Here is a 56,937-nt window from a genome sequence, read left to right as displayed (position 1 = left end):
GCCCACCTTACTGACCCCGCCCCAAACACAGCCACAGCCACTCCAAGTCGGCAAGTTTCTGTCTTCAGAAACAAAAAGTGTCGCCAACTTCCCGCAAATGCTGGCTAATTGACGCCAATCGTGAAAATATATGAAGCGGTTCACACAATCGAATCTACCTCACTAATTTAGACAACCATACGATAGGGAAGCTCTATGAAATTTTCACCAGTTAATGCAGGCGGAGTGCTCAGCCTTCTTGCTCTTACCACCGTCACCCCTCTAGCGAGCGCACAGGGCGTGGGAACAAGCGGCATTAGCGCGCTGCCCGCTGTCAGTTCGATAAGCATTATGGCGACTTTGATAGCGCTAGCAGGCATCGCCTTTTTTGCCCTGCGCAATCGCAGCTTTGCCGCGGCCCTGATCGGACCTTCGCTGATTGTCGCGGGAGCCACCTCGATGGTAGCAAGCCCCGACCTGCGAGCAGCCTTTACTGCTGTGCTTGAATTTACAGACCCTAAGGGCGAGTATATCGACCTGCAGCCATCGTTCGCTTTTGGCGCTACCTACTTCGAAATCACCAACACCTCAGGCTCGCCGCTTAGAATCGTTAAAGTAGATAATCCTGACATCAGTGACTGCCCCAGTGGTAAATCAAATCTCCCGTCTGCTAAAGGAGAGGTTCGCTTAGAAGCCCCGGGCTACCCCACTTGCACAGTAGGCAACACGCTCGAAAAAGGTTCCACCTGCTCTCTTGATTTCTTTAACTTTTGTTCTGGCCCCCAATTGGATTAAAAGATTGGCTACCCGCGCGGAGAGCTTCGGCGAAGCTCTCCGCGCATTTAGTCCACTTTACTGACCCCGCCCCAAACACAGCCACAGCCACAGCCACCCCAAGTCGGCAGGTTTTTGTCTTCAGAAACAAAAAGTGTCGCCAACTTCCTGTAAATGCTGGCTAATTGACGCCAATCGTGAAAATATATGAAGTGGTTCACACAATCGAATCTACCTCACTAATTTAGACAACCATACGATAGGGAAGCTCTATGAAATTTTCAGCAGTTAATGCAGGCGGAGTGCTCAGCCTTATTGCTCTTACCATCGTCACCCCTCTAGCGAGCGCACAGGGCGTGGGCTCAAGCGGCATTAGCGCTCTGCCCGCTGTCAGTTCGATTAGTATTGTGGCGACTTTGATAGCACTAGCAGGCATCGCCTTTTTTGCCCTGCGTAACCGCAGCTTTGCTGCGGCCCTGATCGGCCCTTCGCTGATTGTCGCGGGAGCCACCGCAATGGTAGCAAGCCCTGATTTGCGAGCAGCCGCTGGTTATATGGTTCAATTTTCTGACTCTGAGGGCGAGTATATCGACCTGCAGCCAGAGTTTTCCTCTGGCACTAGACTCTTCGAAATTACCAACACCTCAGGCTCACCGCTAAGAATCGTTAAAGTAGACGACCCTGACTTCAGTGACTGCGGCATTGAGAAATCCAATACCCCGGCCGCTAAAGGAGCGGTTAGCTTGCAATCACCCAGTTTTCCTACTTGCACAAAAGGCGAGATGCTCGAAAACGGCGCCACTTGCCAGCTAGACTTTGTGGGCTTTTGTCTCTAATAATCGGCTCAATTCACTGCAAGCGGAGGGCTTCATCGAGGCTCTCCAGCGCCTTTTTCAACGGACTTCCTCCGCCTAGAAGCACTGCAAACCTCCCTCGAGTTGGCCTGTAGGAAAGCTTGGGTTTATACTTGACCGTTTTTACTGCAACGGATAACTCATGCCCAATAAAGCTGTTATACACACTGAAAATGCCCCCGAGGCTATCGGCACCTACTCGCAGGCGGTAAAGGTTAACGCCACCGTTTACTTATCGGGGCAAATCCCCCTCGACCCCAATACCATGGAGTTGATCAGCGACGATTTTGCCGAGCAGGCCGAGCAAGTGTTTAAAAACATTGCGGCTGTATGCGCCGAGGCTGGCGGCAGCCTGCAGGATATTGTGAAGCTCAATCTCTATTTGACCGATCTCGGCAACTTCCCCATCGTCAATGAGGTTATGGCCCGCTACTTCGAACAGCCTTACCCCGCGCGCGCCGCCATTGGTATCAGCCAGCTACCCAAGGGCGCTCAAGTCGAAGCCGACGGCATTATGGTTACCGCTGGATAACAGTGGTAAAACCCGCTTGAAAACTGCGGTAAATAAACTCAAACCCGGTGGCCAACAGCCGCCGGTTATCGACGCGTTTATTGAGGCTATCTGGCTCTTCTGTGGTTGGCTCTGGTGCTCCCAGCTGCCCGGCCAACCAATGCACAACCTCGCCTTGAGTGGGCGCCTGCCCATCGCTGAGCAAATAGATGGCGGCCGGCTCTGCCACTTCGTACAGTAAATGATCCAGCGCACGGGCCGCATCATCGATATGCATTCGGTTGGTAAAGGCACCACTGGCCCGCACAGCGCCGTCTAACACTCTAGTGATCAGCCGCTCCCGCCCCGGGCCATAGAGCCCGGCCGGCCGCGCCACAACCACCGGCAACCCCGAGTGGCGCAGCACCTCTTCAGCCTCCAGCAGACGCTGACCGGAGAACCGCTGCGGTTGCGTTAAAGAAGTTTCATTCACCCAGCTTCCGTCCGTCTGGCCATAGACCGAGGTACTGCTCACCAATATCACCCGCTTGGGCGCGGGCAGATCATCGTAGGCCCGAACTAAGTTTTGGCACAATTGCACATAGCCTTGCCGATAGCCATGATCACTTCGCTCACTGGGAGTCGGGCACAGCAACACTCGCTCATACCCCTCACTTATTACCGCTTTGAGATCGGTCAACCGGGTGTAATCGCCTCTTACGTAGCGGATAGTGGCGCAGGCTGGTGCGTTTTGAATCCGGCGCCTCATGCCTGTAATAGCAACGCTGCGCTCAGCCGAAAATTGCGCCAGTCGACGTCCTAAATCGCCACATCCAATAATTAATAGTTTTTCGCTATCCATTTTGCTAGATTAGTAATAGTTGATGAATTTTAAACCCAGTGGGCCACCATGACTCTGACCGAACTGCGCTATATCGTAACTCTAGCTCAAGAACAACATTTTGGCCGTGCCGCCGAGCGCTGCTTTGTCAGCCAACCGACACTTAGCATTGCGGTAAAAAAACTCGAAGAAGAGCTGGGTGTGGCTTTGTTTGAGCGCTCTAAGTCACGAGTGTCCGCCACGCCTTTGGGTGAAAAGATAGTCGCCCAAGCCAACTTGGTGCTGGAGCAAACCTCCGCCATTAAAGACATTGCCAGCGAGGGTAAAGATCAGCTGTCCAGCCCGCTCAGTATCGGCGCAATTTTTACTATCGGCCCCTATCTGCTGCCCTATTTCATACCCGAGCTGCAGCGCAACGCCAGTGCGATGCCACTTTACGTAGAAGAGGGCTACACCGCCACTCTACGCACTAAATTACGCAAGGGCGAGCTGGATGTAATAATCGTTGCTCTACCCTTTACCGAGGCAGATGTAGTGACCCAGCCACTGTACGAAGAACCCTTTGTGGTGCTGATGCGCAAAGACCACCCACTGGCCAGTCAGGCGTCGGTTGCCCCGCAGGGGCTCGACCAAGAAGAGGTTCTGCTACTGGGTGAAGGCCATTGCTTTCGCGATCAGGTCTTAGAAACCTGCCCTAATCTGAAAGTGTCCATGGAGCAGAGCAGGCCATCGGGCGGCGGCAAGGTACGCACCGCCGCCGAAGGCAGCTCACTGGAGACTCTGCGCCATATGGTCGCCTCGGGGCTGGGCATTACCATCCTCCCAATCTCTGCCGCCCAAACCACAGGCTACAGTGAAGATGTACTGGTCACTCGCCCCTTCTCGGGTGAGCCCCCCAAGCGCACGGTGGCCTTGGCTTGGCGAGCTAGCTTCCCACGCTTTAAGGCGGTGGACGCGTTGCGCAGCGCCATCCGCAGCTGCCAACACAATAACCCACTGATTAAAATCATTAACTAAACGCTATGAATGGCGGGGCTCATACTCTGGCCGAAGTGCCGGTTTCGACCTTAAAGGGGGTGGGGCCGGCGCTGAGCGAGAAACTTGCCAAGCTCGGTATCCAGACCCTCGGCCAGCTCTTATTTCATTTGCCCAGCCGCTATTTGGATCGCACCCGGGTGCAACCCATCGGTGGCCTACAGCCGGGCATCAGCGCAGTTATTGAAGCCGAGATAAGAGCCTGCGATGTACTCTATGGCCGGCGCCGTTCATTGGTGTGTAAAGTACAAGACAACACCGGCACCCTAACGCTGCGCTTTTTTCATTTTACCGCCGCGCAAAAACAGCGCCTGATTGCGGGGGCCCGCCTACGCTGCTTTGGCGAGCTGCGCCGCGGCGGATCGGGGCTCGAAATAGTACACCCGGAATACGAGGTGTTGGATCGGGGCCAACCCAAACCCTTAGAACAGAGCTTTACGCCCCATTACCCCACCACCGAGGGGCTGACGCAACCGAGAATTCGCGCCCTGATGGAGCAGGCGCTGGTCCGGCTCGAACAGCAGCCTATCGCTGAGCTTTTACCCGAGGCCCTTACCCGTTCACTGGGGCAGGTGCCGCTGAGCCAAGCGCTCAAGCTCTTGCACAAGCCGCCTTTGAATACTGACTTACAAGCTATTAGCGAAGGTACGCACCCCTATCAACAGCGTTTGGTATTTGAGGAGTTGCTGGCCCATCAACTGAGCATGCTCATGTTTCGCCACAGCGCAAAACGCGCCACTGCTATCCCCCTGCAAGACGCAACGGGGTTGACCGAGCAGTTTAAAGAGCAACTGCCGTTTGCCCTGACCGCCGCCCAACAGCGAGTAACCGCTGAGATTATGACTGATTTAGCCCAACCCGAGCCCATGCTCCGGCTGGTGCAAGGGGATGTGGGCTCGGGCAAAACCGTAGTGGCCGCGCTGGCAGCACTGGCCGCAGTTGCCAGTGGGCAGCAGGCGGTGATTATGGCCCCCACCGAAATCTTAGCCGAGCAGCACTACGCCAATTTTAGCCAGTGGTTGAGCCCACTGGGCCTGCAGGTCAATTATCTGAGCGGGCGTCAAAAAGCGGCGGCACGACGCGAATCGCTCAGTGCGGTCGCTCAAGGCGAGGCGCATATTGTGGTGGGCACACACGCGGTGTTTCAAGAAGACGTACAATTTGCCCGGCTCGCGCTGGCTATTATCGACGAACAGCATCGGTTTGGTGTACACCAGCGCTTGGCCCTCAGTGACAAAGCGCCGCCAGGCACCACACCGCACCAGTTAATCATGACCGCCACGCCTATTCCACGCACCCTGGCCATGAGCGCCTACGCCGATCTGGATTGCTCAGTCATCGACGAACTGCCTCCGGGGCGCACGCCCGTCAGCACCGTGGTCATTTCCGACCAGCGCCGCGCCGAGGTGATAGAGCGCGTTAATACCGCCTGCCAGGATGGGCGACAGGCCTACTGGGTGTGCACCCTTATTGAAGAGTCTGAGGCGCTGGAGGCCCAGGCCGCCGAGGCTACCTGCGAGCTGCTGCAATCGTGCCTGCCCAACGCCCGGGTGGCGCTGGTACACGGGCGTATGAAAAGCCGCGAAAAAGAGGCGGTGATGACCGCCTTTAAGGCCGGCGAGATCGACCTGCTAGTGGCCACCACCGTGATTGAGGTCGGAGTCGACGTTCCCAATGCCAGCTTGATGATCATCGAAAACCCCGAGCGCCTGGGCCTGTCGCAGCTGCACCAATTGCGCGGCCGGGTAGGGCGCGGAGCCACTGCCAGCCACTGCGTCTTACTCTACGGCTCGCCCCTGTCTAACCACAGTAAAGAGCGCCTGCGGGTGATGCGCGAAAGCAGCGATGGGTTCTATATCGCCGAGCAAGATCTGGAGCTGCGAGGGCCGGGGGAGGTACTCGGCACCCGACAAACCGGGGCCATGCAATTTCGCATTGCCGATTTGGGTCGCGACGCCTATTTGCTACCTCAGGTGAATGCGGCGGCCGAGTCGATGCTCCGGCACCATCCCGGCCACGCTCAGGCGCTGCTGCAGCGCTGGCTCAGCGGTCGGGAAAAATATCTCGGCGCCTAAGCTAAAAAGTGTTTTGTGCGAACTATAATCACTCAGTAGGGCATAATCGGCGTTTATCGGAAAAATATGCACTCGGTCACAAATGGCATGAAAAGACACACGATAAACGTCACTATTTACTGCTAATCTAGTAGATAGACTAGATACATTACGCATTGATTCAGAGCACTGCATAAGCTGTGGCTAAATCGAACTACTTGTTCACAGGAGAGACACCGTGCCAGTACCTACCAGCGTAGAATCGCTACTCAGCAGTCAAAACATTCGTTATGACTTAGCTGCTACGCCCAATGATAACGACAATCGATCACTCTGGCACGATCAACACCTGCGCAATGTTGGCGCGGCAAAATCGATTTTATTGCAAGATGAAGTCGGCCGGGTGCAAGTGGTGATTGCCGCCAACACACTGCTCGATTTAAACGCAGTGAGCCGCCAACTCAACCGTGAACTACAAGCGGCCAGTGCACAGGAACTCAAACAATTTTGCGACGCCAATCATTTCCAGTCCGTTCCCGCTTTGCCGCAAGTGGCCGGACTGTTAACTTTGGTGGATCAAGCGCTACTCGATCGCGATGAGTTGCTACTAGATTCTGGTGATAACGAACAACTGATCCATGTGCAAAGCGCCGATTTTCAACAGACTCTTAATGACGCTATCGTATGTGACATCTCTGTCCCTCTCGCTCCACTGGAGGCGGATAACAGCCAGGCGGATGATCTGGCCAATATCAACAGCGCCATTCAAAACTTTACCCAGATGCGCATTAAGCAGCGGCTGGAAGAAACCTTAGAATTACCGCCTTTATCCGATACCGCCCAGCGTATTATCAAATTGCGGGTCGACCCCAATGCCGATATCTCGGATTTAGCGCAAATTGTCGAAACCGACCCCAGCCTGGCTGCACAGGTAGTTAGCTGGGCCGCCTCGCCTTACTACTCGGCGCCGGGCAAAATTAAATCCATTCACGATGCCATAGTTCGGGTGCTCGGCTTTGATATGGTACTCAATCTCGCCTTGGGATTAGCGCTGGGCAAAACCATATCTATGCCCAAAGACAGCCCCAATGGCGAACTTGCCTACTGGCATCAGTCGGTCTATATGGCCGCCACCATCGAAGGCCTGGTCACCGCCATTCCTCGCGACCAACGGCCCAGCTTTGGCATGGCCTACCTAACCGGCTTACTGCACAATTTTGGCATGTTGGTGATGGCTGAGGTATTTCCACCCCATTACACTAAATTTTGCCGCCTGAGCGAAGCCAACCCGCACACCACACCGCAAGCCATCGAACGGCATATACTGGGCATGACTCGCGATCAAGTTGCCGGCTGCTTAATGGAGCTCTGGTCGATGCCCGAAGAGGTGGTGGTTGGTATCCGTCACCAACAAAACCCGGAGATCACGGGCGAGCACGCAATTTATGCCAAACTGATCTATATCGCCAAGTGCCTGCTGCGCCAGCATGGTATTGGCAATGGTCCCAAGGTAGACATCCCCCAATCCTTACTGGATGAGCTGCACTTAAATAAAGATAAGGCCGAGGCCACAGTGGCCAATATCATCGAGTCCACAGACGAGTTAGAGCATATCGCCAGCGCTCTATCCCCCAGTTAACCGGCACCGACAACCCCAGAACGACCCCAATAAAAAAACCGGCTTATCGCCGGTTTTTTTATCTTTCCGCCCTGCGCTCTAGGGTGAGGGTGGGGCAGCGAATTTTTCCCGATCCAGCAGCGATTCACTGTTGGCGACCACACTACTGACGGTAGCATCACCGGTGATATTGACCGAGGTACGCAGCATATCCAGCAGGCGATCAACGCCGATAATCATGGCAATCCCCTCAACAGGTAATCCGGCTTGTTGCAATACCATGGTCAGCGTAATCATGCCCACACCCGGCACCCCAGCGGTACCGATAGAGGCTAGGGTCGCGGTAAGCACCACCATCAAATAACCGCCAATGCCCACATCAATACCGTAGGCCTGGGCAATAAACACGGTTGCCACCCCCTGCATAATAGAGGTGCCATCCATATTAACGGTGGCCCCCAAAGGCAGAGTGAAAGACGCAACTTTATTATCCACCCCCAACTTGTCGCGCACAGTGGTCAAGGTAAATGGCAAAGTGGCGTTGCTGGACGCGGAGCTAAAACCAAACAACAGCACCGGAAACAGCTTGCGAAAGAAGTGCAGGGGGTTTAGCCCAGCCAAGAGTTTTAACAAGCCGGGGTAAACAATAAAACACTGAATCATCAGCACCGCCACCACGGTGCCAAAGTACCAGGCCAGGTTGCGAATCACCCCAATGCCCTCACCGGCAAACAATTTAGCCAGTAAACAAAAGACCCCATAGGGCGCAAAGTGCACCAGTATCAGCACCATCTTCATGACCACCTGATTGAGGTTGTTAAAAAACTCAACCATGGGCCTGGCACTGTCACCACTGCGAGAAATGGCAATTCCGAGTAGAACCGAGAACACAATCACTTGCAGCATATTGCCCTCGGCCATGGCCTGCACCGGGTTGTCGGGAAAGATATTGACCAACGTCTCTTTGATTGACGGTGCTTGAGGGGTAATCGCTACCGACGTAACGTCCGGTTCAATGCCCTCCCCCGGGGCTATTAAAGTGGCTACCGTAATGGCTAGACTGATCGCAATAGCGGTAGTGATCAAATACAGACCAATGGTTTTGATCGCCAATGAGCCCATGCGGGCATGATTTCCGAGCGCCGAGGTGCCACACACCAGCGACACAAATACCAATGGCACAACCAATAATTTCAGCGAGGCAATAAAAATACTACCCACCGCGTCAAACACACCATCCACTAAAAAGACTTGAACCCAGCTGTTGTCCGCCCCGCCCGACAGTGCATTTAAACCGAGCCCGGACAAGATGCCGAGCACCATGGCGATAAGTATTCGTTTTGTTAAACTCACAGAAATAACTCCTGAACTGCGCTGCGCAAAGTATGCACAGGCCGATATGTAATAGTGTGCCAATCTGGCACCTGAATAATATCACCGGTACGCGGATGGCGATCGATTCGGTGACTGACCTTAAAAGTCACAATGCCCGGCACAGCGGGAACCCAATAGAGGCCCAGCTTTGCCAACTAGCTCGTTCGCCGCGATAGGCGTTAACCCGATAACTGCACCATTGACCACGACCCACTCTGCTCTTTTCATAAGTATTGGACTCTTCTTCTATAGCCAGCCGGCATTTTTTATAATTCTCCATTATTATTCACACCTAAACCCCATTGATGTAAACGATGCGCCATTAAACCAAGGCCTAAGCCCGCGGTAAAGCATACAACGCTATCACGCCAGTAACAGGGGCTGTTAGAATAGCCGCCGTTGTCACTGAGCTTTGCTGGGGTTTGTGTTGTCTCTGTATGCCACCGATTGTCGCCACTTAATATCGCGCTTATACCCTTTGCGACGGGGCGGATTTGGGCTGTGGCAAAACACAGGTCGCTGTTTTCAACTACCCAGTCATCTTCGCTCTTGGCTGACCGACCCGAGCTCCCTGACCGCCCGCTTAAACCAACTGGGCGGCAAGCCAATCAGTGTGCACATAGTGCAACAGGGGTGGGGCAGGCCAAGCTTGAGCGAGGCCAACACTTTGGGTATTGCCCCGCATAGTGCATGCTTGGTGCGCGAGGTGATACTGCGCGGGCCACAACAGCAGCCCTGGGTGTTTGCCCGCAGCTTATTTCCCGCCACCAGCCTTAAGGGACCACTCAAACATCTTCGCCATTTGGGCCGCCGCCCCCTAGGTGGCTATTTATTTAGCCATGCTCAGCTGGGCCGCTCAGCGTTACAATTGGCACTGCTGCCCCCAACTGGGTTGGTGCCCGAGGCGTTACAGGGCTCAAGCGCACTTTGGGGCCGCCGCTCGGTGTTTACTTTGCACAACAAGAAACTACTGGTGAGCGAGATTTTTCTGCCCGCCTTTGAACACACTCTGACCAGGACAGACTAAATGCGTAACCGACTGATGCTGTTCGTGCAATTAACAAGGCTCAATCGTCCGATTGGCTGGTTGTTGGTGTTATGGCCCACTCTATGGGCGCTCTGGTTGGCCAGTGATGGGACGCCGAGAATTGACCTGCTGATCATATTTAGCTTGGGGGCAATCGTAATGCGCTCGGCTGGCTGTATCATTAACGATATTGCCGACCGCAAATTGGATGGTCATGTAAAGCGCACTCAAGACCGACCTCTGGCTCTCGGCCAGCTGCAACTAAGTGAAGCCTGGGCAGGCTTCGCTGCGCTGGTGTTTATTGCCATCATTTTAGTATTACTGACCAATACATTAACGATGTTGCTGGCCGTCGGCGCACTCGTTCTCGCCAGTGTTTACCCCTTTATGAAGCGCTATACCCATTTGCCACAACTGATATTGGGAGCAGCGTTTGCCTGGAGTATTCCCATGGCCTTTGCCAGCGTGCAAGAAACGGTGCCGGTAGAGGCCTGGCTGGTGTACTTCACTGTGGTTATCTGGACCATGGTCTACGATACTTTTTACGCTATGGTGGATCGGGATGATGATATTCAAATAGGCATCAAATCCACAGCCGTCTTATTTGGCGAGCAAGATCGACTGATTACCGCCACCTTGCAAATTCTAGTCGTGGGTGGCCTGTTAATGATGGCCCCTCGATTTGAGCTCAATGCACTTTATTATCTTGGCGTTGCCACGGCGAGCGCCCTGTTTATTTACCAGCAGCGACTGATTCGGTATCGTCAACGCAGCCAGTGCTTTAAAGCGTTCTTAAACAACCACTGGGCACAGCTGGCCATACTGCTAGGCATCATTGCCGGTCAGCTACCTTTATAGAAAACACCACATTGTGGCAAATCGATCCCGTTACTGTCATAAATATGCAACAATTAATACATTAAATACGCTTGCGCCGTCGGTTAACGCACCTTGGTCATTAATGACCGTTCCGACATTGAGATTTTATCTTTCCGTATTTTAATGGATCACAGGCAGGCACTATGACAAGTCGTACCATTCTCATCGTTGATGACGAATCCGCCATTCGCGATATGCTGCGTATCGCTCTGGAAATGGCGGAATACCGCTGCCTAGAGGCCAGTAACGCACAGGATGCTCACGGCCTGATTGTGGATGAAAAACCCGATCTCATATTATTGGACTGGATGATGCCCGGCACCAGTGGTATTGAGTTGGCGCGCCGGTTAAAGCGCGATGAGGTCACCGCTAACATTCCCATTATTATGCTGACCGCTAAAGGCGAGGAAGATAATAAAATTCAGGGGTTGGAAGTGGGTGCCGATGATTACATCACCAAGCCTTTCTCTCCACGCGAACTGGTAGCACGCCTCAAAGCAGTTTTGCGCCGCACCGACCCCCAATCCAGCGGCAAACCCATTAAGGTTCAGGGGTTGTGCCTGGATCCCGCCAGCCATCGCGTCACCATCAATGAGCGCGAAGTGGATATGGGGCCTACCGAGTTTCGGCTGTTGCAATTTTTTCTGACCCATCAAGAGCGAGCTTATACCCGCGGCCAATTGTTGGATCACGTGTGGGGTGGTAATGTTTACGTGGAAGAGCGCACGGTCGATGTCCATATTCGTCGTCTGCGCAAAGCGTTAACCGTAGATCAACACGAAAACCTGGTACAGACCGTACGCGGTACAGGCTATCGATTTTCCACTAAGGTCGGCTAATAATCGCGGCTCGTAAACCCGCGCCACACAGAGCTGCCCCGTCAGTAAGGTTATCATTTGTTGCAAGGATTTCACGCCGAAGTTAAACGCCTGCTGCTGTTGATTGCGATGGCGTCTATTATCGGTCTGCTGGTCGATCAATTAGCCATCACACTGCTGCTTGCCACCGCTTGGTACACAGGTTGGAACCTCTGGCAAATGCTGCGTCTGAGTATTTGGCTGCAAGGCAAGCGCAAAAGTCAGCCTCCCGAGTCCACCGGACTTTGGGGGGAGGTTTTTGACGCTATCTATCACCTACAGCGCCGCCAGAAGCGCGAAAAAAACAATCTGCAAGCGGTGATCAACCGTGTTCAGGAAACCACCTCCGCCCTAAAGGACGGGGTGATATTACTCGACTGGCGTGGCCAGCTAGACTGGTGGAACCCAGCCGCGCAGCGACTGCTTGGGTTTTACAACTCCGATCAGGGCCAGTCAGTGGTGAATTTTATACGCGATCCACGTTTTGTCGATCACTTTGAGCAAGGTGATTATAGCGAGCCGCTGGATATTCCCTCGCCACGCTTTCCCGATAAGCGACTGCAGTTTCAAATCACCCGTTTTGGTAAGAATGAACGCCTTATCGTTGTGCGCGACATTACTCAGATTTTCCATTTGGAGCAGATGCGCAAGGATTTTGTCGCCAATGTGTCGCACGAATTACGAACCCCGTTAACGGTGATTAGCGGCTACCTCGAAACCATGGCCGACAACAATACCACCCCCGCCTGGAGCCGGCCATTTGAACAAATGCAGCAGCAATCGAAACGCATGTCACTGCTGATTAACGATCTGATTATGCTCTCCAAGCTCGAAACCACAGACACCGGCTTTAACCAGAAGCGGCTGGAACTTGGACCTCTATTGCAGACGATCAAAGCCGAAGCCATGGTGTTGGCCTCCGACAAACAGCAAACCATTACTCTGGATATGACGCCAGAGCTCAGTGTCGTCGGCACCGAAAAAGAACTGCACAGTGCTTTTTCCAATTTGGTCATTAACGCGGTCAAATACACCCCTGAACAAGGCGCAATCGCCATGCGCTTATGGCGCAGCGGCCCGCATATCTATTTTTCGGTCACCGACAACGGAGCGGGGTTTGAATCTAAACATATCCCGCACTTAACAGAGCGTTTTTATCGTGTGGATGCCAGTCGCAACAGTAAAACCGGCGGCACCGGCCTTGGCCTTGCCATTGTGAAACATGTTTTGCTCCGGCACGATGCCGAGCTGCAGATTCACAGTGAAGTGGGTAAAGGCAGTGTATTCACCTGTATTCTTCCTGCTAACGATGGCCGCACCGGCCTGCGGCCTAGGGACAAATAACCCACTTCGCGCTACACTAGCTGCAACCCCATTGGCGTTTCCCTGAACGGGGCCAAACAAACCCAAGGCATTTGCTTTGTCAGGCAGATAATAATAAATTCGGTCATAGCGACCGGACAATCACTGACCGAGCGGGCACTTAACCGACCATTGAGTCTTTATGCGAAGATTTCTGATCACCACAGCCCTCTGTCTGGCCATTTGGCCGGCCTATGCTACCCACCTAAACGTGCAGGAGCGGTTTGTCTATACCCCCTGTGGCGAGCGCGTCGTCTTAATGGGCCCCAACCGCATGGTGTATCGAATGGACCGCACGGGCTTGTCGAGCTTTGCCGAGATCGCCAAAACAGGAGCCAACAGTGTGCGACTTATCTGGACGGTTGAGGGCACCGCCGAAGAATTGGATACGGTTTTGCGCAATGCCCGCGAGCAACGATTATTCCCCATTGTCGAGGTGCACGACGCCAATGGCGACTGGTCAACCCTTACGGGACTGGTGGACTACTGGCTGCGCCCCGACATTGTGGCCACCGTCGCCCGCCACCAAGCCTATACCATTGTCAATATTGGCAACAACGCAGGCGATATGGCTGCCCTGAAGCAATACATAGACGGCTACACTCAAGCCATACAACAGTTGCGCAGCGCTGGGTATAAAACTCCACTCATGATAGATGCGCCGGGGTGGGGCAAAGATATTGACGCTCTGCAAACTGCCGCCCCAGACCTACTGGCCGCTGACCCACAGAATAATATTCTGCTATCGGTGCATATGTGGTGGCCAAAGATGTGGGGTTACGACGCCGAGCGCGTACGCCAAGAAATCATACAATCGGTAGAAGCCGGGTTACCCCTTATTATTGGCGAATTTGGCAACCGCTGGGACGACACCGACGGTGGGGAAATTCCCTATCGAGCCATTATTAAGACAGCTTTGGAATTTGACATTGGCTTTATGCCTTGGTCTTGGGGCCCCGGCAATAAACCACAACAACACTTGGATATGACCGACGACGGCACCCTACAGGGCTTAACCGGGTGGGGACGGGAAATCATGTTGGATGAGCCCTACGCCATAGCACACAATGCAGTCACACCGAACTGGCATTGCATGACAAGCCAAGAACCTGCACCATAAAGCTTTGCGGCCCGACCTCGAGCATACAAACTGATTATGAGCCTACCCGAAAACGAACTGGACCCTAAACAGCGCAGCAACGTTTTGCGTCGTACCTATAACAAGGTTAAGCAAAAGTACGCCGGTAAAATACGTGAAAAAGCCATTGAACGAGCCAAAAATCGTATTTATTTGCACGGCCGCAAACCCGATGAGTACGAGCCAGATGTACTGGAAGCTATTGTGAAAGAAGAGGAAGATAAGATCATCAGCGATTACAAATCGCGCGGCATGGTCGCTCTGGTGGCCGCTCTCGGCCTGAGCCTGTTTCCATAATCTTTTCCTAAAGGCATCGCCATGTTTCGATTTCTTGCCAAATCCGCTCTGGCCACTTTTATCTGGAAGCGCTACCACCGCCCGATTCTCGCCACACTCACTCTTTTATTGGGCTATTTTTTAGTGGGGATGGTCCACGGCGATTATGTGGATTACGCTCACAGCGCTCAAGATACCACTGGGCTATGGTTGTCTTACCTTCTCAAATGGGTGCTACTGATCACATTCACGCTGATCTATTATTTTTACCTAAAGCGGATCTTGCGAACTCCCGAGCCCGCCATACAGCAAACACCTCCGCCCACTAACGGAACTAAAAATACCCGCGAGCCTCCAAGTGCCTCCGATCCGTTTGCCGGAATACGCGATAAGAAAACATTAAAAAGTCACGCCGATCGGGCACTGGACAAAGCATTTCGCCCCAAAAACTAACTGTTTTCGTTGGTTGAGGGTCAAGCAGCTCATTTGTTCAGGCGCGTGATCACCCTGTTCACTGTGATCAAAGTAATGATAACTATGAAAATTTGGAATTCACTGCGCTTAACTCTGCTGGCGATGCTCACGCTCGCCAGTATTGCCACAGCTGCCGCGCCGCCTGAGGCCACCCACAGCGATCATCAAGCCGAGCGACTATTTGAACAGGTGTTTGAGCAGTGGGTAGCACTCAGCCCTATGTGGCAAACCCAGCTTGGCCGCGACACAAACAAAGGTCAGTGGGATGATATTTCTCCCGCCGCAAACACTCGGGCGCACCACTTATACCAACAGCAACTTGAACAGCTACAAGCTTTAGACACCGATAGCCTATCGCCCGCTAATCAATTAAATCGGCGTTTGTTAATCAACCAACTACAAACCAATATCCGCCACTATCGCTGGCGCAACCACTCCTATCCGGTCAATCAAATGTTTGGTTGGCACTCTCATATTCCCGCGTTTTTAATCAACTCCCACACCATCCAAAACGAGGCGGACATCGCCGCTTTTATTGCTCGCCTGCATGGTGTTGCACCACTGATTGAACAATTGATTAAACACTTACAACATCAGGCCGAGCAGGGCATTTTAGCGCCGAGCTTTGTTTACCCCCTGGTAATTCAGGACAGCCGAAATATCATCAGCGGTGCCCCTTTTACAGCGACAGCAATCAGTGCTACCGACGGTGCTGCAAAGCCCAGCCCGTTGTGGCAGCACTTTACCCAACAGCTCGATGGTTTGGCGTTACCCCAGGCCAAAGAAAAGCGCTACCTAAATGCCGCTCGCGACGCGCTACTAAACTCTGTTGAGCCGGCCTATCAAAACCTTATTCAAACACTGACCACTCAGGAGCGAGCCTCTGATACACGCGCTGGAGTCTGGAAATTACCACAGGGCGATGACTACTACCGAGCCAAGCTCAAAGCGATAACAACCACAGAGTTCAGCGCCGAGCATATTCATCAAATGGGACTCGACGCCGTAGCCAGAATCCACCAAGAAATGAAGCAATTGCAAAAAACCATTGGCTATAAAGGTGACTTATCCGCTTTTTTTAATCACCTCAAACAAGACCCCGCTTTGTATTACGCCAATACACCGCAGGGGCGACAAGATTACTTGGCCGACACCCGGAGTATTATTGCTGACATAAAACAGTTGCTGCCCGATTTATTTGGCCGACTCCCCCAAGCCGAATTAGTGGTAAAAGCGGTGGAACCCTTTCGGGAAAAATCAGCAGGCAAAGCTTTTTATCAGTCGCCCGCCCAAGATGGATCCCGGCCCGGCATTTACTACGTCAACCTGCACGATCTATCGGCTATGCCACGCTATCAAATGCAGGCACTGGCCTACCACGAGGCGCTGCCAGGGCATCACATGCAAATTGCCATCGCCCAGGAACTAACCAACACACCCGCATTTCGCCGCCATAGCCATTACACCGCATATATTGAAGGTTGGGGTTTGTACGCAGAAAAAGTGCCTCAAGAGCTTGGGCTTTACCAAGACCCTTATGCCGATTTTGGCCGGCTCAGCTTTGAGCTCTGGCGGGCTATTCGACTTGTGGTCGATACCGGCTTGCACCACTATCGCTGGAGTCGAGAGCAAGCCATTGACTATTTTGTAGAGCATTCACCTATGACCCGAGAAGATGCTACTCGCGAGGTTGAGCGTTACATCGTTTTACCAGGGCAGGCGACCGCTTATATGGTAGGACTGCTCGAAATAGAAAAACTCAAAACTAAAAGTCAGCGCTTACTCGGCAATGCCTTTGAACTTAAAGCATTTCACGATATTATTCTCGGCTCTGGCGCACTGCCATTGAATACTTTGCAAGAACAGGTCGACACTTGGATTAGCTCGATAAACGCCCAACAGCAATGATACAATCGCCCCATTGAGACACCTATAAAGAGATTTTATATGCACAATTTCTTACGCATTAGTTTGATATCGATTCTAACTCTAGGCAGTGTTCAGGCCTTCGCCGGGCCGAGTGAGCTGGGAAAATATTATCGAACTCTTCGATCAAATTATGAAATGATGCAAGAGATATATCGCCGCTGTCCGAGCCTAGACAAGCCGGATCTTATACAGCGAAGTAAAGTCGAGAATATAATGATCGAAAAGGTGGGCATAGAACAATATGCGCACTTTATGGGGGTAATTTCCAAATCTAGCCTTAAAAAAGATGCAATAGCAACTGTAGATAAGCTTTTCAGTACATTAAATGAGGAATGCAGCTCTTCTGATTTGTCTGCCGTAGTATCACGAATCACCACAGTACATAAACAAAATTTTCAATTGCTCGAAAAAGAGCCGTCTATTACTAAAGCCCAGCCCGTTCCTGTGCCTTTGCGCCGCGCCGAGTAACACTTGCAAAGCCGGGCGCAAGCCCGGCTGTATCGTTCTGTTTAACTAAGCTAATAACGAACACTGCCTAGCGAAATTCCGGCCAATCCCCACCTGAGTAAATTACAAAAACACCCAACTAACCGCAAAACCCGCGACGGCATTGTGCTCGGTTTCCACCAGCGGACTGTCGACAAAATCGGCACCCTGTATATTTGAATATCGAAAATAAAACGCATACCAATAATCACTGAATCGACGACTTAAAGACACTTGACCATTGAAGCCATTGTAACCACTGCGCGCGTTAAACTCTGGCCGCTCTGGGGTGACATACTCAGGTTTTACCGAATAGTAGTAATCGTGATATTTGCCGCTGGCAAGCACCGGTCCGGCGCGCAGGGTCCACCGCCAGCCATCACCGTGATCAAGCCGATAGATTAGAGAGGGGGTACTGGTAATACCTATATAATCTGGCGAGCCATCGCCCACAGTAAATACCGCACGCAATGGTATACTCAGCGACAATCCGTCCGAAAAGTGCTCGCCGGTTAGATTAATGTTGACCGCAGGCCCCACCTCTAATGTCGACAATAACTCCGGCATTCCCAAACGCAATGCGTTTTTGTCACTATCGGGCGTAATTGATAACGCCATGCTGGCATTAAGCTCAATACTATCGGTACGCAAAAAATCACCGCGCACGCCATCGCGATCGGTTCTAATCACTGGCCCGCGATACACCACATAGGGCAGTGGAGCAATATACTCGTGGTAAGTTTTCGAGCCTTTATAGTCAGGAGCGGTAAGCCCTCCCAACCCAACACCTACCTCCCAACGCTTAACGTCCGGCTGTTGTGACGCGCTCTCTTCTTTTGTCTTTTGCGCAACGGCCAATGTACTCATCAAGCAAAATAAAGGCATGAAGATTAAATAAGGCTTAATCAATGTAAGGTATCCTGCCCGAACATGGCGCGTACATCAGCCGTAGGAAATGAATACACTTGATTACAAAACTGGCAATCAATGGTAATTGCTCCCTGCTCCACCAATAAACTTTCCACCTCATCCCGGCCTAAGGATTTCAGTGCATCTTCACTGCGCTGGCGCGAACAGCGACATGAAAATTCTAAATATGCTGGGTCAAACAATCTTACCGAAAGCTCGTGAAACAAACGAAATAATAATTCGCTGTGCTCTACCCGCAGCAGCTCTTCTCTCTTAACCGTTTCGCTCAAAGCAACCGCGGTATACCACTGATCTTCGTTCACCTCGTCCGTTTCGGCCAATTGCCGAGGCAGCGCTTGCAGTAAGAGCCCTCCGGTTCGCCCTGAATCAGCCGCCAACCACAAACGAGTTTTCAACTGCTCGGATTGATAGAAATAATGTTCCAGACACTCAGCCAAGGTATCGGCCTCTAAGGGGACAACGCCTTGATAGCGCTCGCCCTGAGTAGGATCAAGCGTGATGGTCAACACCCCTTGCCCCATTAAGTCGGCTAAGCTATGAGCTCCATCTTTAAATTCTGCGTTTTCGGCTAATCGGACAATACCGCGCAATGCATTGTGGTGAGTGCACTCGGCCATCATCAAACCAATTGGGCCATCACCCTTCGCTTGCAGCGTCATAATGCCATCGAACTTTAGGGTACTGGACAAAAGAGCCGCGGCGGTTAGCAATTCGCCCAACAATTGTTGAACAAAATCTGGATACGCGTTGTTGGCCAGCACATCTTGATAACTTTGCTCTAGCGAAACGATTTCACCGCGTATATCACAGTCATCAAAAATAAAACGATGCAATAAATCTTTATTACTCATAACACCTCAAATTGGTTAGCAATGCTCGGCAATGGACTGCTCTAATTCTTTTTCGCGTTCTTGGCGCTCACGTTCAGAAATATCATACTCATTACCCTCTTCATCGACAAAATAAACAGGACCTTTCAGCTTGCGTAAATACTCTTTCGCCTGAGCGCAGCGTTGATCTTGCTCCTGTTGGGCTTGTTGTTCCTGGCGTCTTTTTTGGGCAGTCTCGCTCGTCAGCTCTTCGTTTTCACCTTCAGGGAAAACACGGTTTAATTTCTTCGTTTCCTGGTGACTTTCATCGACATTAACAGGTTTAAGTGTTTTTTCGATTGACTCGGCCTGTACATCTCCTGGATTGCGATCACTGTAATGAACTTTTCCATCACTGTCGGTCCAACGATATAACTCAGCGCCACATACCGCTGGCACGCTTATCATCACCATTAATGCTAACTTCCATCCTACACGCATTGATCCTTCTCCTTTGTTTTTACCATTGTTGCCGGTTAGTCTTCATCCATAATTCGCCGAAATCGGTGTATTTGTCGGCGCTGCTTTTTGTTGGGCTTGTGTTCACTCACAATAAACGCCCCTAGACCTGCCTTGCGCTCGGTGGCACGCCGCTCACGCAGCTCGATACTGGCATGGGACTCCCGGTAAAGCTTTTGCGCCTCTGGGGCGCCGCGACGTTGATCAGTTAACCCCAGCACTTCGACAGTTTTATCGTCCCACCCCTGGCGAACGGTAACCATGGCGCTGGCCTCAATTTCACGACTGGGTTTTACCCGCTGGCCATCCACCTGAACCTTGCCAGACTCAATCGCTTGTTTCGCCAGACTGCGGGTTTTAAAGAATCGAGCGGCCCAGAGCCATTTATCAATACGTACTTTATCCATGGCGCTATTATGCCACGGGTGGCATGATTTCACTGAAATGTTGAATCGCAGGATAACCTTTGACTCGCCGTTCGATATAACTGTCTGGCTGATGAATGGCCAGCAGGTGACCGATGCCATAATCCCGCGCCGAGTCCAACACTCGCAGGGTATCATCGACAAATAAGGTGCGCTCTGCATTAAAGGGCACTCGTTCAGCCAGTGAATGCCAAAATTCCTGCGCTTCTTTTGGGTGCTTAAATTCGTGAGAGGAAATTACCAAATCCAACCACTGATCCAAATCGGTCAACTCAAACTTTAATGACATACTCTGTGGGTGGGCATTGGTAACCAAGATCGCCTGCTTGCCGGCAACGCGCAGACGATTGAGGAACTCCTCCACATGGGGGCGAATTTGTATCTTATGCTGAATTTCCACCTTCAACGCCCGAATGTCTAAATTGAGTGTCTCCGACCAATACTCCAGACAATACCATTTCAATTGACCCTGCTCGGCCGCTATTTGCTGCTCCAACCGGGAGCGTACATCTGCAAAGGGCTGACCGTGTATTTCAGCGTAGCGTTGGGGCAGATGCTGCGTCCAGAAATAGTTATCAAAATGCAGATCTAGCAAAGTGCCATCCATATCCAACATTACGGTATCAATTGATTGCCAGTCGACCATTGTTTACCCCTGCACTGAATTCAGTGCGCATTTTAGCATTCAACGGCGGGAGTTTGACCCGCCACCCTCGCAGACTGATGTAAAACCCATAACTAACCCGAGAACCAGTACCACGGTATTATGTTTTGTAAATTCGCCGCTAAAATCGCATAACCTGCGAGCTACCAATGTTAATGTCGGCTTTTCAATTGAACATCGAGGTTAACCACATGCAGTATTTACGCCCTATAGGGCTGCTAACGCTTCTCTTGACCGCCATAATGGGCTACGCCGCGCAAGAGCAACCCAGTTATGACGCGCGACTAAGCCAATATAGCTACCCCTACCCGGTACAAACCTTTAGTTTTCAATCGCAGCGCCAAACACTGCAAATGAGCTATATGCACCTAGCGGCTCAAAACGACAAACCGACCGTGCTCTTGCTGCACGGCAAAAACTTTGCCGCCGACTACTGGCACAAAACCGCAGAATTTTTACACGCCCGCGGTTACGGCGTCTTAATGCCGGATCAAGTCGGTTTTGGCAAATCATCTAAGCCTAGCCATTACCAGTTTAGCGCCGAAGGCCTGGTCAACAACACCCGCACCTTAGTGCAGTCACTCAACCTTGAGCAGGTGATAGTGATCGGCCATTCCATGGGGGGGATGCTGGCTAGCCGCTATGCACTTAACCACCCCAACGAAGTCGAAACTCTCGTGCTAATCAACCCGGTGGGGTTAGAGGACTATCTTAAGTACGTAGAGTACAAAGATCCGGAATTTTTCTATCAAAGCGAACTGAAAAAAACCGCCGCTGATGTCATACGCTACCAAAAAAAGCACTACTACGACGGCAAATGGCAATCGGAATATCAGGCGCTAACCGAGATACACGCCGGTTGGATCAACGGCCCCGATTGGCCGCAGGTAGCCTGGAATAACGCCCAAACCTACGATGTGATTTTTACCGGTGCGGTGGTTAATGAATTCCCGCAAATGGCCGTACCGGTACACCTAATTATTGGCACTCGGGACACCACCGGCCCCGGGCGCGGCTGGAAAAAAGCCGGGGTTGAATACACCCTGGGCCAGTACGATAAATTGGGTAAACAAGCGGCCCGTGCCATCCCCGATGCTCAATTGCACGAGTTAGACGGTATCGGTCATATGCCGCAATTTGAAGCATTTGAGCGCTATAAGCAGGTGTTGCAAGAGATTTTTGACTAAAAGTAATACAAGAGTCCTGCGCAAACATAGAGCTCGGCAGGCTCGCTCTGGTATTATGACTCGAAGCAGAGGGTCGATACTGCGCTTAATGAGCCGCAGTATCGACCCCAACTACAATCAAGCGAATAACCGTCAATCAGCGGAAAACGTATGCCCAAACCTGTCATCTTGCAACGTCAAACCGTCGCCCGCAGCCGCCTTTTCCGGGCCGAAGAACTCCAGCTTGAATTTTCTAATGGCGAGCGACGCACCTATGAAAAGCTCTGCAGTGGCGGCCCCGGGGCGGTGCTAATGGTGCCTATGCTGGACGATTCCACGGTATTAATGGCTCGCGAGTATGCCGGTGGCCTGGAGGACTACCATTTATCGCTCCCCAAAGGCGCTATAGATGCGGGTGAAAGTCCCGAACAAGCGGCCAACCGAGAGCTTAAAGAAGAGGTTGGGTACGGCGCCAAATCCATCCAGCTGTTAAAACAAGTACACCTTTCACCCTCTTACATGGAACACAAAATCAATATTTTGCTGATGCGAGACCTCTACCCCGAGGTTTTACCAGGGGACGAACCGGAACCCATCGAGGTGGTGCCTTGTAAACTGGACGACCTTTTTCAACTGGTGATGCGCGACGATGTGATCGAAGGACGCACCATTGCTGCACTGTACTTGGCCCAGCACTGGATGACGCAACATTCATCATAACAATTGTGCGACATTTACGCCCATCCTCGCTCCAAATCAGTCTAACCGGACGGATTACCTGTTAACCCTAGCGTGCTAAGCTTATTCTTTACCAATGCAAACACGTAACAGGGAGCTAGTTATGGCACATGCACAGCGTCAATTTGGTGTTTCCATTAATATCAATCACACCGGCCGCTTAAGGCAGCAGTTAATTTCCGAAATAACCGGTCTGGAAAGACAGGTGCACGAATTAAAGTTGCAGGGCAAGGCCGTTGATTTTTCCTTAATGGCGTCTTATAAAGAGTTGATCAACAGCCGCAAAGACCTGTTGAAAAAGCTTCCCAACTCTTGGTGTTGGTAGCCACACATTAAAGCTTTATAGCTGGCCAACAAAATTACAGGGGCCGTGCCGCGAATCCAGCTGCTCTTGAATAATCGTCCAGGCAGTTTTACACGCCCCAGTTGATCCCGGCAGACAAAACATTAAAGTGCGATTGGCAAGGCCCGCCGTCGCGCGCGACTGAATGGTCGAACTGCCGATTTCGCGATAAGAGACCTGCCGAAACAGCTCGCCGAAACCTACCACCGTTTTATCAAACAGCGGGGTTACCGCCTCAACCGTGGAATCGCGCCCGGCAAAACCGGTGCCGCCGGTAATCAACACCACCTGAATATCATCCCCGGCAATCCAGTTCGATACCAGCGCGCGAATTTGGTAAATATCGTCTTTGACTAAGGCGCGATCCAACACCTTATGCCCGGCAGATTCGGCCAGTTCTTGCAGCGCCTGCCCCGAGGTGTCGGTGTCGCGATTACGGGTATCGGACACGGTTAGCACGGCAATATTTAACGGTACAAATACTTTTTCACGACTCATAAAACAACGTTCTCATTAATAGCAAGTGGGCAGCGAAAGCCGCACTAACCGCATAGCAAAAGTAACAGCGTGGGTTTTAGTCTCTTTCATACCCTTTCAAGCGCGCGCTTCGCTCTAACCACCGGTCATATTCATAAAGCGCACCACCTGAACATCGGATGATTGCACATCAAAGCTGTGGGCCTCGGGTTTAATCTGCACCGCCTCACGAATGGCCGCTTCGAGCTCTTCATTGGTACTTCCCGGCCGACGCAGCACGTGGCGCAGATCGCGGCTATGTTCTTGGCCTAAACACAACAACAACTTACCGGTGGCGGTCAGGCGCACCCGATTACAGCTGCCGCAAAAATTATGACTGTGAGGGGAGATAAACCCAACCTTTGATTGGGCGCCTGCCACCGTCCAGTAGCGCGCGGGGCCACCTGTCTGCTCGGCGCTGGGCACCAAGTTAAAGTGGCGGGACAACTCCGCACGCAGCTCATCACTGGAAATGTACTCGGCTACCCGACCATGGCTGGTCACCTCACCCATAGGCATTTCCTCAATAAAGCTAATATCGAGATTGTGCGATAAGGCAAACTCCACCAGCTGACCGGCCTCATCAGCGTTGTAATGTTTAAGCGCAACACAGTTGAGCTTGGTGTGACGGAAACCAGCGGCGATAGATGCCTTTATACCTTGCAGTACATTTGCCAACTGACCGTGGCGAGTCATGGTATGAAACTTATCGGCCGATAGGGTATCCAGACTAATATTAAGGCGCGACAACCCAGCGGCACGCAACGGCTCAGCCATCTCGGCCAAGCGGGTGCCATTAGTGGTCATGCAGAGCTCTTGTAAACCCTCAATGGCGGCCAGTTTTTCCACCAGAGACACAATGCCCTGCCGCACCAGTGGCTCACCTCCGGTCAGGCGAATTTTTTGCACGCCCAACCCCACAAACATCTGCGCCAGCTGCTCGAGCTCTTCCAGCGACAACACCTCTTTGCGAGGCAGGAAAGTCATGTCCTCTGCCATACAATAGACACAACGCAAATCGCAGCGATCGGTGACCGACATACGTAGGTAGCGTATCTCTCGACCAAAACGATCGACTAAAGTGGGCGTTAATAGTTTTTGCATAACATTGATAGTAACAAATTCCCGCCAAGGAGGATTAAATACTCGCAGCATGAAAGACAATCCTCCAGCTGCCACGAACTTATTTGCTTTTAGCAGGGCAAAATCCAGACCATGACGCGCCCTCCAAAGCCAATACCGGTACTCGCCTCCAAGACCAAGCCTTTTTAGCAAGCGGCTAAGATTTACGTCCTTTACTTAATACAAACCTGCACCACTTTATGGCAAGCAAAAAATATCGCACATCACAAGCACCATGATTGACCACTTAAAATCCTCACTAAAATCTCACATTCGGTGCATATGATGGTGCACCGCGCACCATTACAACACTTTGAAAATTACGGGCAATTTTTAATCAATTTAAAAACAACCTCATAACCTTCTGATTTATAAGAATTTAAAAAATTTTATACACCTTTCTTTATCACTGGCACCGACTTTGCTCTTACCCAGATCAAACACCCACAGACAATGGCTGCCCTGTACGGCCCAAGTGAGAATGCACCATGCACAACAATACGCCGCCCCCCAACACTATCATGTCGCTCAACAGCAAAATGTCGAGCCAGCCGGGTAAGGTATTGCTGGTAGGGGCCGGGCCGGGTGACGCCGAGCTGTTAACACTAAAAGCTCTCAAGGCGATAGAAAATGCAGACGTTATTTTCTATGACCAGCTAGTTAGTCAGGAGATCCGGGCGCTTTTCCCCAAAAGCACACCGGCCATTTATGTGGGCAAAGTAAAAAACCACCACAGTGTTGCTCAAACAGATCTCAACCAAATGCTGGTAGAGCACGCCAAACGAGGATTAAACGTCTGCCGAATTAAAGGTGGCGACCCTTTTGTTTTTGGTCGGGGTGGTGAAGAGCTTCTGACATTGCGTCAAGCCGGTTGCGATGCCGAAGTCATTCCCGGCATTACCGCCGCCTCAGGCTGTACAACCGCCGCCGACATTCCCCTGACCCATCGCGGTATCGCACAAGGCTGCACGTTTGTCACGGGGCACGGCGAAAAAGATTTGAACCTAAACTGGCAAGCACTGGCAAATTTAAACCATACCTTGGTTTTTTACATGGGCGTCAGTAAAGCCGAACACATTCAAACCCAATTATTACAAGCCGGTATGAATGGCCATACACCAGCCGCTTTCATTGAAAATGGCTGCCGCAAAAATCAGCGTGTGGTAACCACCACTGTGGGCGAGCTTTTTCAAACCGGTCAAGAGCACGGCGTACAGTCCCCCGCTCTAATCGTGGTGGGTGAGGTGGTACTAATGGCCCAGCAACTGCAAGACCTTGTATCTCAACAATCAACAGGCCAACCAGAAAGCCTGAGCGCATAACCGAATTAGCAGAGGAAGAATCATGACTACAGAACGCATCATCGTCGTCGGCAACGGAATGGTTGGTCACAAGTTTATCGATACTGTTATCAACAGCGACAACGCCGAAAATTTTGAAATTGTTACCTTCTCGGAAGAACCTCGTCTGGCGTATGACAGAGTAAAACTGTCCGCCTATTTCTCTGGCTCAAGCGTCGACGATTTAATGTTGACCTCCGAGGAGCACTACCAAAGTGCCGGCGTCGTTTACACCCTGAACGACAAGGTAGTAGAAATCGACGGTGACGCAAAAACCGTTACGACCGCTGCGGGCAAGGTAGAGGGTTACGACAAACTGGTTCTCGCCACTGGCTCCTTCCCTTTTGTGCCGCCTATACCCGGCAAAGACCAGCCTCACTGTTTGGTGTACCGCACCATTGAAGATCTGGAAGAGATCACCGCATCGGCCCAAGAAAGTAAAGTCGGCGTTGTTGTCGGCGGCGGCCTGCTCGGTTTGGAAGCGGCAAATGCGCTTAAAAACCTCGGCCTGGAAACTCATGTAGTTGAATTTGCGCCGCGCCTAATGGCGGTTCAGCTAGATGAAGGCGGCGGCGACTTACTGCGTCGCAAGATTGAATCATTGGATGTGAATGTTCACACCGAAAAGAACACCAAGAATATCGGCGCCGGTAAAAAACGTCGCTATGTTATGGAGTTCACCGATGGCAGCGAATTGGAAACCGACATGATTGTGTTTTCTGCCGGTATTCGTCCACAAGACGAATTGGCTCGCAATAACGGCATTGATATTGGAGAGCGCGGCGGCATTGTCGTTGACAACTTTTGTCGCACCTCCGTCGAAGACGTATACGCTATCGGTGAATGTGCCTTATGGGACGGCAAGATCTTTGGTTTGGTCGCCCCCGGCTACCATATGGCCAAAGTGGCTTACTCGCACATCAATGGCAGTAGTGACCAGTTTACCGGCGCCGATATGAGCACCAAGCTCAAACTGCTTGGCGTCGACGTGGCCAGTATCGGCGATGCTCATGCCCGTACTCCGGGAGCGCAAACTTACACCTACGAAGACGGTGTTAATGAAGTCTACAAGCGCATTATCGTCAGCGAAGATGGCAAAAAATTGCTGGGCGCCGTTTTGGTGGGCGACGCCGAAGCCTACGGCACACTGCAACAAATGTGCGTCAACGACATGGCTCTGCCCGACTCACCCGAGCAATTGATTCTGCCGGCCTCTGACGGCAGCGCTGGTGCCAGCATGGGTGTCGATGCACTGCCTGACACTGCGCAGTTGTGCAGCTGTTTGGATGTCACCAAAGGCGATATTGTCGATGCGGTGCAGGGCGGTTGCTGCTCCATGGGGGACATCAAAGATAAAACCGGTGCCTCTACCGGCTGCGGCGGCTGTGCCGCGTTGGTAAAAAGCGTGATGGACAAGGAGCTGGAAAATCTCGGGGTGGAAGTTAACAACCACCTCTGTGAGCACTTTGCTTACTCCCGTGCCGAACTGGCCGATATTGTTCGCGTTAAAAAAATTGAATCCTTTGATGCCCTGCTCGACAGTCACGGCCAGGGTGGTTTGGGCTGCGAAATTTGTAAGCCGGCGGTGGGTTCTATTCTGGCCTCGTTCTGGAACGATTACGTTTTAGAAGACAAGCATATGGGGCTGCAGGACACCAACGATATTTATCTCGGCAATATGCAAAAAGACGGCACCTACTCGATTGTGCCGCGCGTGGCCGGCGGTGAAATCACCCCGGATAAATTAATTGTTTTAGGGCAGGTCGCGAAAGAATTTAATCTTTACACCAAAATTACCGGCGGCCAGCGTATCGATCTGTTCGGCGCCCAGTTGCACGAACTGCCAATCATCTGGCAACAATTGGTGGAGGCCGGATTCGAAACAGGCCACGCTTATGGTAAATCCTTGCGTACCGTCAAATCCTGCGTGGGTAGCACCTGGTGTCGCTACGGCGTGCAAGACAGTGTCGGCATGGCTATCGCGCTGGAAAATCGCTACAAGGGTGTGCGCTCGCCCCACAAAATTAAATTTGGTGTATCGGGCTGTACCCGCGAATGCGCCGAGGCCCAATCAAAAGACTTCGGCATTATTGCCACAGAAAACGGCTGGAACTTATACGTTTGCGGTAACGGCGGCATGCGCCCTCGTCATGCCGATTTATTTGCCACCGACCTGGATGACGAAACGCTGGTGAAATATATCGACCGCGTGATGATGTTCTATATCCGCACAGCGGACCGTCTGCAGCGAACCTCAGTGTGGTTGGAAAACTTAGAGGGCGGCCTGGATTATTTGCGCGATGTCGTGATTAACGACAAGCTCAGTATCGCCCAAGAGCTGGAAGATAACATGACCAGCAATATTGGCAAATACCAGTGCGAGTGGAAAACCACCATTGAGAGCCCGGAAAAGCTCAAACGCTTCCGCCACTTTATCAATAGCGAAAAGCAAGACGAAAACCTAGCCTATGTGGTCGAGCGCGATCAGCGCCGCCCCGCGAATGAAACCGAGCGCGAGAACCACATTCCCGCCGTCGAAGTCACGGTGTAAAGGAGATTTCTAACATGACCAATCAAACCATCAACACATCCGAGGCAGGCCAGTGGGTTGACGTGTGCGACATCAACGACCTGACCCCGGAAACCGGCGTATGCGCGCTAGTAGGTGAACAACAAGTCGCGATTTTTTATTCCGGCAAGCTCGACCAGCTATTCGCCATTGATAACTACGACCCTATTGGCAAAGCCAATGTATTATCCCGCGGTATTATCGGCTCAATTGGCGAGCGCATTTGTGTGGCCTCACCGCTGTATAAGCAACATTTTGACCTGACCACAGGCGAGTGCCTGGAGCAGGCGGAACATCGCATCAGAGCGTATCCGGTCAATCTGGCAGGCAACCGCGTGCAGGTTGGCATCCGTTAACAGCGTCTTCGCCACAAGCCAATGCAGGTGGCGGTGTAACAGCAAAAGGGGACGCCCGGACTCTAAACGGGCGTAACTTTACTTAGCAATGCTTTCTTCCCCCGGTAACTTCATGGTATCGGACTTCTGGTGGCCACTTGGCCACCTTTTTTTATGCGCGGCTTTAAGCGCCATCTTTAAACAATTACCCCCGCAGGGTAGATTCCGACTTATACAGTGTCCTATTATGACCAAAACAACACCATGAATATGGAGATTTAGCTATGCGTTTAAAACATTGGGGGATATGGCTAGCAGCCATTTTTTGTGTCGCCGTTGCACCTTTAAGCTGGGCGGGGCCACGAGTGGCGGTAGTCGACTTTGAAAATAAAAGTCAGCACGGCGGCTGGCGAGTAGGCCGCGGCGCGGCCGATATGCTCACCACCGAGCTGGTCAAGGGCACCAATTTCGATATTTTTGAGCGCGATCGCCTCAACAGTATCATGCAGGAACAAAACTTTGGCTCATCGGGTCGGGTTGATACCGCCACCGCAGCCAAAATCGGTAAGATCATCGGCGTTCAATACATTGTCACCGGCTCGGTCACCGAATACGGCCAAAGCAGTTCCGGCGGCGGCGGCGGCGGCATTAATGTTGGCAAAAAGGGCTACCACGCCTCGGTAGATGTACGCGTGGTTGATGTGAACACCTCGCGCATTCTGTTCGCCGATACCGGCAACGGCCACAAAGCGTCCATGAACGTTCGTGTTTTTGGTTTTGGCGGCGGCGAGAGCTGGAATGAAAAAAGCGCCACCGAAGCCATGCGCGGCGCTATCAATGAGCTGGTCACCAAGCTGGACAACGCCGATTTCGCCAGTAGTACAGCGGCAGCTCAACCCGCCGGACCGGTATTATTGGCCGACGTAGCCGGCTCCGACATTATCCTCAATGCTGGCAGTGGCGCCGGCCTTAAATCAGGCCAAACCCTCACGGTTAAGCGCAAGGGCCGTGAAATTAAAGACCCGGCAACCGGTGCCGTGCTTAAAGTGACCTACAAAACCATTGGTAAAATTAAGCTTACCAGCGCCGAAAGCTCCTATGCCGAGGCGACAGTGGTCAGTGGCAGCGACTTTAAAGTCGGCGATATCGCCGAACCATAAACCGCGCTAATGCACACCACGGGGGGCCTTACTGGCCCCTTTTTTGTATCTGGCGGAATGCTACAATGCATGCTTTTACCGAGACCGCACCATGTTGCAAGGCGTTATTTTCGACCACGACGGTACCCTGGTGGACTCCGAGCGCAAACACTATCAGCTATGGGCCGATTTACTGTCCGAGTTTGGTGTTGATTTTAGCGAACAGATCTACCGAGACCATCTTGCCGGCATTCCCACCACAGCCAGTGCCGAGTACTTAACCACACACTACTCATTGCCAATTACCGCTCAAGCGTTGTATGAGAAACGCGAACGGGCTAATACAGTCGCCTTGAGCGAACAGGCCTGTCCCTTAATTGCTGGCGCCTTGGCACTGGTGCAATGGGTACACAGCCGCAACCTGGCCATGGCCATTGCCACTGGCGCACCCGAGCGAGAAGTGGAGCCAACCCTAGTACAGCACGGGCTGGGCGATTATTTCCCGATTGTGGCCAGCCGCGATAAAGTCGAGCGACCCAAACCTGCCCCCGATGTTTATCAACACGCCTTAACACAAATGCAGCTGAAGGCGGCACAGTGCATAGCTATCGAGGACAGTGCCACGGGGCTGCAGTCAGCCCTGGCTTGCGGGCTGGAGTGTATTGTGGTGCGCAACGACTATTCACGCGGCCACAATTTTGCCGGTGCCAGCGCCGTGTTCGAACATATGGATGAAGTAAAAAACTATTTAGCTCAGCGCCTATAGCTCTCAACAACGTTTAAAGCCAAGAGCTGGCCCCAGTGGTGCTCACTTGAAGTGGCACCACCAAACCTGCGCTCGCGCGCCTTGCCCAAGGCGCTTGTGTGGCGGCAGAGAGTGACAAAATTAACGGCATAGAGCACTAGCGCTGGCAGGCGGTACAATACACCGTGGCGCGCTGCCCCAGTTTGATTTCTTTAAGCGTTTTCGCGCAACCGGTACAGGGCTCACCACCGCGGCCATAGACATTTAGTTGTTGTTTAAAGTAACCCGGCTTGCCATCGCCGCCGACAAAATCACGCAGGGTGGTTCCCCCTTGCTCGATTGACCGGTCGAGCACAAATTTAATCCGGGTCACCAGAGCTTCACATTCGCGCCTCGATAAGCTGCCCGCCTTGCGAATGGGCTTAATTCCCGCCATAAAAAGCGCTTCATTGGCGTAAATGTTCCCCACGCCCACCACAATTTTACTGTCCATTAAAAACGTTTTAATGGCTGCTGTTTTTTTGCGGCTGCGAGAAAATAATAGTTCGGCATTGAACTCATCCGTTAATGGCTCCGGCCCCAAGTTCTGCAACAATTTGTGTTCCAGCGCATCACCCGCCTGCCCCCCCGCTTGCCAGAGTATCGATCCAAACCGGCGCGGGTCGTGATAGCGCAGGGTTTGCTCGGCAAACTCAATATCGACATGGTCATGGCTGCCCGGCGGTGTTCCTCGGGGCACCAGGCGCAAGCTGCCCGACATACCCAGGTGAATCAGCACCGTGCCTTCTGTCACCTGCAAGAGTAAATACTTGCCGCGACGGCCGACGCTTTTAATACGGCGCCCCACCAAAGTCTGGGCGAGTATTTCTGGCACCGGCCAGCGCAAACTGGGCTGGCGGACCGCAATTTTACAAACACGTCGACCGAGAATATGCGGCTCGATACCTCGGCGAGTGGTTTCAACTTCGGGTAACTCAGGCATGGTGTCCCATCAAAAAAGCGTTATTTAGCCAAACTTTGCGATAAGAGTGAACAGCAATATCACTTTAATCGACCATTTCGTACAATAGCCCCTCTATTATTGGCGAGGCTTGCTCTATGTTGCTGGGTGTTGATACCGGTGGAACCTTTACCGACTTTGTCGTGATCGACCAGGGGCAATTGCGGGTTCACAAAGTGCTCTCAACCCCCGAGTGCCCAGAGCAGGCCATCTTACAGGGTATCGAACAGCTGGGACTCACACCCAATATCCGTGAGGGTGACATCGCCATTGTGCACGGCAGTACCGTAGCGACCAATGCTGCGCTGGAGCGCAAAGGGGTGACCACACTGTATGTCACTAACCGCGGCTTAGCCGACCTACTCAGTATCGGCCGACAGACCCGGGCTGAACTCTACAACCTCACCCCGGCGGCTCCCGAGCCACCGGTTGAGCCAGCTCTGTGTGTGGAAGTCGGTGCGCGCCTGGCCGCAAACGGTGAGCGCCTCGAGCCACTCACCAGCGATGACATCGAACGTTTACAGTCGGCAATCGCCCAGCACCGACCACAGGCGGTGGCGATAAATTTACTCTACTCTTTTCTCGACGACGGCGATGAAATAGCGCTGCAACAGGCCTGCCCCGAGAAGATATTTGTCAGCCGCTCCTCTTTTGTCCTGCCCGAATACGGTGAGTACGAGCGCGGTATTGCCACCTGGCTCAATGCTTACTTAGGCCCCAAGGTACAGGGGTACCTACAGCGTTTAGCCCAGGGCATCAGCCCCTGCCCACTGGGAGTGATGCAGAGCTCGGGCGGTACCATTGACGCGCAACAAGCCGGCAATCGCGCGGTGAATTTGCTGTTATCCGGGCCGGCCGGAGGCTTGGCTGCGGCGCAGTTTATCGCCCGTCAGCGCGGCGGCGATGGCCCGCCGGAGCCCCTGCTTACCTTCGATATGGGCGGCACCTCCACCGATGTCGCCATGATCATCGACCAGCTACAGCTCACCAACCAAGGCCGCCTGGGCCCATACCCAGTGGCGGTACCCATGGTGGATATGCACACCATTGGCGCCGGCGGTGGCAGTATCGCTCAGGTGGACGCCGGGGGCTTATTGCACGTTGACCCCGAGTCGGCCGGTGCGCATCCGGGTCCCGCTTGCTATGGTAAGGGCGGCACACAAGTCACCGTGACCGACGCCAACGCCTATTTGGGGCGCTTGCGGCCCGAGTATTTTCTGGGCGGCGCCATGCCCTTAGATCAGTCAGCGGCCGAACAAGCCATTGCGCAGCTGGCGGCAGACTTAAAATTGCCCGCGCTGCAAACTGCCCTCGGGGTGATTCGCCTCGCCAACGAGCATATGGTAGCGGCGCTGCGCGTTATCTCGGTTCAGCGCGGACATAACCCGGCGGACTTTCGCCTGTGTTGTTTTGGTGGTGCCGGTGGCCTGCATGTCTGCGCCCTGGCCGAAGAACTGAACATGAGCCGCGCCATGGTGCCTATTCACGGCGGCGTACTCTCGGCCCTGGGGATGTTGGTGGCTCCGCGCGAGCGCCAGCTGTCGCGCAGCTGGCAAAAACCCAGCACGGACTGTGATACCGCGGGGCTGCTAGACGCTTTGACTCAGCTGGCAGTACAAGGCCGCCAAGAGCTAGAGCGCGAAGGAGTCAGCCCCGAGGAGATCGAACAGGAAGATAGTTTAGATGTGCGCTATTTAGGCCAGAGCTTCGCCATTAATATTCCCTACCACGCTCGGGTCGACATCAGTGAGGCCTTTCATCAAGCACACGAGCACCGCTACGGCCATCGTTTAGCCATTCCGGTCGAGGTGGTCAACCTGCGGGTTCGGGTCAAAACCCAAGCCCATGCGATCGAGCTGCCCACACTCAATACGGGCGCGGCCGAGCCAATCGATCAATGTGACCTGCCACAGTTGGGCAGTACCCAAATTTTTCAGCGCAACCAGCTTGGAGCAGGGCAAACCATTGCCGGGCCCGCACTGATTGTTGAGCAAGTCTCCACCACCTTGGTGGCGAAGGGGTGGACACTTAGGGTCGATCCGGTGGGTAACTTGTTGCTCGACCGCTAATTGCCTTATTCGACAGAGGCGATAACCTGTCCCAGCCAAGTATACATTTGGCTCAGCGTATCGCGGCGCACCGACTCTGTCGATAACATTAAATCGTGCATACCGCCTTCGACTTCCACCATGCTCACCTTAGTCCCTAAACCTGGGCCATAGCGGCGCATATCTTCGACATCCAAGACCGCATCGGTGGACAACATATCGTCCTGCCACTGACCTAATCCGCGTATAGAGCGAGATGAGTGCATAACCAGCACCGGGCACTCAATCGCCAGTCCGGCCTGTAATTCGCGCTGGGCGATCACAATAGCCCGAATCCAGCCGAGGTATAAGGGAAAACCTTCGGCAGGCTTAATCGTCGTATTGTACTGCCACTGGCCGCGAAAGCTCTGGTGAATACTCTGAGCGTACAGTGAGGGTGTCTTGCGCGAATAAGACAGGTACGGCAACCAGCGGCCCAACCAGGCCAAAACTTTAATACCAAACAGCTCCACCCCATGGGCGGGAAACTCGAAAAAGGGGCTGTTTAAACACAAACCGTCGATCAGCTTGCGCTCGGCGCCACGATGAGCGTACAAACTAGCAATTAAGCCACCCGTGGAGTGGGCGTTTACCACCAGCGGCCCCGTCGTTTCCGATTTTATTGTTTTTAACGCCAAATCGATTTCAGCAAAGTACTCGTCCACCCGGCTGCAATAGTTGGGGTGAGTGTCCCCATTGAGCGAGCGCCCATAGCCGTGCAAGTCCAGTGCGTAAAAAGCAAATCCGGCCTCCACCAGAGCATGGGCCAAATGGGCCTGAAAAAAATAGTCGGTCATACCGTGCAGATACACGATGGTGCCCTTGGCCTTAACCGGGTTGTCGCAGGCGCGCACTAGAGTCGCCCGATACGCAGGCGCCTGCCCGGTACTCAAGGCTAAGACGTCAAAACCCGCTAGCTCTTTATCCGCACTCCATTGCTCTTTTTCACTTGCTTGCACACTAAGCTCCTTTGTCTATCGCTCGAATTTGAGTATAGTAATTACTAAAGGTTTTCAATTTAAAGAATCATCAGGTGGTGCTATGTCGAATTCTCGTCCCGCCCTAATCCTTGGGGCTCTACTACTGACCGCCTTTGGGCTTGTGGGTTACCTGGGAAAAAGTGCTGCCCTAGCCGTTAAAGAGTACGAGCGCAGTGTGACGGCAAAAGGTTTGGCGGAACGGGAATTGCCCGCCGACATCGTTATTTGGCCGATTAGTTTTACTCTGGCCAGCAATGAGCTGACCGAGCTCTATGCTCACCTGGAACAAAACACCACCGATATACGCACTTTTTTACAATCACAAGGCATTGCCAATACCGATATTACCACCAATGCCCCGGTGATAACCGACAAGTCGGCCCAGTCCTACGGCAACGCCAGCGCGCCTTTTCGCTACGTGGCAACCGCCGTGGTTACCGTCTACAGCGAAGACTTAGCCGGCGTGCGCCAAGCCATGGCCAACACCAGCGAGCTGGGCAAAAAGGGTATCGTCTTAACCGCTGGAAACTATGACGCCCGAACCGAGTATTTGTTCACCGGCCTCAATGACATTAAACCCAGCATGATCGAAGAGGCCACCCTCAAAGCCCGTGAAGTCGCCAATAAATTTGCCGCCGACTCGGGCAGTCGTCTGGGGAAAATTAAACGCGCCTCACAGGGTCAATTTAGTATCAGTGCCCGCGATGCCAACAACCCGCACATTAAAAAAATTCGGGTTGTCTCTACCGTTGAATACTATTTAATTGACTGATGAACTTTGAGCTAAATCCGCAAGAGATTCTAGAGCACCTGCTCCAGATGGGCATCGCCTTAATACTGACGGCCCCCATGGCATTTAACCGCGAGTATTCTACTCCCGGTGCTGGGCTGCGAACTTTCCCATTGGTGGCACTCGCCTCATGCGCCTATATGTTAGTGGCAATGCAGGTGTTCGATACCAGCGAGGCCGAGGCCAAGGTTATGTATGGCATTATTACCGGTATTGGTTTTATCGGCGGCGGGGCAATCTTAAAAAATAACAACCACACCATGGGCACGGCAACCGCTGCCAGCATTTGGAATACTGGGGCGATCGGTGTTTCTGTCGCCTATAACCGATACGAAATTGCCTTAGTTTTGGCGCTAACCAATTTTCTTATTTTACAATTTTCTGCACCGCTTAAAAAAAACAACCGACAAAAAAACGCGGAAAACACTTCCGATTAAACTTACTCTTGCAGCGTTTTCAATCGACTTTTTACCTCAATCCAGCGCGACATAAACTCAGTACTGCGGGCACTGTGGTACTGAAACATAGCCGCCAAAAAGTTATCTCGCCGATAAGATTCCAAATTAGACAATCGCTCGTTAATAAGCCTTAAAAAATCTGACGTATGCCCGGAAAAATCGTAGCGCGCCTGTAAGAGTGGCCGGCACAACCGAGCGGCATCGGCCCAATCAGACTCACTACCGTAAAGCGTGGCGGCCTCTTGGGCAAAGGCTTCAGCAGTATCGGCCAGTCTTCCCGGCCAAGGGTGGTCGCCTGCCATAGACTCCGCCGCAATGCTGGTCACAACGCTCGGGGTGGCGGTTTGCATTGCATCAATCAACTTGCCTTTGATACCCGCACCAAAACGCAAAGGCGCCAGTAGCACTCTGGAATTTTCCACCACCTGCTGAGCGTTATCAGCCCACCCCTTAACCAAAAAACGCTCGCGGGCATTGGTTAAGTCGGTGGCTTTTTTCGGTGGGTAGGCACCGTAAATATGCAGTTCGGCATCAGGGCACAGTTTGCGCAACAATGGCCAAATAGATTGTTTTAACCACAGTACCGCGTCCCAGTTCGGGGCATGGCGAAAATTACCGATTGAGACAAAGTTCTGCCGGGCGGCAAAGGACGGTTGCAAGCGGTTACTGGATTGCACCATAAAAGGCAGGTGATACAAAAGCGAGGCCGGAACGTGACAGTAGTCGGTTAACAACTGTATCTCATAGTCGGAAATCATAAGCGTCAAATCACAGCGGAAGATGGCCGCCACTTCACGCAAGATCATATCGCTGTCGCGCATGGCCGAAAAAATCACATCACTGCCGGCCAGTACCGGACCGACACTGGCCGAGGCCTGCAAAGATTGTTTTAGCAGGGCCTGGCGAGCGTAACGCAAACTGTGTAGGTCTTCGGTATCGAGCACCCGTAAAGCGTCCGGGCAGGATTGTGCCACACGCCAACCAAACTGCTCCTCAGTGACGAACCGATCAAACAAAACCACACGGGGCTGTAGTTGTTCAACAAACTCATCGAAACTGGAACAGTTCAAGGCCACCGTATGGGGTGTTACCTTGAGAGATGACAAATCAATTTGGTGATCGGTTGGCGCTGCCGCGCAGGCAAAGTGAACGTCAAAGCCGCCATCTTGCAGGGCTTGTACAAGCTGCACAATACGCGAGCCCGCTGCGGACGAGTTGGGCTCGGGCCAAACGTAACCAATAATAAGAGCGCAGTTATTCAAAGGGCGTTCGCTTTATACTAGAGGGCAGGGCGAATACATCAATCGCTTACTGGTTTTCATCATCCACTTTCATATAAACTTTATAGTTCTCTCGATAATCTTCGAGGTTATCCCGTACCGCATCGCGAAATTGATTAGTTAAAAACGAAGTGGCCGACTCCATTTCTTCGGTGAACTCTTTTCGATCGACCGATGCATTGGCCACCAAAAATGCGCTGTAACGTGCCAGAGCTTGCAGCATTGCTGCACTCACCATACTTGGCTCGGCATTATCCGTCAGCTCATTGGCTTGCTCAATAAAAGTATCCACCATATCCCAATATACAGTTTCATCGGCAGTTTCGGTCATAATATTACTCAGTAGAATGTGTGCATATCTATTAGAAGAAGTTCTTTGCTTCAATTTAAAAATGTCATGCGTCTGATGAGACCATTTTTAAATTCGTATATTTTCACCACCGGTATGGATTGACGATACCCCTTAACCACAAAGCTTGCCATTTCATGGGCTATCACTTTGTTATTAATTTCAATGGTATTGATAATTTCGGTCTTAGGTGATCGGTCAGCAAAGGTACTCTTGGTCGTTGTAATCAGTGAGCCGTGTCCGGTAGTAATGGGCGAGTCCGGATAGTTGTAAACCTCAATGTCTGCATGAAAATAACTGGCATATTCTTCTACATCATGAGCATTGTAGGCCTCGGCCTGAAAGGTAATGATCTGCCGCTGATCGGCCACCACCGCGGCCGGTAGCAGAACTACCAAGAAGCTTATTATTAATCCGAGCCGAAGCACTGGCGCCTCCCTAAAATAGCAGTTTCAATTTTACCGCTTATTCTAGCTTAAAACTCACGCCGCTTGTCGAGTATTACCAAAATCAAGGTCGCTATCGGCCCCAGTAAGATCGACAGTAAAAACCACGCTAAGCCACTGCGGTTTTTGCCCTGTGCAATGCCGGCATTAATTAAGGCCAATGTACCCCAACCGACCGCATATCCACCCGATTGAGCTAAAAAATCCACTTCATTCATTGCAATACCCTCTGTTGAACAGCAACTGTAGCAAACCTGTTTTTGGTTATATCTCAAAACGCCTATTGCGCAAGCGCACCGCTAGGAGTACACACGCAGCACTGACTATTAACCCAAGGTACAGCCCCGGTGAGACCAATATGCGCCAAGCGTGCGCCAATGGCTCCTGCGAATTAACCGGCACAAAGCTTATCTGCCCCACAATCTCCAGACCACTGAAATACAATCGCAGGCTATCACCTAAGTAATGCGTCCCTAAAAACCATTTTTCCAACACCCAGATCACCAGCAATACTGCCCCCAAAAGGCCCAGCGGTGATTTTTTCGACCAAGCCGAGAAAAGCAAAAGCAGTGAGTAAAGCGGCAACGCCCATAGTGCCGTCATTACAACGCCCAAGGCACCGCCCAATAAGGTTTTTATAACCGGCACCTGCTGCACGACATAACCAAACTCCACACCTAATGCATGGAACACAAATATGTCAGCCACCAAGGTATAGGCTGCCACGGCAACTAATGATAAACCCCAGTAAAATAAAGGTATAAGAAAAACTGACACCCCTAACTTCACAAGGACCACTTGCCACTCAGACAAAGGCAAAGACTTAAAAAATAAAACACTACGATCTTTGCGATCGGCAAGCAACGCGCTAAAGGCATAGCTCATACTGTTAAATAAACAAACCACCCCAAACAGGGCAAAAATTAAGTAGCGTCCGTAGGCAATTTTTTCGATGATAGGCTCGACAACCTGAGCACTTTGCGCAGAGGAGGCCGACTGCGAGTCCAGGCGCCACCGATCCGTCGAGGCGCCCAGTGTCCACTCACTGACATTGCTTTGATCTAATGAGTAAAAAGACATTAAGGATAACAGCACAACCACTACCACCAGCACGATAGGGGCCTTATAGAATAGACCGGGGCTCTCCCACACTTCGCGCATTACCTGTGTTTTTAATTTTTTCATCCCTGCGCCTCCGCGACCATTGATCGCGCCGTCACTTTGGCGATAAACACTTCCGCCAGGCTCGCCATACTCACGCTGCCAAGTGGCTCTAAATGTTCTGCCGCTATATCCTCAAAAATATACTCCTGACCACCCAGGGTGCGGTTTTGCAAAATAGGCTTAAACGCCTGAGCCTGGCTTTCTTTTTCCGGGCTGACAGTGACCTTTAAAAAGCGCCCCGCCATCGACTCCAGTGTTTGATCCAGTACAATTTCACCCCCGTTGATAAACAAAACATCCGTCAGCAAATGCTCAATCTCTTCCACTTGATGGGTGGTAATCACGATGGTTCGATCCTGATCGTAAAAGTCATTCAATAGTGCATCGTAAAATAAGCGGCGATACACTAAATCCAGCCCTAAGGTCGGTTCATCCAACACCAACAATTTGGCATCAATCGCCATCACCAGAGCCAGATGAAGCTGTGTGATCATGCCTTTTGAGAGCTGTCTGATCTTGCGCTGGGCTTGAATCTGGGTCTGGGCGAGAAACTGCTCGGCCCGCTTGCGATCGAATTTGGGGTGAATGCCTTCGGTGTAAGTCAGTACTTGTTGCACACTCATCCAGCGCGGAAGCGTTGCCGTATCGGCAATAAAACAAACATCTTCCAACATGGTGGAACGCTCTTGGCGCGGGTCCCGTCCCATAACGGCAATATCTCCACCGGCCATACTCAAGCCCAACAATACTTGCAACAAAGTCGTTTTGCCGGCGCCGTTGGGGCCAATCAAGCCGACAATTTTACCGGCGGGGATATTCAAATTGATGTTATTCAGAACCTGTTGCTGCCCATAGCGCTTATGGATATTCTGAGCGGAAATAATGGCTGTCATTTTGACTCTCCCTTGTTCAGCTGGCGCAGTGCCTGCACCAGTGTTTCCACATCCACCCCCACCGACGCACTGCGCTCAACCAACGCTGGCAAAGATTGCATAAACTGCTCACGCTCTCGCGTCATCAACGCCTCCCGGGCCCCACTTAATACATACATACCCATCCCGCGCCGCTTCTCTACCAGCCCTTCCTCTACTAACCCCTGATAGGCCTTGGCGACGGTTAGGTGATTGATTTTAAAATCGGCCGACACCTGGCGCACAGAGGGCAAAGCATCACCGGCGGCCAGCTGGCCACGCAAAATTAAGGTGATCATGCGATCGTATAACTGTCGATAAATGGGCTGATCATCTCGCCACTGCATGTTGTTTAGGCTCTCGCATCGATTACTGAATCAGTGATATATCTAACCATATCACCTATTGAAAATTTAACAAGCCCTAAGCGGCACTGAGAGCAGACACATAATGTCGACGATTTCAAGACTGTAATCGGCGGCGTAATTGCGCATAATGCTTCGACTTCAGCACCACACAAGCGGTTGGATAGACAAGAGATAACATCATGAGCAGTATTTATCAGCGCATTGCCGACGAGTTAAACATTCAGGGCCAGCAGGTTAGCGCGGCCGTCAACCTCCTCGATGAAGGAGCGACCGTTCCTTTTATTTCCCGCTATCGCAAAGAGGTCACCGGCGGGCTGGACGACACCCAAATGCGCAACCTAGAGGAACGCCTGCGCTACCTGCGCGAGCTGGAAGAGCGTCGCGACACCATCCTCAAAAGCATCGCCGAGCAGGATAAACTCACCCCCGAGCTGGAGGGTGAGATTAAATCCGCCGACACCAAAACCCGGCTGGAAGATCTTTATCTACCGTATAAGCCTAAGCGCCGCACCAAAGGCCAAATTGCCATCGAGGCCGGTCTGGAACCGCTGGCGCAAGCCCTGCTGCAAGACCCCACGCTCGCGCCTGACACCGAGGCCGCCAAGTACTTAAACGCCGAATATAAAATCGACGACACTAAAGCGGCCCTGGACGGAGCGAAATATATTCTGATGGAAAAGTTCAGCGAAGATGCTGACTTATTGGCCAAACTTCGCGACTTTTTAGTCAAAGAGGCCGTTATTTCCAGCCGCGTTGCGACCGGTAAAGACACCAATCAAGCACAAGAAGTGCAGAAGTTTCGCGACTATTTTGAGCACGATGAGCCCCTGAAAAGCACGCCCTCACACCGGGCGCTGGCGATGTTCCGCGGCCGCAATGAGGGGGTATTAACCCTCGCTCTGATCCTCGACGGATTAGAGCCCGGCTCATCTCACCCCTGCGAGGCCATGGTGGCCGATCATTGGGACATCCACAATCGAGGCCGCGCCGCCGACACCTGGCTGGCCGAAGTGGTACGCTGGACCTGGCGGGTCAAACTGCTGACCCACTTGGAGACCGACTTGTTAGGCGAACTGCGCAATAGTGCGGAAGAGGACGCCATTAAAGTTTTCGCCTCTAACCTTAAAGATTTACTATTAGCCGCCCCAGCAGGGCAAAAAGCCACCATCGGTCTCGACCCCGGGCTGCGTACCGGCGTTAAGGTGGCGGTGCTGGATGCAACGGGTAAAGTGCTGGATCACGGCGCGATCTTCCCCAATCAGCCGCAGAATAAAATTGCCGAATCGGAAAAAATTCTGGCCAATATGTGCCGTAAGTACAACGCCAACTTAATTGCCATCGGCAATGGTACCGCGAGCCGCGAAACAGAAAAATTCGTTAAAGATATGCTCAAGCGCCACGACGACTTGGACGCTAAGCCGGTGATCGTCAACGAATCTGGCGCCTCCGTGTACTCTGCCTCAGAGTTCGCTGCCAAAGAATTTCCCGATCTGGACGTTACCATCCGCGGCGCCATCTCGATCGCCCGCCGCCTGCAAGATCCCCTGGCAGAGCTGGTTAAAATTGACCCAAAATCCATCGGGGTGGGCCAATACCAACACGACGTCTCTCAGTCGCAGCTGGCCCGCTCACTGGACGCTGTGGTCGAAGACTGCGTAAACGCCGTCGGGGTGGAGGTCAACACCGCTTCGGCCGCTCTACTGGCGCGAGTTTCTGGCTTAAACACGACATTAGCCAACAATATTGTGGAATTTCGCGATAAAAACGGAGCATTTTCGTCTCGCAGCCAACTGAAAGACGTCACCCGTTTTGGTGCCAAAACCTTTGAACAAGCGGCAGGTTTTTTGCGTATTGCCGAAGGCAGCAACCCACTGGACCGCTCGGCGGTGCACCCGGAAAGTTACACGCTGGTAGAATCCATTGCGCAAAAGAACGAGCGTCAGGTCAGCGATTTGCTGGGCGATTCGGCCTTTTTATCCAGCATTCAGCCGCAACAATATGTGACCGAGCAATTCGGTGTACCCACCATTACCGATATTCTGCGCGAGCTGGATAAACCCGGGCGCGACCCCCGCCCCGAGTTCCGCACCGCGGAATTCAAAGATGGCGTAGACACCATTAAGGACTTAGAGCCCGGTATGATTTTGGAAGGCACCATCACCAATGTCACCAACTTCGGGGCTTTTGTTGACATCGGCGTGCATCAGGACGGCTTAGTGCATATCTCGGCGCTGTCCAACACCTTCGTTAAAGACCCGCGCGAGGTGGTCAAAGCCGGCGATATCGTCAAAGCGAAAGTGATGGAAGTGGATGTCGATCGCAAGCGCATTGGCTTATCTATGCGCCTGGACGATACCCCCGGCGAGAAAACCGGGGGCGAGCCCCAGCGCTCGAGACGCGCGCCCTCGGCGCAGAAACACAACCGCAAAGAACGCCAGCCCCAAGCCGCCGTAGGCAGCATGGGCGCACTGCTACAACAGGCGATTAAAAAAGGAAAGTAGCAACGATAAACGCCAGGGCGGGTTACCGGGAAAAGAAAACCTAAACTTATCCGCTCACTGGCCGACAGCTTAAATACTGAGCTCTCCGTGCTTCTTGCCCGCAAACTGCGGCACGGAGGGACTCAGTATTACCTTTCCTTTTCGCACACCGGCCTCACTTCACCCCTTTTATGAGCTTTATGGCGAATAATTCGAATAACGTGGTAATTTCTGATGCTGAGTGACGGGTTAGCCCTAATAGGCGCCCCCGACTGACACTCGCCTTTACACCGTAAAGTGGGCGATCTGTTTGCCCAGTTTTTGCGCTGTTGCGTCTAACTCATTGGCCGTTGCCGTGGATTGCTGGGCACTGTTATGCGCGTTTTGCACCATGGTGACTACGTGGGTAACATTTTTATTAATTTCTTCCGAGGCGTAGCTCTGCTCTTCGGCCGCGGTTGCAATTTGCGTGTTCATGTCCAAAATACTGGAAATCGCCTCTGAGATAGCGCGAATGGCAGTGCCGGTCTCGTCCATTAAACCCACCGTTTGTTGGGTTTTATCACGGCTTATTTCCATCGCCTGAGCCGCACCGGAGGCACCACTTTGCACCGCCTCAATAATTTGTTGAATCTCCGCGGTCGACTCTTGCGTGCGCTGCGCCAAGGCGCGAACTTCATCGGCGACTACAGCAAAGCCTCGGCCCTGCTCACCGGCCCGGGCAGCTTCAATAGCGGCGTTAAGAGCGAGCAAGTTGGTTTGCTCGGCAATGCCTTTAATCACACCCAAAACATGCCCAATACGGTCGCTCTCGGCCTCCAGCTGCGCCATCGACTGGCTGACATCCTCCACCTGTGCGGCCAACTCATTGATGGAGGTGACAGTGTTTTCCATCACGCTTATACCGCTTTTAGCATTGTCATCGGCACTGCCAGCAGCCTCGGCCGCGCCGGCGGCATTGCTGGCCACTTCTTGCACGGTGGAAGACATTTCATTCACCGCGGCGGCCACCTGGTCGGTAGAGTGTTCCGTCTCACTGATATGACGGGCAATATCGCTAGCGGTTTGGTTAATATCGGCCGACGCCTCTCCCAACTGATGTGAGGTATCTTTAACCGAGGCAACAACTCCCCGAATTTCGCGTTGCATTTGCGCCAAATTATCCCCTAACTGGCCCAACTCGTCGGAGCGCCGTAGCTGAAAGTCTTGGGAAAAGTCGCCTCCCGACATAACACCAATATGCTGCATGACAGCCCGTAGGGGTTTAATCAAGCTGGAGGCTAACAGCCACCAGAGCACGGCCATGGCTATCAAGGCTACCGCAAAAGTCGCAATCTGCGCCCAAAAAGCGACCCGAGCACTTAACGCCTGAACCTGCTCGGCAGTAGCCTCTACATCGGCTTTAATAAGATCGGCGGCCTCCTGTAACAACCTGCTGGGCTCACGGTCTATACCGGAAACAGCCTGATCCCCCGCTTGATGGTTGTAGCCCGAGGCCACAAAAGCATCGAACCCACGTTCGTACTGGCCAAAAGCTTTTTCATGGGCGGAAAGAAATTCGCGCGTTAAACGCGCGCTCTGCCCCGCGTCTAGCTGGCGCAATAAGTTGGCTCCTTGGGTTTGAATCGCATGATGGTAGTCTGCAAATCGACCCCAGTATTTATCGAGCTGAGCTGAGTCAGAACCGCGGATAAGAACATTTTTCCACTCTTGTACCTGAACTTTAAACTGAAAATTCATGCTATTAATCTGACGCTCTTGCGCAATATTGACATCAACCAGCTGGTTGTAACTGTCAATTTGCTTATTTAGCATCGAAATAGCCACTTCGGCCGCCACCAACAACCCCATTAGACCAATCCCAACCACCACCATCAGGCGTGTTTGCACACTCTCGGTTATCCAGCGCATATTTTCTTCCTCTGCGATTCTTTACAAGTCCGGCTCGCTACCGGACCCAAATCCAATTATTTCAGTATAGGGGACTTTTGACGCCGCGGCGGGCCTTCTATGCTTAGCCGGGGTCAGGTGAATCGAGATCAATCGTCGCTGAGAAGATCCAACTCTTCTTGTATCTGCAACCACGCCTCTTCTGCGGAGGCCAGGTTCTGCTGGGCATCGGCTTGGGCTTGCAAAAGCGGCTGTAATCGTTCTTTTTGTGCGTCCTCGTAAAGCGATGTGTCGGCTAATTGCGCTTCAACTTTAGCCACCTCGGCGGTGAACTTATCCACCTGTGACTCTTGCTTTTTAAGGGACTTGATCAGGGTTTTTTTCTGTTCTCGCTGGGCGTTAGTCGCTTGGCTTTTAACCTTGTTTACCGGTTTGTCTGACCCTTTACTCGCCGGTGCTTGTTTGCGTTTATAATCAATCAGCCAGTGGTGGTACTCCTCTAGCGTGCCATCAAATTCCTTTACCTTACCGTCTGCGACCAATAACCACTCATCAATTGTATTGCGCAGTAAATGTCGATCGTGCGACACCACAATGACCGCTCCCGGATAATCTTGCAGCGCCATGGTAAGCGCCTGGCGCATTTCTAAGTCCAAGTGGTTGGTCGGTTCGTCCAGTAAAAGCACATTCGGGGTTTGCCAGGCAATCAACGCCAGAGCCAAGCGGGCCTTCTCCCCGCCCGAGAAGTGATTGATAGTCTCAAAAGCGCGATCGCCCTGAAAATCGAAGCCACCCAAAAAGTTACGTATCTGCTGCTCGCTCGCCTTGGGACTTATTCTTTGAATATGCAAGGCCGCACTGGCCTGTAAGTCGAGTGCCTCCAGTTGGTGTTGGGCAAAATAACCCAGACGAAAATGCTCCCCGGTGACCCGATCACCTGTCATGGGCGACAACAAACCGGCAATGGTTTTAATTAAGCTCGATTTACCCGCCCCGTTCGGCCCTAATAAGCCCACGCGCTGGCCGGGGGCAATATTAATATTCACGTCTGCCAATATTTTTTTATCGGCATAACCGACATCCACTTTGTTCAGCACCAGTAACGGATCAGAAACTTTATCGTGAGCGGGAAAGGTAAAAGTAAAGGGCGAGTCGACATGAGCCGGGGCAATCGCCTCCATACGTTCTAACTGTTTGATCCGGCTCTGCGCCTGCTTGGCTTTGGTTGCTTTGGCCCGAAAGCGGCGAATATAGCTCTCTAAATGCTCAACTTTTTCCTGCTGTTTGACAAAAGCTGCCTGCTGTTGCGCCAGGCGCTCGGCGCGCTGCTTTTCATAGGCCGAATAGTTGCCGCTGTAGGCGACCAATTTTCCGGACTCAATACTGACAATGCGACCAACGACATTGTCGAGAAAGTCACGGTCGTGGGAGATAATCAAAAGGGTGCCGGAGTACGCCTGCAGCCACCCCTCCAGCCACAGCGTGGCATCTAAATCCAAGTGGTTGGTGGGCTCATCCAATAACAATAAATCCGATGGGCTCATCAGCGCTTGGGCCAAGTTAAGCCGAATACGCCAGCCACCCGAAAAATCCGTCACCGGCCGCGCATGATCACTATTAGCAAAGCCTAAACCGTCCAACAACTGAGCCGCGCGCGAAGCCGCGGTATAGCCATCTAAGTGTTCTAATTCGCCGTATAAGTGGGCCAGTTTCTCGCCGTCATCACCAGCGTTAGCGATGGCCTGCTCCAAGCTGCGCAGGGCTTTATCGCCGTCGAGAATATAGTCTAAAGCACTGCGCTCTACATCAGTCACCTCTTGCGCCATGTGCGACAGCCGCCACTGAACGGGAATATCCAACCGGCCGGCATCCACCTGCAATTGCTTTAACAACAGTTTAAAGAGCGACGATTTACCGCTGCCATTAGCGCCGATAATACCCAGTTTTTGCCCGGGAAAAATGGATAAATCGACCTCTTCCAGCAGAAATTTACTGCCCCGCTGTAAGCTCACGCCTTCTAATGCAATCATGGAATTTAAATGCCTGTTAAACTGATGGGCAAATCGCCCCCAACACCGCAGCCATAGGGCTCCGTGAAAATATGTGCGAACCTTACACAGATATTTGGCAATTTGCCACGACGCTCTACCGCCAGCCAGGTATAGAGCCCCTGTGTCTTGAGTTGCAGCAAACTTATGATGTGAATGTGCCGCTTTTACTGTGGCTGGTGTGGTGCGATGCCCAGAGCGGTATCGATGAGCAAACTCTGCAGGCGGGGCTAGAGCTGGCGACACACTGGCAAGAGCAAGTGATTACGCCGCTGCGCTCGGCCAGGGCCTGGATGAAAGCATCCCTTTGCTTAAGCGAGCCGGAAAAAACATTGCGCGCAGACATCAAAGACTGTGAACTGCGCACCGAACAACATCTATTGCGCCAATTGCAGGAGTTATCGCGTCAGGGGCCTCGCCCTTGCGACACCAAAGGTCAGGCCGCTATGGATTACCTTTTGCGGCTTAGCAGCCAACCGGACCTCTGCCAGCGGGCACTACACGCCTTACACCAAGCGGCTAAACAGACATAAAAAAGCCCTGCAATACAGGGCTTTTTTTGTGCCAACGCGTGTTTATTCGTCAAATAAACTGCCACTTTTAGGCACGGCCGGGCTGTCGGGTACCGGCGTCGGTTTGGGCTTGTCGGCATCGGTGGGCTCTATCATATGAGCACCCATATGATTGGGCAATGGATTGGGCGCGACCACACCGGTTTCAACTTCAACCTTTTTCTTTGTCTCAGCCGGGGCAGATACGGTAGAGGGGCTGACCGGATCAGGTTGAGGCGCTGGTGTCACTGCCGGTTTTTTTACAGATTTTTTAACTGGCTTTTTAGCCGCTACCGATTTACTAGCGGCTTTTTTTGCGGGCGGAGCTTTAACCGCCGGCGCTGCTTTAGAAGCGGAGCCCGGAGAGGTTTTTTTCCGCGCAGTGCGTTTAGCCTTAGCTTTTTGCTCAGCTCGCTTTTGTTTGGCGGCTAACGCTTTTAGCTCTTTTGCTTCCAGTTTTGCCAGTTGCTGGGCATATTGTTGCGCCTGCTTTGCATCGGCAAGCGCCTGGTTAGCGGCGCTGAACTCAGCGGTAAGGGTCGTCACCAATTTTTGCTGCGCATTGAGAGCGGCAATCGCCTTGGCCAGCCGTGTTTTGGCCGCTGCCGTGGGCTTTGCCTTGGCGGCAGCCGATTTTTTTGCTTTTAATGTGGCCAGCTTTTTCTTACCGGCATCGAGTTTTTTCTTGCTTGCCACCTGCGCTTTTTCCGCAGCGCTCAGCTGCTTACTACGCTCGCGAGCAATCTGATTTTGTACCGAGGCAATCTCTTTTTCCAATTGCGCAACCGACAAAGCAGTTTTCCTTTTGGCAGCCATTGTAAAAACCCTTCTAATTTGTGAGATGAAAGATAAATCGGTCAGAGTAGTTCGTGAGGTTTATTGTAAACTCATCACTGATAAAAGTGTACGCCTCAACCATGCTTTTCATGGTCAATAATACCTATTCGCCCAGCTTGATACTGTGACCACATCCAGATAGCCCCAAGCCTTGAAGTTAACCCAACCAGACCCATATAACCCTTTATCTCGAAGGCCGATGGTGGTGCTATTTATCAATCCCGGCCCAAGGTACCCAAACTGTTGCTCAGTTGCGTTACTATAGGCGCTGCACAACAGGCCGCCGGCTTATGCAATAACTCGCAACCGAGCGGTAATAACAAGGTCGGATATACCGATCGGCCATCATATGTGGATTTGGTGGTTCAATACACGACAACTATATGGGTTTTCTATGATGAACAAGCGTTTACTGATGACTGGCGTGCTGTGTTCCGCCGCGGTGTTGGCTGGTTGCAACCAGGGCGACTCTGAAGCCACTAAAGAGGTCACTCTCGACACCATCGAGCAAAAAGTTAACTACATTGCGGCTCTTAATATAGCCTCTAACTTTAAAAACCGCGACGTACCCATTGAAGTAGACGCTTTTAACAAAGCCTTAACCGATGTGCGCGATGACGTTGAGCCCATGCTCAGCCGCGAAGAGATGCAAGAGGTTATGCAGCAATTCCAGGAGCAACAAATGGAGCTGCAACAACAGCGTCAAAAAGAGCTGGCCGATAAGCACAAGCAAGAAGGCGAAACATTTTTATCTGACAACGCCTCCAAAGAAGGTGTTGAGCTAACCGAGAGTGGCTTACAGTATAAAGTACTGGAGCAGGGTGACGGCATCAAGCCCGGCCCTATGGACACCGTGACCGTTCACTACGAAGGCCGCCTGATTGATGGCACTGTTTTCGACAGTTCTTACGAGCGCGAAAAAACCACCTCTTTTGCTCTGAACCAAGTGATCCCAGGCTGGACCGAAGGTTTACAGTTGATGGAAACCGGCTCTAAGTACCAGTTTTATATCCCGTCCGATCTGGCCTATGGCCCCGGCGGTAACCCAGGTAGCATTCCACCCAACGCGACTCTGGTATTCGATGTTGAGCTGATTGAAGTGGAAGCGGCTGAAGCGCCAGAAGAAGCCGAAGAAACTGAAGCGGCCGCCGAGTAATTGGCCCACAAGCATTCGGCTGAACGCTGAATGCAATGTCCGCCCGGTTTCGACTGGGCGGACATTGCTTCCCAAAACCATCCCGCCCATCACATGCTCAGTAACTGAGTGTATACACAAATCCATTGCTGCCAATGGCCTTGTACTGATCACCGTGTTCGGTAAAGCTTAAATCCATCACCGCATTAGCGGTCGGTTGCCAAGCTTTACGTTTTGGCAATTGCCAGGTGTACACCTCTTCTTGCCCGTCGATATCCCACAGCTGCACACGGCCGTCGGGCCGGCCGGTCAACAGGTATTGACCATCTTGCGAAAAACGGGCGACGGTGACACTTAATCCGCGGAGCATTTTCTCTTTGCTCAAAGGTAACTGCCAGAGAACCTTCTGGCTGGCCACATCTATGATTTCTACCCGATCGTATTGGGCCGCCACAAAAGCTCGGCTGCCATCGGCCGTCAGCGCTACCCGCTGCACAGGTTCGCGGTAGATTTTTTCAAAAATAAGCTCCCCGGTTTGCGAATCCCACAGGCGGGCGGCGAAGTCTTCACCGCCGGTTAAAGCGAGCGATAAGTCGTCATTTACCGCCACCGAGTTGACTTCACCTTGATGCTCAAAGCTCTGATAAACACCACCGCCGCGCACGTTATAGAAAGCGGCGCGTCCATCCACCATACCCAACAGGGCCACATTGCCATGGCGGCCGAGGGCCAAATCGTTCACCCCGGCAGCCAGGCGCCAAAACCCTCGACTACTGCCGGTTTCGGTACTCCACAACACCAGCGATTGCTCATCCACCGTAGCGGCCCAACCGCCGTCGGGGGATATATCTGCAGCGAGCATTAAGGTGCCTAGGGCATCAGAGTGGTTCCAATTGAACAGGCGCTCGGCCCCAGGTAGGTGCCAATAACCGCCACCGTGGTACACCGAGCCGATGACCGCCCAGTTGCCATCGCGCGACAGAGCGCCACTTTGCACAGTGCGAGCGGCGACTTCCAGCGCATCGGACGGTTCGGGAACGGGAGAGCAAGCCGTGAGCAGCAGCGGGGGAATAAGAGTTAACGCAGTAAAGAATTTTTTCATGTCGCCCTTACACCTGTGTGTTTGACCACAAGTGTAGCACTTGCTGTAGGCGCAGCACCCAACCTAGGGCTGGGTTTATTGGCTTTACACCATATCTTTATGAGCGTCGTGCAATACCGCAATCATCTGATCTTCAGAAGTAAACCGCGACTCCAACACTTCCCCTAAACGGGAGAGGTCGGCATCCAGGGCAGTCAAATCATCGGTTTCCTGATACTTATCGTTAAAATCGAGGACTTCTTCGGTGGTAGCATCCACTTTTTTAAACAGTTCGGCACCTTGTTTTAGGGCCTGATCATCACCAAAGTCCTGACCTTCTTTTAACAATTGGTCATAGACTTCAAAGTGACCGGCGGAAACGTAGTCCACCATAATTTCACACATAGCACGCAGCTTGGGTCCACGGCTGTCGTCATCATTTTTTTGCGTATCAGATACAGCACAATACTTAACCAACATTTGTTGGCGTTCAGCGAGCCAGCGATCAATAATTTGACTGACGCCGCCCCAGCGTTGTTTGGCGTCTTGGCAGTTTTCCAGCATACGATGTCCCCTGGGGGTTATTAGAACTACATTGTCCGCTATATTAACACGGCGCAACGGTTAAGGCAGCGCTGTATTGGCCGATAGCGACTATGCGATAGGGTTTCGGCAGGTTATGCTGGCAGGCTTATTAGAACGGGAAAATATTATGACATTGAAGCACTGGCGCGCGCTAACCATCTTTTTGGCCCTTTTGTTCTGTCCCTTGGTATGGGCGCAAGAAGGCAGCGAAGAAGATGTCGTTGAGGGCTCCATTTATATCCCCATGGAACCACCTTTTGTCGTTAATTACGGCGGGGCGGGGCGCTTAAAGTATCTTAAAACTGAACTCTCGCTGCGGGTGCACGACGTTCATACCGCCTCAGCGGTGCGCCACCATATGCCGCTTATTCGCAATACAATCGTAATGTTGTTATCGCGTCAAAGTGAGGAATCCATCACCACCACCGATGGGGTGGAAAGGCTGCGCCAAACCGCCAAAAAGGAGATTATCGCCCTACTGGAGGCGGAGCAAAATGCCGCCGAAGTGCTGGAAGTTTACTTCAACAACCTGATTGTGCAGAAGTAGCCAGGGTTCCGTCACCGCCACACCCTTCGCAATCGCGGTATTGTCCGTAGTACGCGGCCAGATACGCTTCAAAAGTTTGATCATCGGCCGCTTCAGTCTGCGCCTGGCGCCGGAAAGAGTCACTTGCCATTTGGCTAAACGCTGCACTGTCCGTAGCGGTTAATGGCCTCTCCGCGTAGTACGTTTTGTGCCGCCCGGCCAACTCCAGCATTAAACCGTAGTAGGTTTTTTGTTCGGTTTGCATTTGTGCCAACATTTGAGCCGCTGGGGTTGGCTTTTCCCCGCTTAACTTTTGCGTCTGGTTTTCGTAGGCTTGTCGATAGCCTGTAGTGTCACAGGCTGCATCCAATAAGTCGGCACAGGCACCAATACCGGCTTGTAGCTCTTGCGCCCAATCCAGCAAGTCGCGCTCTTCGCCCCCCTGCTTCAATGTCAATTCCGGGGTTCTGCCGGCGCCGACAATACGCTTCTGATTTTCCTGTAAATCTTTGTACTCGTCGATACCGGTCTCGGGGCTGTCTTGCAACAGACAGAACAATAAGAATGCATCCAAATAATGCAGCTGTTCACTGCTAACACCCAAAGGCTCGTAGGGGTTTAAATCGACACAGCGCACTTCAACATACTCGACTCCCCCTAGGCGCAGCGCCTGCAAGGCCGTCTCACCGGCGCCGGCGGTGCGCTTGGGGCGAATGGTACTGTAAAACTCATTTTCGATTTGCAGCAAGCTGGCATTCAACTGCTGGTACTGGTTTTGCGAATCGCGTACACCAATCGCCTGGTATTCGGGATGAGGTTGGGTAATCGCGCTGCACAAGGTCTGCAAATAGTTGTCGAGCTTGTTGTAGCAAACCACCAAAGAATGCTGCGCCGCACTCTGATAACCCAAATCCCCCATGCGTAGCGAGGTAGCATAAGGTAGGTGTAAAGTGTGGTCATCCCGGCCCAATGGTTCCAGCTGATGCTCCCGGTCGCGCACAAAACTTCGACACACCGCCGGTGCAGCACCAAACAAATAGAGCAGTAGCCAAAAGTAGCGTCGGAAATTGCGAATCAGGGCAAAATATTTATCGGTTTTAAAACTTTGCAGGGACTCGGTCGAGCCTTCCATTCGTGCCAACTCGCGCCAAAAGTCGTCAGGCATAGAGAAGTTGTAGTGCACCCCGGCAATGGTTTGCATGGCACGGCCGTAGCGGTGGCCTAGTCCCAGACGATAAACAGTTTTCATTTTGCCGCTATTAGATGTGCCGTAGCGGGCCACCGGAATGGAGTTATCGCCACCCAAGGCACAGGGCATACTGCCCGGCCACAACAACTCGTCTTTTATATGCGCATAAGTAAAGCGCTGCACGTCATCGAGTTCTTTTAACGCATCGGCAATGCGCGGGTGCGGCTGAGTAATAAACTCTAACAGCGCTTCGGAGTAGTCGGTGGTGATGTGCGGGTGGGCAAACGCCGCCCCCAAGGCCTCCGGGTGGCCGGTTTGCGCCAAGGTTCCCTCGGGGGTAACTCGCAAACTCTCTTTTTCCAGGCCGCGCAAAACGCCGCGCAAGGTGCTATTGGCAGCGGGTGCTGCAAAAGCAGCCAGGTGCGCGTCTAATTGTGACAAAGTGGTGATCCTCGTTAGCCAGCGTTGGCACTGGACGGAGCAGTTTGCTCCGGCGCAGTAGGGGTGCTATCGCTCGCGGGCAAATCAAGCGCCAGCGATTCATCTTCCTTTGGAATAGGTGCCGGCAGTATAGCGGGGTCAATCATAGGGACACCGCGATCGTTTAAGGTGCAGGTCACCAAGGTTACCCGCTGACTGTAATCTTTAGAATTGACTTCAAATTTTTCGTTAACCGCCTCATCGCGATGCGGTGTGCGGTATAAGCTTGCCGCTTCACGACCATCCACCCAGGCTCGCTGCTTGCTCAAAAACAGCTGATCCTGATTCTGAATTATATAAACCTCAGACATAATAACTCGCGTTTCGAAAAGGGGGAACATTGCTTATCAAGCCCCATAATGGGGGCTTGCGGTCAGGAGTCAAGCCCAGGTTCCGAGTCAATTAAGCCGTGTCGTAAAGTTCGACAAACGGCTGGGTAAAAAGCCCCAATTAAGCACGAAATTCCCCGAACTTACTGCTGGGGAATATCCAGTAAAAAATCCGTGGGGCCGATATCCACGCCCAATTGGCTCAATAGTGTGCTGACTTGACCGCGATGATGGGTTTGATGATTAAATAAATTGCAAATCAGTTCACCAAAATCTCGTGTCGCCGCTTCGCCCTTGGCGTTTTGATAAGACAGCAACTGACTGAGTTCGGCCGGTTTCAGCTCTTCGCTCACCCAGGTCAGAATTGCTTCATCGACAATCGATCGAGCGGCCCCTAAGGCGCCGAAGCGATCATAAATGACTGTATCCAGTGTGGTTGGCTGTGGTAGCTCTTTCAGCGCCTGCAGGCTGAGGTATGCCTCACTGTGGCGACGAAAGCGATGCAGCCACAATAGATCTCCCACCATAATGTGATTTAACGTACCGAGCACAGAGCCGAAATAGGCCCCGAGCGGCTTGTTCAGTTGCTCATCGCTCAGGCTGGCGGCACCGGCGTACACCTGACGATTCATTCTGAGATTGTAGCCTGCCATTAAACGCAGGTGTGTCAGTACTTCCATATTATCCTTCTTGTCTGCTGCGGCGGCGCCTGAACGTGGCGCTTCACGGTTAGTATTCCACAGCCGACCCTCACAATACCAGCCCAAACCGACCTCGATACTGGGTAAATTTACAGTAAAATGTTATGCTTTGTTACATCAGCCACTAGCCAGAAATAAACTATTCCATGCCAGCGTCAGAACTCGTCGATCAATTAAACCAAGCCCAACATCAAGCCGTTACGGCCGATCCCGGCAATCAGTTAATTCTCGCCGGTGCCGGCAGTGGTAAAACCCGGGTATTGGTACACCGCATCGCCTGGCTGGTGCAAACGCAGGGCGTATCGCCCTACAGCATTTTGGCGGTCACTTTTACCAATAAGGCCGCGCGGGAAATGCGTGGCCGTTTGGACGAGTTATTTCGCGACGCGGGTACCCCCATCAATACCCGCAGCATGTGGGTGGGCACCTTTCACGGCCTCGCCCACCGATTGCTCAAAGCCCACTGGAAAGACGCCAAGCTGCCGCAAAACTTTCAGATTCTCGACAGCGACGACCAACTACGCCTGATCAAACGCGTGTACCAAAACCTCGGGCTAGATGCCGAGCGCTGGCCACCGCGCCAGGCACAGTGGTTTATCAACGGCCAAAAAGACGAGGGCCTGCGCGCCAAACATATTCAGGAGTCGGCCGACCCGTTTGTCCGTACTATGGCGGCGGTATACCGCGCCTACGAGGCCGATTGCGAGCGCGGCGGCTTGGTCGATTTTGCCGAGCTACTGCTGCGCGCCCACGAGCTATGGCTCAACAACCCCTCACTGCTCAGCCACTATCAAGGCCGCTTTCCCTTTATTTTGGTGGACGAGTTTCAGGACACCAACTCGGTGCAGTACGCCTGGCTGCGCGTGTTGGCGGGCGAGGCTTGTTTTGTAACCGCGGTGGGCGACGACGACCAGTCCATTTATGGCTGGCGCGGCGCCAAAATCGAAAATATTCGCCGCTTTGAAGATGAATATCCACAAACACAGGTAATTCGACTCGAGCAAAACTACCGCTCTACCGGCCATATCCTTAACGCCGCTAACGCGGTGATTGCCAACAACCAAGGCCGCTTGGGCAAAACCCTCTGGACCGAGGGGGAAGACGGGGATCCTATCTCACTCTACGCGGCCTTTAACGAGCAAGACGAAGCCCGCTTTATTGTCGAGCGCATTAACGACTGGACGGCAAAAGGCAACAGCAAAAACAGCTGCGCCATTCTCTATCGCTCCAACGCGCAATCGCGCGTGCTGGAAGAAGCCCTGCTGCGCGAAGGTATCCCCTACCGTATATACGGTGGCCAGCGCTTCTACGACCGGCTGGAAATTAAAAATGCCCTGGCCTATATGCGCCTTGCCGCCAGCCATAACGACGACCCGGCCTTTGAGCGGGTAATCAACACTCCTACGCGCGGAATCGGCGCCAAAACACTGGACGATATACGCGCCTTTGCCCTCGAGCACGGCTGCTCTTTGTGGCAAGCCTCCGAGCAGATTCTGCACAACAAGATGCTCAGCGCGCGCGCCGCCAATGCTCTACAAGGTTTTATCAGCTTAGTCGAAACCTTAACCGACAAAAGCGACGACCTGACACTGGATCAGCTCGCCCAATCGGTGCTCGACACCACAGGCCTGTACGAATTTCACAAGAAAGAAAAAGGCGAAAAAGGCCAGGCCCGCGCGGAGAACCTGGAAGAGCTGGTCACGGCTTGCGCTGCGTTCGATGCCGAGGACGAAGACGAATCCGATCTGCAGCAATTTCTCGACACCGCCGCGCTGGATGCCGGCGAGGCACAGGCTGATGAGTTTGAAGACGCCGTACAACTGATGACGCTGCACTCGGCCAAAGGGCTGGAGTTTCCGCTGGTGTTTATGGCGGGCGCAGAGGAGAATTTATTCCCCCACAAAATGTCCATCGAAGACCCGGACCGATTGGAAGAGGAGCGCCGCCTGGCCTACGTGGGTATAACCCGCGCTATGCAAAAGCTGTATATCTGTTACGCCGAAACGCGCCGCTTGTACGGTGGTGAGACGTTTAACAGCGTATCGCGCTTTGTCAAAGAAATACCCAATGAACACCTCGATGAAGTTCGCATTAAAAGCACCATCAGCCGACCGGCACGTTTGCAACCACAGGGGTCGCGCAACCCATCGCGCGGTGCCAAGGCGGGCCTGCGCTTAAGCGACTCGGGCTCAGATACCGGTTTTAAATTAGGTCAACGTGTGGAGCATAAAAAATTCGGCGAGGGCACCATTATCCACTTTGAAGGCTCTGGCCCCAGCACGCGGGTACAAATTAATTTTGATACCGAAGGCACTAAATGGCTGGTAATGCAGTACGCCAAATTAGAGGCTGTTTAGCGGGGTACGGGGCACCATCCATGGTCGCACCCGTTCTGCGTTCTGCGTTCTGCGTTCTGCGTTCTGCGTTCTGCGTTCTGCGTTCTGCGTTCTGCGTTCTGCGTTCTG

The 56,937-nt window shown here is 52.5% G+C and carries 58 protein-coding genes; 31 read left to right on the top strand and 27 right to left on the bottom strand.

The annotated features are described in order from the left end of the window. Positions 1–195 precede the first annotated feature (195 nt). From Q4563_RS12325 to Q4563_RS12315, 3 genes are all read left to right on the top strand, one after another. A complete protein-coding gene (locus tag Q4563_RS12325) occupies positions 196–774 on the top strand; it encodes a midcut-by-XrtH protein (protein WP_303604684.1) in 579 nt (192 codons plus the stop codon). A gap of 251 nt (positions 775–1,025) precedes the next feature. Further along, positions 1,026–1,589, top strand: coding sequence for a midcut-by-XrtH protein (locus tag Q4563_RS12320; protein ID WP_303604683.1), 564 nt, complete (start codon positions 1,026–1,028; stop codon positions 1,587–1,589). A 160-nt stretch (positions 1,590–1,749) separates the two neighbouring features. Further along, the gene (locus Q4563_RS12315) at positions 1,750–2,139 is read left to right on the top strand and encodes a RidA family protein (protein ID WP_215974996.1); all 390 of its coding nucleotides are present in this window, start codon (positions 1,750–1,752) and stop codon (positions 2,137–2,139) included. Here the strand turns inward: Q4563_RS12315 and Q4563_RS12310 are convergent. Continuing rightward, entirely contained in the window at positions 2,126–2,959 is an 834-nt protein-coding gene (locus Q4563_RS12310; RefSeq protein WP_303604682.1) for an SDR family oxidoreductase, read from the bottom strand. The genes Q4563_RS12315 and Q4563_RS12310 overlap by 14 nt on opposite strands. A 48-nt stretch (positions 2,960–3,007) precedes the next feature. Between Q4563_RS12310 and Q4563_RS12305 the strand changes: the two genes are divergently transcribed. The 3 genes from Q4563_RS12305 (at position 3,008) to Q4563_RS12295 (ending at position 7,666) form a co-directional block, all read left to right on the top strand. Next, on the top strand, positions 3,008–3,955 hold the full coding sequence (locus tag Q4563_RS12305; RefSeq protein WP_215974998.1) for a hydrogen peroxide-inducible genes activator: 948 nt from the start codon (positions 3,008–3,010) through the stop codon (positions 3,953–3,955). Between the two features lie 5 nt (positions 3,956–3,960). Next, positions 3,961–6,048, top strand: a complete 2,088-nt coding sequence (recG, locus tag Q4563_RS12300) for an ATP-dependent DNA helicase RecG (RefSeq protein ID WP_303604681.1) — start codon at positions 3,961–3,963, stop codon at positions 6,046–6,048. Between the two features lie 217 nt (positions 6,049–6,265). Then, on the top strand, positions 6,266–7,666 hold the full coding sequence (locus Q4563_RS12295; RefSeq protein ID WP_215975000.1) for an aminoacyl-tRNA deacylase and HDOD domain-containing protein: 1,401 nt from the start codon (positions 6,266–6,268) through the stop codon (positions 7,664–7,666). 78 nt (positions 7,667–7,744) lie between these two features. On the opposite strand, the gene Q4563_RS12290 is transcribed toward Q4563_RS12295, so the two are convergent. Further along, positions 7,745–8,998 (bottom strand): dicarboxylate/amino acid:cation symporter, encoded by a 1,254-nt coding sequence (locus Q4563_RS12290; protein ID WP_303604680.1) that lies wholly within the window; start codon positions 8,996–8,998, stop codon positions 7,745–7,747. Next, positions 8,995–9,129, bottom strand: a complete 135-nt coding sequence (locus Q4563_RS23630; protein ID WP_442903757.1) for an HU family DNA-binding protein — start codon at positions 9,127–9,129, stop codon at positions 8,995–8,997. The genes Q4563_RS12290 and Q4563_RS23630 overlap by 4 nt, the downstream gene beginning before the upstream one ends. Positions 9,130–9,446: 317 nt before the next feature. Between Q4563_RS23630 and Q4563_RS12285 the strand changes: the two genes are divergently transcribed. The 9 genes from Q4563_RS12285 to Q4563_RS12245 all read left to right on the top strand — a co-directional run bounded on the left by Q4563_RS12285 (position 9,447) and on the right by Q4563_RS12245 (position 17,429). Further along, positions 9,447–10,046 (top strand): chorismate--pyruvate lyase family protein, encoded by a 600-nt coding sequence (locus Q4563_RS12285; protein WP_215975003.1) that lies wholly within the window; start codon positions 9,447–9,449, stop codon positions 10,044–10,046. Next, positions 10,047–10,904, top strand: a complete 858-nt coding sequence (gene ubiA / locus Q4563_RS12280; protein WP_215975004.1) for a 4-hydroxybenzoate octaprenyltransferase — start codon at positions 10,047–10,049, stop codon at positions 10,902–10,904. A gap of 164 nt (positions 10,905–11,068) precedes the next feature. Further along, entirely contained in the window at positions 11,069–11,764 is a 696-nt protein-coding gene (gene phoB, locus Q4563_RS12275) for a phosphate regulon transcriptional regulator PhoB (RefSeq protein ID WP_215975005.1), read from the top strand. 57 nt (positions 11,765–11,821) lie between these two features. Then, complete coding sequence (phoR, locus tag Q4563_RS12270) at positions 11,822–13,126, top strand: phosphate regulon sensor histidine kinase PhoR (protein WP_303604679.1); 1,305 nt, start codon at positions 11,822–11,824, stop codon at positions 13,124–13,126. A 160-nt stretch (positions 13,127–13,286) separates the two neighbouring features. Continuing rightward, entirely contained in the window at positions 13,287–14,264 is a 978-nt protein-coding gene (locus Q4563_RS12265) for a cellulase family glycosylhydrolase (RefSeq protein WP_303604678.1), read from the top strand. Positions 14,265–14,300: 36 nt separating this feature from the next. After that, positions 14,301–14,579 carry a dihydrouridine synthase gene (locus Q4563_RS12260; RefSeq protein ID WP_215975008.1) on the top strand — a complete coding sequence of 93 codons (279 nt, stop codon included), beginning with the start codon at positions 14,301–14,303 and terminating at the stop codon, positions 14,577–14,579. Positions 14,580–14,600: 21 nt separating this feature from the next. Next, positions 14,601–15,011 carry a hypothetical protein gene (locus Q4563_RS12255; protein ID WP_215975009.1) on the top strand — a complete coding sequence of 137 codons (411 nt, stop codon included), beginning with the start codon at positions 14,601–14,603 and terminating at the stop codon, positions 15,009–15,011. Positions 15,012–15,095: 84 nt separating this feature from the next. After that, positions 15,096–16,940, top strand: a complete 1,845-nt coding sequence (locus Q4563_RS12250; protein WP_303604677.1) for a DUF885 domain-containing protein — start codon at positions 15,096–15,098, stop codon at positions 16,938–16,940. A 39-nt stretch (positions 16,941–16,979) separates the two neighbouring features. Continuing rightward, on the top strand, positions 16,980–17,429 hold the full coding sequence (locus Q4563_RS12245) for a hypothetical protein (protein WP_303604676.1): 450 nt from the start codon (positions 16,980–16,982) through the stop codon (positions 17,427–17,429). Positions 17,430–17,531: 102 nt separating this feature from the next. Here Q4563_RS12245 and Q4563_RS12240 read toward each other — a convergent pair whose 3' ends face one another. From Q4563_RS12240 to yrfG, 5 genes are read right to left on the bottom strand one after another with little or no spacing between them, the layout of a single operon-like run. Continuing rightward, positions 17,532–18,356 (bottom strand): MipA/OmpV family protein, encoded by an 825-nt coding sequence (locus Q4563_RS12240; RefSeq protein ID WP_303604675.1) that lies wholly within the window; start codon positions 18,354–18,356, stop codon positions 17,532–17,534. After that, a complete protein-coding gene (hslO, locus tag Q4563_RS12235; RefSeq protein ID WP_303604674.1) occupies positions 18,353–19,228 on the bottom strand; it encodes an Hsp33 family molecular chaperone HslO in 876 nt (291 codons plus the stop codon). Before hslO ends, Q4563_RS12240 begins: the two co-directional genes overlap by 4 nt. Before the next feature lie 15 nt (positions 19,229–19,243). Beyond that, the gene (locus Q4563_RS12230; RefSeq protein ID WP_215975012.1) at positions 19,244–19,687 is read right to left on the bottom strand and encodes a DUF4124 domain-containing protein; all 444 of its coding nucleotides are present in this window, start codon (positions 19,685–19,687) and stop codon (positions 19,244–19,246) included. 35 nt (positions 19,688–19,722) lie between these two features. Next, a complete protein-coding gene (locus tag Q4563_RS12225; RefSeq protein ID WP_303604673.1) occupies positions 19,723–20,112 on the bottom strand; it encodes an RNA-binding S4 domain-containing protein in 390 nt (129 codons plus the stop codon). A 7-nt stretch (positions 20,113–20,119) separates the two neighbouring features. Continuing rightward, positions 20,120–20,776, bottom strand: coding sequence for a GMP/IMP nucleotidase (yrfG, locus tag Q4563_RS12220; protein ID WP_303604672.1), 657 nt, complete (start codon positions 20,774–20,776; stop codon positions 20,120–20,122). Between the two features lie 209 nt (positions 20,777–20,985). Between yrfG and Q4563_RS12215 the strand changes: the two genes are divergently transcribed. From Q4563_RS12215 to Q4563_RS12205, 3 genes are all read left to right on the top strand, one after another. Continuing rightward, positions 20,986–21,981: an alpha/beta fold hydrolase gene (locus tag Q4563_RS12215; RefSeq protein ID WP_303604671.1), complete on the top strand. Its 996-nt coding sequence runs from the start codon at positions 20,986–20,988 to the stop codon at positions 21,979–21,981. A 150-nt stretch (positions 21,982–22,131) separates the two neighbouring features. Further along, the gene (gene nudE, locus Q4563_RS12210; RefSeq protein ID WP_215975015.1) at positions 22,132–22,680 is read left to right on the top strand and encodes an ADP compounds hydrolase NudE; all 549 of its coding nucleotides are present in this window, start codon (positions 22,132–22,134) and stop codon (positions 22,678–22,680) included. A 121-nt stretch (positions 22,681–22,801) separates the two neighbouring features. Further along, on the top strand, positions 22,802–23,023 hold the full coding sequence (locus tag Q4563_RS12205) for a hypothetical protein (RefSeq protein WP_215975016.1): 222 nt from the start codon (positions 22,802–22,804) through the stop codon (positions 23,021–23,023). Positions 23,024–23,038: 15 nt separating this feature from the next. Here Q4563_RS12205 and moaB read toward each other — a convergent pair whose 3' ends face one another. Continuing rightward, entirely contained in the window at positions 23,039–23,539 is a 501-nt protein-coding gene (moaB, locus tag Q4563_RS12200; protein ID WP_303604670.1) for a molybdenum cofactor biosynthesis protein B, read from the bottom strand. 114 nt (positions 23,540–23,653) lie between these two features. Then, entirely contained in the window at positions 23,654–24,712 is a 1,059-nt protein-coding gene (moaA, locus tag Q4563_RS12195) for a GTP 3',8-cyclase MoaA (protein WP_336623034.1), read from the bottom strand. A gap of 455 nt (positions 24,713–25,167) precedes the next feature. On the opposite strand from moaA, the gene cobA reads away from it, so the two are divergent. The 5 genes from cobA (at position 25,168) to Q4563_RS12170 (ending at position 30,828) form a co-directional block, all read left to right on the top strand. Next, on the top strand, positions 25,168–26,001 hold the full coding sequence (gene cobA, locus Q4563_RS12190; protein WP_442903756.1) for a uroporphyrinogen-III C-methyltransferase: 834 nt from the start codon (positions 25,168–25,170) through the stop codon (positions 25,999–26,001). Between the two features lie 22 nt (positions 26,002–26,023). Further along, positions 26,024–28,570 (top strand): nitrite reductase large subunit NirB, encoded by a 2,547-nt coding sequence (gene nirB / locus Q4563_RS12185; protein ID WP_303604669.1) that lies wholly within the window; start codon positions 26,024–26,026, stop codon positions 28,568–28,570. A 14-nt stretch (positions 28,571–28,584) separates the two neighbouring features. Then, on the top strand, positions 28,585–28,944 hold the full coding sequence (gene nirD, locus Q4563_RS12180; protein WP_303604668.1) for a nitrite reductase small subunit NirD: 360 nt from the start codon (positions 28,585–28,587) through the stop codon (positions 28,942–28,944). A 263-nt stretch (positions 28,945–29,207) separates the two neighbouring features. Continuing rightward, positions 29,208–30,083, top strand: coding sequence for a CsgG/HfaB family protein (locus Q4563_RS12175; protein WP_215975020.1), 876 nt, complete (start codon positions 29,208–29,210; stop codon positions 30,081–30,083). 91 nt (positions 30,084–30,174) lie between these two features. Further along, on the top strand, positions 30,175–30,828 hold the full coding sequence (locus Q4563_RS12170) for an HAD family hydrolase (RefSeq protein ID WP_215975021.1): 654 nt from the start codon (positions 30,175–30,177) through the stop codon (positions 30,826–30,828). A 136-nt stretch (positions 30,829–30,964) separates the two neighbouring features. On the opposite strand, the gene mutM is transcribed toward Q4563_RS12170, so the two are convergent. Further along, positions 30,965–31,789 (bottom strand): bifunctional DNA-formamidopyrimidine glycosylase/DNA-(apurinic or apyrimidinic site) lyase, encoded by an 825-nt coding sequence (gene mutM, locus Q4563_RS12165; RefSeq protein ID WP_303604667.1) that lies wholly within the window; start codon positions 31,787–31,789, stop codon positions 30,965–30,967. A 116-nt stretch (positions 31,790–31,905) separates the two neighbouring features. Between mutM and Q4563_RS12160 the strand changes: the two genes are divergently transcribed. Next, a complete protein-coding gene (locus Q4563_RS12160; protein WP_303604666.1) occupies positions 31,906–33,876 on the top strand; it encodes a hydantoinase/oxoprolinase family protein in 1,971 nt (656 codons plus the stop codon). A gap of 5 nt (positions 33,877–33,881) precedes the next feature. Here the strand turns inward: Q4563_RS12160 and Q4563_RS12155 are convergent, their stop codons facing one another. Then, positions 33,882–34,853 (bottom strand): alpha/beta hydrolase, encoded by a 972-nt coding sequence (locus Q4563_RS12155; protein ID WP_303604665.1) that lies wholly within the window; start codon positions 34,851–34,853, stop codon positions 33,882–33,884. 82 nt (positions 34,854–34,935) lie between these two features. Here Q4563_RS12155 and Q4563_RS12150 point away from each other — a divergent pair, with 82 nt between their 5' ends. Then, positions 34,936–35,646 carry an SIMPL domain-containing protein gene (locus tag Q4563_RS12150; protein WP_303604664.1) on the top strand — a complete coding sequence of 237 codons (711 nt, stop codon included), beginning with the start codon at positions 34,936–34,938 and terminating at the stop codon, positions 35,644–35,646. Next, on the top strand, positions 35,646–36,101 hold the full coding sequence (locus tag Q4563_RS12145; RefSeq protein WP_303604663.1) for an MgtC/SapB family protein: 456 nt from the start codon (positions 35,646–35,648) through the stop codon (positions 36,099–36,101). The genes Q4563_RS12150 and Q4563_RS12145 overlap by 1 nt, the downstream gene beginning before the upstream one ends. Before the next feature lie 2 nt (positions 36,102–36,103). Here Q4563_RS12145 and Q4563_RS12140 read toward each other — a convergent pair whose 3' ends face one another. The 7 genes from Q4563_RS12140 to Q4563_RS12110 form a co-directional block, all read right to left on the bottom strand. Next, complete coding sequence (locus Q4563_RS12140; RefSeq protein ID WP_303604662.1) at positions 36,104–37,384, bottom strand: glycosyltransferase; 1,281 nt, start codon at positions 37,382–37,384, stop codon at positions 36,104–36,106. A 46-nt stretch (positions 37,385–37,430) separates the two neighbouring features. Continuing rightward, positions 37,431–37,733: a DUF3144 domain-containing protein gene (locus Q4563_RS12135; protein ID WP_215976682.1), complete on the bottom strand. Its 303-nt coding sequence runs from the start codon at positions 37,731–37,733 to the stop codon at positions 37,431–37,433. A gap of 50 nt (positions 37,734–37,783) precedes the next feature. Then, entirely contained in the window at positions 37,784–38,122 is a 339-nt protein-coding gene (locus Q4563_RS12130; protein WP_303604661.1) for a nuclear transport factor 2 family protein, read from the bottom strand. A 104-nt stretch (positions 38,123–38,226) separates the two neighbouring features. Then, positions 38,227–38,415 (bottom strand): antitermination protein NusB, encoded by a 189-nt coding sequence (locus Q4563_RS12125; protein ID WP_215976680.1) that lies wholly within the window; start codon positions 38,413–38,415, stop codon positions 38,227–38,229. A 46-nt stretch (positions 38,416–38,461) separates the two neighbouring features. Continuing rightward, positions 38,462–39,382, bottom strand: a complete 921-nt coding sequence (locus tag Q4563_RS12120; protein ID WP_303604660.1) for a hypothetical protein — start codon at positions 39,380–39,382, stop codon at positions 38,462–38,464. After that, complete coding sequence (locus Q4563_RS12115) at positions 39,379–40,254, bottom strand: ABC transporter ATP-binding protein (RefSeq protein ID WP_303604659.1); 876 nt, start codon at positions 40,252–40,254, stop codon at positions 39,379–39,381. The genes Q4563_RS12120 and Q4563_RS12115 overlap by 4 nt, the downstream gene beginning before the upstream one ends. Further along, a complete protein-coding gene (locus Q4563_RS12110) occupies positions 40,251–40,619 on the bottom strand; it encodes a GntR family transcriptional regulator (RefSeq protein WP_303604658.1) in 369 nt (122 codons plus the stop codon). Before Q4563_RS12110 ends, Q4563_RS12115 begins: the two co-directional genes overlap by 4 nt. Positions 40,620–40,819: 200 nt before the next feature. Between Q4563_RS12110 and Q4563_RS12105 the strand changes: the two genes are divergently transcribed. Continuing rightward, a complete protein-coding gene (locus Q4563_RS12105; protein WP_303604657.1) occupies positions 40,820–43,141 on the top strand; it encodes a Tex family protein in 2,322 nt (773 codons plus the stop codon). Positions 43,142–43,405: 264 nt separating this feature from the next. On the opposite strand, the gene Q4563_RS12100 is transcribed toward Q4563_RS12105, so the two are convergent. Both Q4563_RS12100 and Q4563_RS12095 read right to left on the bottom strand, forming a co-directional pair. After that, positions 43,406–45,031: a methyl-accepting chemotaxis protein gene (locus tag Q4563_RS12100; protein ID WP_215976675.1), complete on the bottom strand. Its 1,626-nt coding sequence runs from the start codon at positions 45,029–45,031 to the stop codon at positions 43,406–43,408. A 128-nt stretch (positions 45,032–45,159) separates the two neighbouring features. Then, positions 45,160–47,040, bottom strand: coding sequence for an ATP-binding cassette domain-containing protein (locus Q4563_RS12095; protein ID WP_215976674.1), 1,881 nt, complete (start codon positions 47,038–47,040; stop codon positions 45,160–45,162). Between the two features lie 71 nt (positions 47,041–47,111). Between Q4563_RS12095 and Q4563_RS12090 the strand changes: the two genes are divergently transcribed. After that, positions 47,112–47,591 carry a TIGR02444 family protein gene (locus Q4563_RS12090; protein ID WP_215976673.1) on the top strand — a complete coding sequence of 160 codons (480 nt, stop codon included), beginning with the start codon at positions 47,112–47,114 and terminating at the stop codon, positions 47,589–47,591. Positions 47,592–47,633: 42 nt separating this feature from the next. On the opposite strand, the gene Q4563_RS12085 is transcribed toward Q4563_RS12090, so the two are convergent. Next, positions 47,634–48,401 (bottom strand): hypothetical protein, encoded by a 768-nt coding sequence (locus Q4563_RS12085; RefSeq protein ID WP_303604656.1) that lies wholly within the window; start codon positions 48,399–48,401, stop codon positions 47,634–47,636. 439 nt (positions 48,402–48,840) lie between these two features. Here Q4563_RS12085 and Q4563_RS12080 point away from each other — a divergent pair, with 439 nt between their 5' ends. After that, positions 48,841–49,602 carry an FKBP-type peptidyl-prolyl cis-trans isomerase gene (locus Q4563_RS12080; protein ID WP_303604655.1) on the top strand — a complete coding sequence of 254 codons (762 nt, stop codon included), beginning with the start codon at positions 48,841–48,843 and terminating at the stop codon, positions 49,600–49,602. Positions 49,603–49,699: 97 nt separating this feature from the next. Here the strand turns inward: Q4563_RS12080 and Q4563_RS12075 are convergent, their stop codons facing one another. Together Q4563_RS12075 and rsd are read right to left on the bottom strand one after the other, a co-directional pair. Next, positions 49,700–50,683 carry a WD40 repeat domain-containing protein gene (locus Q4563_RS12075; RefSeq protein WP_303604654.1) on the bottom strand — a complete coding sequence of 328 codons (984 nt, stop codon included), beginning with the start codon at positions 50,681–50,683 and terminating at the stop codon, positions 49,700–49,702. Positions 50,684–50,767: 84 nt separating this feature from the next. Then, positions 50,768–51,226 (bottom strand): sigma D regulator, encoded by a 459-nt coding sequence (gene rsd, locus Q4563_RS12070; RefSeq protein WP_215976670.1) that lies wholly within the window; start codon positions 51,224–51,226, stop codon positions 50,768–50,770. 148 nt (positions 51,227–51,374) lie between these two features. On the opposite strand from rsd, the gene Q4563_RS12065 reads away from it, so the two are divergent. After that, positions 51,375–51,794, top strand: a complete 420-nt coding sequence (locus tag Q4563_RS12065) for a flagellar basal body-associated FliL family protein (RefSeq protein WP_215976669.1) — start codon at positions 51,375–51,377, stop codon at positions 51,792–51,794. Here the strand turns inward: Q4563_RS12065 and gshA are convergent. The 3 genes from gshA to Q4563_RS12050 form a co-directional block, all read right to left on the bottom strand. Continuing rightward, a complete protein-coding gene (gene gshA / locus Q4563_RS12060) occupies positions 51,769–53,403 on the bottom strand; it encodes a glutamate--cysteine ligase (RefSeq protein ID WP_303604653.1) in 1,635 nt (544 codons plus the stop codon). The genes Q4563_RS12065 and gshA overlap by 26 nt on opposite strands. A gap of 14 nt (positions 53,404–53,417) precedes the next feature. After that, positions 53,418–53,711 (bottom strand): hypothetical protein, encoded by a 294-nt coding sequence (locus Q4563_RS12055; RefSeq protein WP_215976667.1) that lies wholly within the window; start codon positions 53,709–53,711, stop codon positions 53,418–53,420. Between the two features lie 203 nt (positions 53,712–53,914). Then, the gene (locus Q4563_RS12050) at positions 53,915–54,451 is read right to left on the bottom strand and encodes a DinB family protein (protein ID WP_215976666.1); all 537 of its coding nucleotides are present in this window, start codon (positions 54,449–54,451) and stop codon (positions 53,915–53,917) included. Between the two features lie 167 nt (positions 54,452–54,618). Between Q4563_RS12050 and uvrD the strand changes: the two genes are divergently transcribed. After that, positions 54,619–56,829, top strand: coding sequence for a DNA helicase II (gene uvrD / locus Q4563_RS12045; RefSeq protein ID WP_215976665.1), 2,211 nt, complete (start codon positions 54,619–54,621; stop codon positions 56,827–56,829). Positions 56,830–56,937 lie beyond the last annotated feature (108 nt).

Source organism: Gilvimarinus sp. 1_MG-2023, assembly GCF_030548285.1.
Note: the sequence above shows the minus strand (reverse complement) of the source record. Positions and strands in the feature narration are given on the sequence as shown.

Bases quoted from the DNA above. Each gene is read 5' to 3' on its own strand.
- Q4563_RS12325 (WP_303604684.1), top strand. From the start codon at position 196: ATGAAATTTTCACCAGTTAATGCAGGCGGAGTGCTCAGCCTTCTTGCT.
- Q4563_RS12320 (WP_303604683.1), top strand. From the start codon at position 1,026: ATGAAATTTTCAGCAGTTAATGCAGGCGGAGTGCTCAGCCTTATTGCT.
- Q4563_RS12315 (WP_215974996.1), top strand. From the start codon at position 1,750: ATGCCCAATAAAGCTGTTATACACACTGAAAATGCCCCCGAGGCTATC.
- Q4563_RS12310 (WP_303604682.1), bottom strand. From the start codon at position 2,959: ATGGATAGCGAAAAACTATTAATTATTGGATGTGGCGATTTAGGACGT.
- Q4563_RS12305 (WP_215974998.1), top strand. From the start codon at position 3,008: ATGACTCTGACCGAACTGCGCTATATCGTAACTCTAGCTCAAGAACAA.
- recG (WP_303604681.1), top strand. From the start codon at position 3,961: ATGAATGGCGGGGCTCATACTCTGGCCGAAGTGCCGGTTTCGACCTTA.
- ubiA (WP_215975004.1), top strand. From the start codon at position 10,047: ATGCGTAACCGACTGATGCTGTTCGTGCAATTAACAAGGCTCAATCGT.
- phoB (WP_215975005.1), top strand. From the start codon at position 11,069: ATGACAAGTCGTACCATTCTCATCGTTGATGACGAATCCGCCATTCGC.
- Q4563_RS12265 (WP_303604678.1), top strand. From the start codon at position 13,287: ATGCGAAGATTTCTGATCACCACAGCCCTCTGTCTGGCCATTTGGCCG.
- Q4563_RS12260 (WP_215975008.1), top strand. From the start codon at position 14,301: ATGAGCCTACCCGAAAACGAACTGGACCCTAAACAGCGCAGCAACGTT.
- Q4563_RS12255 (WP_215975009.1), top strand. From the start codon at position 14,601: ATGTTTCGATTTCTTGCCAAATCCGCTCTGGCCACTTTTATCTGGAAG.
- Q4563_RS12250 (WP_303604677.1), top strand. From the start codon at position 15,096: ATGAAAATTTGGAATTCACTGCGCTTAACTCTGCTGGCGATGCTCACG.
- Q4563_RS12245 (WP_303604676.1), top strand. From the start codon at position 16,980: ATGCACAATTTCTTACGCATTAGTTTGATATCGATTCTAACTCTAGGC.
- hslO (WP_303604674.1), bottom strand. From the start codon at position 19,228: ATGAGTAATAAAGATTTATTGCATCGTTTTATTTTTGATGACTGTGAT.
- Q4563_RS12230 (WP_215975012.1), bottom strand. From the start codon at position 19,687: ATGCGTGTAGGATGGAAGTTAGCATTAATGGTGATGATAAGCGTGCCA.
- Q4563_RS12225 (WP_303604673.1), bottom strand. From the start codon at position 20,112: ATGGATAAAGTACGTATTGATAAATGGCTCTGGGCCGCTCGATTCTTT.
- yrfG (WP_303604672.1), bottom strand. From the start codon at position 20,776: ATGGTCGACTGGCAATCAATTGATACCGTAATGTTGGATATGGATGGC.
- Q4563_RS12215 (WP_303604671.1), top strand. From the start codon at position 20,986: ATGCAGTATTTACGCCCTATAGGGCTGCTAACGCTTCTCTTGACCGCC.
- nudE (WP_215975015.1), top strand. From the start codon at position 22,132: ATGCCCAAACCTGTCATCTTGCAACGTCAAACCGTCGCCCGCAGCCGC.
- Q4563_RS12205 (WP_215975016.1), top strand. From the start codon at position 22,802: ATGGCACATGCACAGCGTCAATTTGGTGTTTCCATTAATATCAATCAC.
- moaB (WP_303604670.1), bottom strand. From the start codon at position 23,539: ATGAGTCGTGAAAAAGTATTTGTACCGTTAAATATTGCCGTGCTAACC.
- moaA (WP_336623034.1), bottom strand. From the start codon at position 24,712: ATGCTGCGAGTATTTAATCCTCCTTGGCGGGAATTTGTTACTATCAAT.
- cobA (WP_442903756.1), top strand. From the start codon at position 25,168: ATGCACAACAATACGCCGCCCCCCAACACTATCATGTCGCTCAACAGC.
- nirB (WP_303604669.1), top strand. From the start codon at position 26,024: ATGACTACAGAACGCATCATCGTCGTCGGCAACGGAATGGTTGGTCAC.
- nirD (WP_303604668.1), top strand. From the start codon at position 28,585: ATGACCAATCAAACCATCAACACATCCGAGGCAGGCCAGTGGGTTGAC.
- Q4563_RS12175 (WP_215975020.1), top strand. From the start codon at position 29,208: ATGCGTTTAAAACATTGGGGGATATGGCTAGCAGCCATTTTTTGTGTC.
- Q4563_RS12170 (WP_215975021.1), top strand. From the start codon at position 30,175: ATGTTGCAAGGCGTTATTTTCGACCACGACGGTACCCTGGTGGACTCC.
- mutM (WP_303604667.1), bottom strand. From the start codon at position 31,789: ATGCCTGAGTTACCCGAAGTTGAAACCACTCGCCGAGGTATCGAGCCG.
- Q4563_RS12160 (WP_303604666.1), top strand. From the start codon at position 31,906: ATGTTGCTGGGTGTTGATACCGGTGGAACCTTTACCGACTTTGTCGTG.
- Q4563_RS12150 (WP_303604664.1), top strand. From the start codon at position 34,936: ATGTCGAATTCTCGTCCCGCCCTAATCCTTGGGGCTCTACTACTGACC.
- Q4563_RS12145 (WP_303604663.1), top strand. From the start codon at position 35,646: ATGAACTTTGAGCTAAATCCGCAAGAGATTCTAGAGCACCTGCTCCAG.
- Q4563_RS12135 (WP_215976682.1), bottom strand. From the start codon at position 37,733: ATGACCGAAACTGCCGATGAAACTGTATATTGGGATATGGTGGATACT.
- Q4563_RS12125 (WP_215976680.1), bottom strand. From the start codon at position 38,415: ATGAATGAAGTGGATTTTTTAGCTCAATCGGGTGGATATGCGGTCGGT.
- Q4563_RS12120 (WP_303604660.1), bottom strand. From the start codon at position 39,382: ATGAAAAAATTAAAAACACAGGTAATGCGCGAAGTGTGGGAGAGCCCC.
- Q4563_RS12115 (WP_303604659.1), bottom strand. From the start codon at position 40,254: ATGACAGCCATTATTTCCGCTCAGAATATCCATAAGCGCTATGGGCAG.
- Q4563_RS12110 (WP_303604658.1), bottom strand. From the start codon at position 40,619: ATGCAGTGGCGAGATGATCAGCCCATTTATCGACAGTTATACGATCGC.
- Q4563_RS12105 (WP_303604657.1), top strand. From the start codon at position 40,820: ATGAGCAGTATTTATCAGCGCATTGCCGACGAGTTAAACATTCAGGGC.
- Q4563_RS12100 (WP_215976675.1), bottom strand. From the start codon at position 45,031: ATGCGCTGGATAACCGAGAGTGTGCAAACACGCCTGATGGTGGTGGTT.
- Q4563_RS12095 (WP_215976674.1), bottom strand. From the start codon at position 47,040: ATGATTGCATTAGAAGGCGTGAGCTTACAGCGGGGCAGTAAATTTCTG.
- Q4563_RS12090 (WP_215976673.1), top strand. From the start codon at position 47,112: ATGTGCGAACCTTACACAGATATTTGGCAATTTGCCACGACGCTCTAC.
- Q4563_RS12080 (WP_303604655.1), top strand. From the start codon at position 48,841: ATGATGAACAAGCGTTTACTGATGACTGGCGTGCTGTGTTCCGCCGCG.
- Q4563_RS12075 (WP_303604654.1), bottom strand. From the start codon at position 50,683: ATGAAAAAATTCTTTACTGCGTTAACTCTTATTCCCCCGCTGCTGCTC.
- rsd (WP_215976670.1), bottom strand. From the start codon at position 51,226: ATGCTGGAAAACTGCCAAGACGCCAAACAACGCTGGGGCGGCGTCAGT.
- Q4563_RS12065 (WP_215976669.1), top strand. From the start codon at position 51,375: ATGACATTGAAGCACTGGCGCGCGCTAACCATCTTTTTGGCCCTTTTG.
- Q4563_RS12050 (WP_215976666.1), bottom strand. From the start codon at position 54,451: ATGGAAGTACTGACACACCTGCGTTTAATGGCAGGCTACAATCTCAGA.
- uvrD (WP_215976665.1), top strand. From the start codon at position 54,619: ATGCCAGCGTCAGAACTCGTCGATCAATTAAACCAAGCCCAACATCAA.